58 protein-coding genes and 1 other RNA gene (2 of these 59 running past the window's edge) are annotated in these 57,671 nt (G+C 42.7%); 31 read left to right on the top strand and 28 right to left on the bottom strand.

What is annotated here, in order from left to right:
* The 9 genes from SC428_RS13030 to dagF all read left to right on the top strand — a co-directional run.
* Positions 1 to 770, top strand: partial view of a BglG family transcription antiterminator gene (locus SC428_RS13030; protein WP_070928915.1) — the end only. Its footprint begins 1,168 nt before the window's first position; 770 of the gene's 1,938 nt are visible here — the last part of the coding sequence; its start codon lies off the left edge, out of view; its stop codon occupies positions 768 to 770.
* Positions 771 to 1,301: 531 nt separating this feature from the next.
* Positions 1,302 to 1,640, top strand: coding sequence for a transcriptional antiterminator (locus SC428_RS13025; protein ID WP_070928916.1), 339 nt, complete (start codon positions 1,302 to 1,304; stop codon positions 1,638 to 1,640).
* Between the two features lie 18 nt (positions 1,641 to 1,658).
* Positions 1,659 to 2,024, top strand: coding sequence for an SFCGS family glycine-rich protein (locus SC428_RS13020; RefSeq protein WP_070928917.1), 366 nt, complete (start codon positions 1,659 to 1,661; stop codon positions 2,022 to 2,024).
* Positions 2,025 to 2,321, top strand: coding sequence for a DUF4312 family protein (locus tag SC428_RS13015; protein WP_008912675.1), 297 nt, complete (start codon positions 2,025 to 2,027; stop codon positions 2,319 to 2,321).
* Between the two features lie 27 nt (positions 2,322 to 2,348).
* Positions 2,349 to 3,140 (top strand): DUF4311 domain-containing protein, encoded by a 792-nt coding sequence (locus SC428_RS13010; protein WP_014657591.1) that lies wholly within the window; start codon positions 2,349 to 2,351, stop codon positions 3,138 to 3,140.
* 2 nt (positions 3,141 to 3,142) lie between these two features.
* Positions 3,143 to 3,793 (top strand): DUF4310 family protein, encoded by a 651-nt coding sequence (locus SC428_RS13005; protein WP_070928918.1) that lies wholly within the window; start codon positions 3,143 to 3,145, stop codon positions 3,791 to 3,793.
* Between the two features lie 25 nt (positions 3,794 to 3,818).
* Positions 3,819 to 4,958 carry an amidohydrolase/deacetylase family metallohydrolase gene (locus tag SC428_RS13000; RefSeq protein ID WP_070928919.1) on the top strand — a complete coding sequence of 380 codons (1,140 nt, stop codon included), beginning with the start codon at positions 3,819 to 3,821 and terminating at the stop codon, positions 4,956 to 4,958.
* Positions 4,942 to 6,054, top strand: coding sequence for a DgaE family pyridoxal phosphate-dependent ammonia lyase (locus SC428_RS12995; RefSeq protein ID WP_070928920.1), 1,113 nt, complete (start codon positions 4,942 to 4,944; stop codon positions 6,052 to 6,054). The genes SC428_RS13000 and SC428_RS12995 overlap by 17 nt, the downstream gene beginning before the upstream one ends.
* 1 nt (position 6,055) lies before the next feature.
* Complete coding sequence (dagF, locus tag SC428_RS12990) at positions 6,056 to 6,796, top strand: 2-dehydro-3-deoxy-phosphogluconate aldolase (protein WP_318707924.1); 741 nt, start codon at positions 6,056 to 6,058, stop codon at positions 6,794 to 6,796.
* Positions 6,797 to 6,977: 181 nt separating this feature from the next.
* On the opposite strand, the gene rnpB is transcribed toward dagF, so the two are convergent.
* Both rnpB and rsmI read right to left on the bottom strand, forming a co-directional pair.
* Positions 6,978 to 7,353: RNase P RNA component class A (gene rnpB, locus SC428_RS12985), an RNA gene on the bottom strand.
* A 49-nt stretch (positions 7,354 to 7,402) separates the two neighbouring features.
* Positions 7,403 to 8,278, bottom strand: a complete 876-nt coding sequence (rsmI, locus tag SC428_RS12980) for a 16S rRNA (cytidine(1402)-2'-O)-methyltransferase (protein ID WP_272580706.1) — start codon at positions 8,276 to 8,278, stop codon at positions 7,403 to 7,405.
* Between the two features lie 60 nt (positions 8,279 to 8,338).
* Here rsmI and SC428_RS12975 point away from each other — a divergent pair, with 60 nt between their 5' ends.
* From SC428_RS12975 to dolP, 4 genes are read left to right on the top strand one after another with little or no spacing between them, the layout of a single operon-like run.
* A complete protein-coding gene (locus SC428_RS12975) occupies positions 8,339 to 10,087 on the top strand; it encodes a penicillin-binding protein activator (protein WP_318707923.1) in 1,749 nt (582 codons plus the stop codon).
* A gap of 48 nt (positions 10,088 to 10,135) precedes the next feature.
* Positions 10,136 to 10,519, top strand: a complete 384-nt coding sequence (locus tag SC428_RS12970; RefSeq protein ID WP_140180913.1) for a YraN family protein — start codon at positions 10,136 to 10,138, stop codon at positions 10,517 to 10,519.
* Between the two features lie 20 nt (positions 10,520 to 10,539).
* Positions 10,540 to 11,130 carry a DnaA initiator-associating protein DiaA gene (gene diaA / locus SC428_RS12965; RefSeq protein WP_070928925.1) on the top strand — a complete coding sequence of 197 codons (591 nt, stop codon included), beginning with the start codon at positions 10,540 to 10,542 and terminating at the stop codon, positions 11,128 to 11,130.
* 9 nt (positions 11,131 to 11,139) lie between these two features.
* The gene (dolP, locus tag SC428_RS12960) at positions 11,140 to 11,715 is read left to right on the top strand and encodes a division/outer membrane stress-associated lipid-binding lipoprotein (protein WP_070928926.1); all 576 of its coding nucleotides are present in this window, start codon (positions 11,140 to 11,142) and stop codon (positions 11,713 to 11,715) included.
* Between the two features lie 60 nt (positions 11,716 to 11,775).
* Here dolP and mtgA read toward each other — a convergent pair whose 3' ends face one another.
* From mtgA to arcB, 3 genes are all read right to left on the bottom strand, one after another.
* Positions 11,776 to 12,501, bottom strand: a complete 726-nt coding sequence (gene mtgA, locus SC428_RS12955; protein WP_070928927.1) for a monofunctional biosynthetic peptidoglycan transglycosylase — start codon at positions 12,499 to 12,501, stop codon at positions 11,776 to 11,778.
* 8 nt (positions 12,502 to 12,509) lie between these two features.
* Positions 12,510 to 13,160, bottom strand: a complete 651-nt coding sequence (gene elbB, locus SC428_RS12950) for an isoprenoid biosynthesis glyoxalase ElbB (protein WP_140180917.1) — start codon at positions 13,158 to 13,160, stop codon at positions 12,510 to 12,512.
* A gap of 233 nt (positions 13,161 to 13,393) precedes the next feature.
* Positions 13,394 to 15,739, bottom strand: a complete 2,346-nt coding sequence (gene arcB, locus SC428_RS12945) for an aerobic respiration two-component sensor histidine kinase ArcB (RefSeq protein WP_140180919.1) — start codon at positions 15,737 to 15,739, stop codon at positions 13,394 to 13,396.
* A gap of 773 nt (positions 15,740 to 16,512) precedes the next feature.
* Here arcB and gltB point away from each other — a divergent pair.
* Positions 16,513 to 20,976 carry a glutamate synthase large subunit gene (gene gltB, locus SC428_RS12940; protein ID WP_318707922.1) on the top strand — a complete coding sequence of 1,488 codons (4,464 nt, stop codon included), beginning with the start codon at positions 16,513 to 16,515 and terminating at the stop codon, positions 20,974 to 20,976.
* Positions 20,977 to 20,986: 10 nt separating this feature from the next.
* Complete coding sequence (locus tag SC428_RS12935) at positions 20,987 to 22,402, top strand: FAD-dependent oxidoreductase (RefSeq protein ID WP_070928930.1); 1,416 nt, start codon at positions 20,987 to 20,989, stop codon at positions 22,400 to 22,402.
* 50 nt (positions 22,403 to 22,452) lie between these two features.
* Here SC428_RS12935 and sspB read toward each other — a convergent pair whose 3' ends face one another.
* From sspB to zapE, 5 genes are all read right to left on the bottom strand, one after another.
* A complete protein-coding gene (gene sspB, locus SC428_RS12930) occupies positions 22,453 to 22,947 on the bottom strand; it encodes a ClpXP protease specificity-enhancing factor (protein WP_081335975.1) in 495 nt (164 codons plus the stop codon).
* Positions 22,948 to 22,952: 5 nt separating this feature from the next.
* Positions 22,953 to 23,594: a stringent starvation protein SspA gene (sspA, locus tag SC428_RS12925; RefSeq protein WP_070929018.1), complete on the bottom strand. Its 642-nt coding sequence runs from the start codon at positions 23,592 to 23,594 to the stop codon at positions 22,953 to 22,955.
* A gap of 731 nt (positions 23,595 to 24,325) precedes the next feature.
* Positions 24,326 to 24,718: a 30S ribosomal protein S9 gene (gene rpsI, locus SC428_RS12920; RefSeq protein WP_004258235.1), complete on the bottom strand. Its 393-nt coding sequence runs from the start codon at positions 24,716 to 24,718 to the stop codon at positions 24,326 to 24,328.
* Between the two features lie 15 nt (positions 24,719 to 24,733).
* A complete protein-coding gene (gene rplM, locus SC428_RS12915; protein ID WP_070928932.1) occupies positions 24,734 to 25,162 on the bottom strand; it encodes a 50S ribosomal protein L13 in 429 nt (142 codons plus the stop codon).
* A 287-nt stretch (positions 25,163 to 25,449) separates the two neighbouring features.
* Positions 25,450 to 26,583: a cell division protein ZapE gene (zapE, locus tag SC428_RS12910; protein ID WP_140186510.1), complete on the bottom strand. Its 1,134-nt coding sequence runs from the start codon at positions 26,581 to 26,583 to the stop codon at positions 25,450 to 25,452.
* 352 nt (positions 26,584 to 26,935) lie between these two features.
* Here zapE and zapG point away from each other — a divergent pair, with 352 nt between their 5' ends.
* From zapG to degS, 3 genes are all read left to right on the top strand, one after another.
* Positions 26,936 to 27,340, top strand: coding sequence for a Z-ring associated protein ZapG (gene zapG, locus SC428_RS12905; protein ID WP_070928933.1), 405 nt, complete (start codon positions 26,936 to 26,938; stop codon positions 27,338 to 27,340).
* A gap of 350 nt (positions 27,341 to 27,690) precedes the next feature.
* Positions 27,691 to 29,085, top strand: coding sequence for a Do family serine endopeptidase (locus SC428_RS12900; RefSeq protein ID WP_070928934.1), 1,395 nt, complete (start codon positions 27,691 to 27,693; stop codon positions 29,083 to 29,085).
* 309 nt (positions 29,086 to 29,394) lie between these two features.
* Positions 29,395 to 30,459 (top strand): outer membrane-stress sensor serine endopeptidase DegS, encoded by a 1,065-nt coding sequence (gene degS, locus SC428_RS12895; protein ID WP_318707921.1) that lies wholly within the window; start codon positions 29,395 to 29,397, stop codon positions 30,457 to 30,459.
* Between the two features lie 76 nt (positions 30,460 to 30,535).
* Here degS and murA read toward each other — a convergent pair whose 3' ends face one another.
* From murA to mlaF, 7 genes are all read right to left on the bottom strand, one after another.
* Positions 30,536 to 31,798, bottom strand: a complete 1,263-nt coding sequence (gene murA / locus SC428_RS12890; RefSeq protein WP_070928936.1) for a UDP-N-acetylglucosamine 1-carboxyvinyltransferase — start codon at positions 31,796 to 31,798, stop codon at positions 30,536 to 30,538.
* 51 nt (positions 31,799 to 31,849) lie between these two features.
* Positions 31,850 to 32,104, bottom strand: coding sequence for a BolA family iron metabolism protein IbaG (ibaG, locus tag SC428_RS12885; RefSeq protein ID WP_070928937.1), 255 nt, complete (start codon positions 32,102 to 32,104; stop codon positions 31,850 to 31,852).
* Between the two features lie 138 nt (positions 32,105 to 32,242).
* Positions 32,243 to 32,533: a lipid asymmetry maintenance protein MlaB gene (gene mlaB, locus SC428_RS12880; RefSeq protein ID WP_070928938.1), complete on the bottom strand. Its 291-nt coding sequence runs from the start codon at positions 32,531 to 32,533 to the stop codon at positions 32,243 to 32,245.
* Positions 32,534 to 32,537: 4 nt separating this feature from the next.
* Positions 32,538 to 33,164: a phospholipid-binding protein MlaC gene (mlaC, locus tag SC428_RS12875; RefSeq protein WP_070928939.1), complete on the bottom strand. Its 627-nt coding sequence runs from the start codon at positions 33,162 to 33,164 to the stop codon at positions 32,538 to 32,540.
* A 34-nt stretch (positions 33,165 to 33,198) separates the two neighbouring features.
* Positions 33,199 to 33,723, bottom strand: a complete 525-nt coding sequence (mlaD, locus tag SC428_RS12870; RefSeq protein WP_140180929.1) for an outer membrane lipid asymmetry maintenance protein MlaD — start codon at positions 33,721 to 33,723, stop codon at positions 33,199 to 33,201.
* 3 nt (positions 33,724 to 33,726) lie between these two features.
* A complete protein-coding gene (gene mlaE / locus SC428_RS12865; protein WP_140180931.1) occupies positions 33,727 to 34,509 on the bottom strand; it encodes a lipid asymmetry maintenance ABC transporter permease subunit MlaE in 783 nt (260 codons plus the stop codon).
* Positions 34,510 to 34,515: 6 nt separating this feature from the next.
* A complete protein-coding gene (gene mlaF / locus SC428_RS12860; RefSeq protein ID WP_070928941.1) occupies positions 34,516 to 35,319 on the bottom strand; it encodes a phospholipid ABC transporter ATP-binding protein MlaF in 804 nt (267 codons plus the stop codon).
* 600 nt (positions 35,320 to 35,919) lie between these two features.
* Here mlaF and kdsD point away from each other — a divergent pair.
* The 11 genes from kdsD to rnk all read left to right on the top strand — a co-directional run bounded on the left by kdsD (position 35,920) and on the right by rnk (position 44,035).
* On the top strand, positions 35,920 to 36,888 hold the full coding sequence (kdsD, locus tag SC428_RS12855) for an arabinose-5-phosphate isomerase KdsD (RefSeq protein WP_070928942.1): 969 nt from the start codon (positions 35,920 to 35,922) through the stop codon (positions 36,886 to 36,888).
* 14 nt (positions 36,889 to 36,902) lie between these two features.
* Positions 36,903 to 37,463 carry a 3-deoxy-manno-octulosonate-8-phosphatase KdsC gene (gene kdsC, locus SC428_RS12850; protein WP_070928943.1) on the top strand — a complete coding sequence of 187 codons (561 nt, stop codon included), beginning with the start codon at positions 36,903 to 36,905 and terminating at the stop codon, positions 37,461 to 37,463.
* A gap of 25 nt (positions 37,464 to 37,488) precedes the next feature.
* Entirely contained in the window at positions 37,489 to 38,082 is a 594-nt protein-coding gene (lptC, locus tag SC428_RS12845) for an LPS export ABC transporter periplasmic protein LptC (RefSeq protein ID WP_070928944.1), read from the top strand.
* Positions 38,066 to 38,614 carry a lipopolysaccharide ABC transporter substrate-binding protein LptA gene (lptA, locus tag SC428_RS12840; protein WP_070928945.1) on the top strand — a complete coding sequence of 183 codons (549 nt, stop codon included), beginning with the start codon at positions 38,066 to 38,068 and terminating at the stop codon, positions 38,612 to 38,614. The genes lptC and lptA overlap by 17 nt, the downstream gene beginning before the upstream one ends.
* A gap of 5 nt (positions 38,615 to 38,619) precedes the next feature.
* Entirely contained in the window at positions 38,620 to 39,345 is a 726-nt protein-coding gene (gene lptB / locus SC428_RS12835; RefSeq protein ID WP_070928946.1) for an LPS export ABC transporter ATP-binding protein, read from the top strand.
* Positions 39,346 to 39,376: 31 nt separating this feature from the next.
* On the top strand, positions 39,377 to 40,822 hold the full coding sequence (gene rpoN, locus SC428_RS12830) for an RNA polymerase factor sigma-54 (protein ID WP_070928947.1): 1,446 nt from the start codon (positions 39,377 to 39,379) through the stop codon (positions 40,820 to 40,822).
* A 23-nt stretch (positions 40,823 to 40,845) separates the two neighbouring features.
* On the top strand, positions 40,846 to 41,133 hold the full coding sequence (hpf, locus tag SC428_RS12825) for a ribosome hibernation promoting factor (protein ID WP_070928948.1): 288 nt from the start codon (positions 40,846 to 40,848) through the stop codon (positions 41,131 to 41,133).
* Between the two features lie 247 nt (positions 41,134 to 41,380).
* Positions 41,381 to 41,848, top strand: a complete 468-nt coding sequence (ptsN, locus tag SC428_RS12820; protein ID WP_070928949.1) for a PTS IIA-like nitrogen regulatory protein PtsN — start codon at positions 41,381 to 41,383, stop codon at positions 41,846 to 41,848.
* A 298-nt stretch (positions 41,849 to 42,146) separates the two neighbouring features.
* Complete coding sequence (gene rapZ / locus SC428_RS12815) at positions 42,147 to 42,998, top strand: RNase adapter RapZ (RefSeq protein ID WP_008912624.1); 852 nt, start codon at positions 42,147 to 42,149, stop codon at positions 42,996 to 42,998.
* Positions 42,998 to 43,270, top strand: coding sequence for a PTS phosphocarrier protein NPr (npr, locus tag SC428_RS12810; RefSeq protein WP_070928950.1), 273 nt, complete (start codon positions 42,998 to 43,000; stop codon positions 43,268 to 43,270). The genes rapZ and npr overlap by 1 nt, the downstream gene beginning before the upstream one ends.
* 354 nt (positions 43,271 to 43,624) lie before the next feature.
* Positions 43,625 to 44,035, top strand: a complete 411-nt coding sequence (gene rnk, locus SC428_RS12805; RefSeq protein ID WP_140180937.1) for a nucleoside diphosphate kinase regulator — start codon at positions 43,625 to 43,627, stop codon at positions 44,033 to 44,035.
* A 175-nt stretch (positions 44,036 to 44,210) separates the two neighbouring features.
* Here rnk and pmbA read toward each other — a convergent pair whose 3' ends face one another.
* Entirely contained in the window at positions 44,211 to 45,551 is a 1,341-nt protein-coding gene (gene pmbA / locus SC428_RS12800) for a metalloprotease PmbA (protein ID WP_318707920.1), read from the bottom strand.
* A gap of 172 nt (positions 45,552 to 45,723) precedes the next feature.
* Between pmbA and yjgA the strand changes: the two genes are divergently transcribed.
* A complete protein-coding gene (yjgA, locus tag SC428_RS12795; protein ID WP_140186508.1) occupies positions 45,724 to 46,269 on the top strand; it encodes a ribosome biogenesis factor YjgA in 546 nt (181 codons plus the stop codon).
* Between the two features lie 119 nt (positions 46,270 to 46,388).
* Positions 46,389 to 46,709, top strand: coding sequence for a low molecular weight protein tyrosine phosphatase family protein (locus tag SC428_RS12790; RefSeq protein ID WP_140180943.1), 321 nt, complete (start codon positions 46,389 to 46,391; stop codon positions 46,707 to 46,709).
* Between the two features lie 38 nt (positions 46,710 to 46,747).
* Here SC428_RS12790 and SC428_RS12785 read toward each other — a convergent pair whose 3' ends face one another.
* From SC428_RS12785 to SC428_RS12740, 10 genes are all read right to left on the bottom strand, one after another.
* The gene (locus tag SC428_RS12785) at positions 46,748 to 47,041 is read right to left on the bottom strand and encodes a barstar family protein (RefSeq protein ID WP_070928954.1); all 294 of its coding nucleotides are present in this window, start codon (positions 47,039 to 47,041) and stop codon (positions 46,748 to 46,750) included.
* Between the two features lie 9 nt (positions 47,042 to 47,050).
* Positions 47,051 to 47,533, bottom strand: coding sequence for a ribonuclease domain-containing protein (locus tag SC428_RS12780; RefSeq protein ID WP_318707967.1), 483 nt, complete (start codon positions 47,531 to 47,533; stop codon positions 47,051 to 47,053).
* A 96-nt stretch (positions 47,534 to 47,629) separates the two neighbouring features.
* Entirely contained in the window at positions 47,630 to 49,075 is a 1,446-nt protein-coding gene (tldD, locus tag SC428_RS12775; protein WP_070928956.1) for a metalloprotease TldD, read from the bottom strand.
* Between the two features lie 22 nt (positions 49,076 to 49,097).
* Complete coding sequence (gene nit1 / locus SC428_RS12770; protein ID WP_318707919.1) at positions 49,098 to 49,937, bottom strand: deaminated glutathione amidase; 840 nt, start codon at positions 49,935 to 49,937, stop codon at positions 49,098 to 49,100.
* Positions 49,937 to 53,731, bottom strand: a complete 3,795-nt coding sequence (yhdP, locus tag SC428_RS12765) for an AsmA2 domain-containing protein YhdP (protein ID WP_318707918.1) — start codon at positions 53,729 to 53,731, stop codon at positions 49,937 to 49,939. The genes nit1 and yhdP overlap by 1 nt, the downstream gene beginning before the upstream one ends.
* 22 nt (positions 53,732 to 53,753) lie before the next feature.
* On the bottom strand, positions 53,754 to 55,223 hold the full coding sequence (gene rng, locus SC428_RS12760) for a ribonuclease G (RefSeq protein ID WP_070928959.1): 1,470 nt from the start codon (positions 55,221 to 55,223) through the stop codon (positions 53,754 to 53,756).
* Positions 55,220 to 55,807, bottom strand: coding sequence for a Maf family protein (locus tag SC428_RS12755; RefSeq protein ID WP_070928960.1), 588 nt, complete (start codon positions 55,805 to 55,807; stop codon positions 55,220 to 55,222). Before SC428_RS12755 ends, rng begins: the two co-directional genes overlap by 4 nt.
* A 39-nt stretch (positions 55,808 to 55,846) precedes the next feature.
* The gene (mreD, locus tag SC428_RS12750; RefSeq protein WP_070928961.1) at positions 55,847 to 56,335 is read right to left on the bottom strand and encodes a rod shape-determining protein MreD; all 489 of its coding nucleotides are present in this window, start codon (positions 56,333 to 56,335) and stop codon (positions 55,847 to 55,849) included.
* A gap of 37 nt (positions 56,336 to 56,372) precedes the next feature.
* Positions 56,373 to 57,341 carry a rod shape-determining protein MreC gene (gene mreC / locus SC428_RS12745; RefSeq protein WP_070928962.1) on the bottom strand — a complete coding sequence of 323 codons (969 nt, stop codon included), beginning with the start codon at positions 57,339 to 57,341 and terminating at the stop codon, positions 56,373 to 56,375.
* Positions 57,342 to 57,429: 88 nt separating this feature from the next.
* On the bottom strand, positions 57,430 to 57,671 hold the 3' end of the coding sequence (locus tag SC428_RS12740) for a rod shape-determining protein (protein ID WP_014657562.1). 802 nt of this gene lie beyond the right edge of the window; only the last 242 of its 1,044 coding nucleotides appear in the window; the start codon falls outside the window, past its right edge; the stop codon is at positions 57,430 to 57,432.

Here is a 57,671-nt window from a genome sequence, read left to right as displayed (position 1 = left end):
TTGGTGTTAGCTTAGAAAGAAACTATGGCGCAGGCTCTATTCGGCAAACTGAAGTGCTTGTGGTGACTGATGCGGGGAACTCAACTTTTCGGGTGGTGGAGTCAAAAATCATGCGTGAATTCCCACAACTGAAGTTTAGCCGAGGTCTGACACTGCAAGAGTATGAATCACTGGATCAAGTAGAAGAAGATTTTGTGATCACCACGGTGCGTATCTCTGAAAAAAATAAACCGGTGATTAAAATTGCGCCCTTCCCGACCCCTTATCAATTAGAACAAGTCGGTCGACTGGCCATGATGGATCAAACTCGCCCATATATTATTGAGCGTTTCTTTGATGAACGTTACTTTATGGTGATTAACGATAAGATCAGTCAAGAAACGTTATTCCAAACCGTTTGCCAAAAGCTACAACAAGATGGCTATGTCACTGCTGATTTTTACCCTTCGCTACAAGAGCGAGAGTCTATTGTCTCTACTCTACTTGGTGAAGGCATCGCCCTACCACATTCACTGGGATTGCTGGCTAACAAAACAGTGGTCGTAACAATTGTGGCGCCTAAAGGTATCGAGTGGAATAAAGACACCAAAGAAAATGCGTATGTCATTTTCTTACTGGCGATCAGTAAAGCTGATTATGAAGAAGCAATGGCTATCTACGATCTATTTGTCACCTTTGTGAAAGAGAAAACCACTCGCCGATTAGTAACAGTTAAAAACTTCAACGAATTCCAAGTGATAGCCAAAGACAGCTTAGCGCGTATCCTTTAATCTCTTTTCCTATCGCGGTGTATTGCCTATTTTTAACGCAATACACCTATTCTGTTTTTACTTCCACTTACTATCGGAAAAATAGCAATTGCATTATTTTGCGTGATCATAACCGCAATTCTATCATTTTGTTTTTTAGTAAAACCGGTCGTTTTTAGTCAATATTCTCCCAAGTGGAAATAAACACGCTCTCTCATGCGCTATTTCCACTTTTTCGTTTCCACTTAGTGCAAAATTGCAGTTTGTGACTTCCAGCACAGTCAGAAAATAGCTAACTAACTGAATTTAAATCTAATTATCAACAAACCAATTTAAGACAGTTGATTTTAAATCATCAAAAATAGGTGTTATTTCCATTTATTTTCCATTTAGCTCAATCAATAACCACAAATCACATTTAGCCACTTCCAATTTATTTCCACTTTTAAGTGGAAATTCCATGCCTGCACAAGCCACATAGAACCGATTAAGGTATTCATCATGAAGGAACAAGCAGTTTAATTGCATTATTACCTTGGATTTTAAACAGTTATGAGTGAATCAGTTGTCGTTTTCAAGATGTCAGAACATAACCTCGACATCGATGAAGTAACACAGGAGCTGTTAGCCGTCATTAGTGGTTGGCTTAAACAGGAAAATTGCTACACCACCGATGTACAACAACAGATGTTGGAGTCTCATCTAAGAGCCATGGTAGCAAGAGCAAAAACAGGCGAAGCATTACCTGAAGTGGATATCAGTCTGTTCGATGAAATCTCACAACACTCTATTGCGCTGTCGCAACGTGTTGTCGATACCCTGCCGGGATTGGCACCAGAGGAGACATTTTTACTTTCAGTTCACTTTGAAGTAATCCGTTCGAATGATTAATTTTTGGGGAAAATCACTATGAAACAAGTTGTTGTTGCTATCGGAGATCGTTTAGGTAAAGGCCAAAAAGTCGCTGCTGGTGTTGAAGCAGCTGGCGGTAAAGCCGTTGTTGTGCCAGGTGTCGCTGCTGATATGAAATTAGGCGACGTGATGAATGCAGAACAAGCTAACTTGGGGATCTCTTTCTGCGGTAGTGGCGGTGCAGGCGCAATCACTGCTCAAACTAAATATGGTTACAAAGCACGTTATGGTATGCGTTCAATCGAAGAAGGCGAAACCGCGATTGCAGAAGGTTGCATCGTGTTAGGTTTCGGTTTTATGGATAAAGAAGAACTCGGCGAGCGCTTGGTTAAAGCCTATATCAAAAAATACGGCGACGCATAAATGAAGAAATCTATCGAAACGGTTGTGCGAGTCTCGGGTCAAGGCGACAGTAAGCAAAAAGCGATTGCTGATGCCCTGAACTCCATTCAACGCACCGTACTGAAAGAAAGCAATGACATTATCCTGCGAATTGAGCCCAAGGATGTTGCCGTTGTGAGTGCACACTCACAATCGCGGACAGAAAAATTTCTTTTCGTTTTTCTGCCCCGTAAACGTGAACATTTTCGTGTGGTGCTCGACGTTTCGCTAGATGTCACCCTACTTTCTGTCAACGAAATACCATTTACAGAACAATAAAAACAATACAGGTCTGGAGGCATTTCCATGAGTGAAACTGCATCTTTCTTAGAAATATTGGGTATGTCCCTCATCATTGGCGGCCTATGCGGCTTTGGCCTTGGTGCGGGTGCAGCTCGAATGTTCCACGCTCCTACTGTTCAAGGGATGGGGGCATTCCGTACACTTGGCGAACTTAATGCTTGTGAAGGCGACCCTGCTTCTCACTTTTCATTTGGTTTAGGCTTTTTCTTCAACGCATGGGCATCATCCGTTGCTGCTGGGGCATTCACGCAAGACGTAGATCACCGCATTATCCCTAACTGGGGTGCGGCTGCCCTATTATCTAAAAACCGCAACGTCGCAGAAACTCTGCACAACCCTAAAAAAATGGCCATTGCCTGTACCGTGATTGGTGCTTTGGTGGTTGCCTTCTTAAACACCACTGCATCAGCGGTTCCTGCTGCGCTACAAACTACGGCGATCAACGTGTTAGTACCGGCGGCAAACCTGCTGGTTAATACCGTGATGCCAGTTATTTTCTGGTTGGCAGCGATGGATGCAGGTCGTCGTTCTGGCTTTTGGGCAACCCTGTTTGGTGGATGTGCACAGCTGATCATGGGCAACGCCATCCCTGGTCTGGTTCTCGGTATTCTTATCGGTAAAGGCGTTGATGACAACGGCTGGAACCGTGTTACTCGCACAATGATGATCACTGTCGTGCTGCTGTTTGTTCTGAGTGGCTTCTTCCGTGAATTCGACCTGAAAATGATCACCTCTTTCCATCTGGATAAACCTCTATGGCTTGAATACATCCATGGACTGCTGAGCGGGAAATAATCATGACAACTGAAATCAACAAACAAGACTTTTGGTACGCGGAATGGTCTTTCCCAATCTTTGTTGGGTTGCTATCAGCAGGGATCTTTGCCGGTACTCATATGTATGTCGTTTACGGGTTTGGGGCATTTAACGAAGTTGCCTTCGTGGCCATGTTAAAAGCAGGTTTAGATACAGGTGTTTACGGTGCAGTTGCTGCGTTTGGTGCTAGCTTCCTATTTGCTCGTATTATCGAAGGATCATTAGTCGGTATCTTGGATATCGGTGGTGCCCTGCAAACTGGTATCGGCCTTGGTGTACCTGCGCTGTTCCTTGCAGCAGGTTGGGACATTTTAGTCACTAACTTTTGGATCTCACTGATCACAGGATTAATTCTTGGACTCATTATCGGTTTGATCATTGTATTCGCTCGTAAATTTACTATCGCGCAAGCCAACTCAACATTTGGTGCAGACATCATGATGGGTGCGGGTAATACATCAGGCCGTTTCTTAGGTCCATTGATTATCCTAGCCGCAATGGCCGCATCAATTCCTATTGGTATCGGTTCTTTGATTGGTGCACTGATCTTCTATGTATGGCAAAAACCGGTCGCTGGTGGCGCAATTTTAGGTGCGATGCTGTTTGGATATTTCTTCCCTCTCGCAGCCTAATGACAAGATAACAAAGAAGGTAATTATGTATTCTTTAATCATCAAACAGGGTAAGCGTATCGATGGCACACTCATTGATATTCTTATCAAAGATGGAAAAATCGAAGCAGCAGGCCCTGAGTTGGCCTGCAACCAACAAGCTGAAAAATGGATTGACCTAAAAGGGGAAACCTACGTCAGTGCGGGATGGATTGATTCACATGCTCACTGTTTTACCGAGTCACCTATCTACTTCGATGACCCAGACTTAGCAGGTGCTGCGGGTGGTGTCACCTCACTGGTTGATGCAGGTAGTGTCGGTGCTGACGATATCGACAAGTTTTATCAGCTCACACAAAAATCTCAAACCAATGTGTTTTCATTATTAAACATCTCACGTATTGGCATTATTGCCCAAAACGAACTGTCTGATATGAACAATATCAATGAAACCTGCTTTCAACAGGCGATTGAACGCCATCAAGGATTCATTGTTGGCATGAAAGCACGGATGAGTAAAAGTGTTGTCGGTGACAATGGAATTGAGCCGCTGATCAAAGCCAAACAGATGCAGAAAAAGCACCGACTACCATTAATGGTACATATTGGTAATAACCCACCAAATATTGACGAAATTGCCGATTTACTAACGCGTGGCGATATTATTACCCACTGTTTCAATGGGAAACCCAATCGTATTTTGGACGAGCAAGGAAACTTAAAACCGTCTATTGCTCGAGCCTTAGCGCGCGGTGTGATCCTTGATGTAGGACACGGTGGTGAAAGTTTTAGTTTCAAAGTGGCAGAACAAGCCATGCGAATTGGCACCTACCCTGACATCATTAGTTCTGATATCTACCATCGCAACCGTGTTAATGGTCCTGTTTACAGCCTTGCCTTTGTCATGACTAAGTTTCTGTGCATGGGCTTTAGCGCTGAAAAAATCTTGCGCTGTGTAACAGAAAAAGCGGCTGACTTGTTAGCTTTACCGGCAAAAGGTTATTTAAAACCGGGCTTTGATGCTGACATCACACTGTTTGATCTCAAAGAAGAACGCACTGAGTTGACCGATGCAGAAGGTGAACATCGTGTAGGGACACAACGTTTTGTACCTATCGCAGCAATTATTGGCGGCAAACATATTATTCATGCAGAAGGCGAATCTGAACATGCAATCGATTTATGAAAAGTATCAGCTAAAACACGTGATTAACGCCTCTGGCCGCATGACCATTCTTGGCGTATCAACCCCAACCCCCGAAGTGGTTGAACGTGTCGCTTATGGCCTTAATCACTATTTTGAAATTAAAGATTTAGTGAATAAAACAGGCGATTACATCGCAAAATTACTGGATGTTGACAGTGCCGTTGTCGTCTCTTGCGCCTCCGCCGGTATTGCACAAGCTGTTGCTGCGGTGATTGTGCGTGATGACGATGACTTGCTGTTAAATTTACACTCATCATCTAAAGTGGTTCCACGCGAAATTGTGCTACCAAAAGGTCACAACGTTAACTTCGGAGCCCCCGTCGATACCATGGTGACACTTGGCGGCGGTAAGGTGATTGAGGCAGGTTTTGCTAATGAATGTTCCTCAGCTCAACTTTCAGCGAAGATCACCCCACAAACCGCAGCTATTTTGTATATCAAGTCTCACCATACGGTACAGAAAAGTATGCTAAGCGTGAGTGAAGCTGCCGCTGTTGCACGCCAACACAATGTCCCATTGATTGTTGACGCTGCCGCAGAAGAAGATCTGACTAGCTACTATCAATCAGGTGCTGATTTAGTGATTTACAGTGGTGCCAAAGCGATTGAAGGACCTACCAGCGGCCTCGTTGTGGGTAAAAAAACCTATGTTGAATGGGTAAAACGCCAAAGCCAAGGCATTGGCCGAGCCATGAAAGTCGGGAAAGAAGGCATTTTAGGATTAACACTGGCGATTGAACAATACTTGACGGCAACCAAAGAAACAGGGGCTGAAATGGTGGAACGCATGAGTGGTTTTATTGAAGAACTCAATGCGATCCCTGCAATTTCAGCGCGTATTGTATGGGATGCCGCTGGCCGTGATATTGCTCGTGCTGAAATTAGCTTCGATGAAAAAATGATTGGTAAAACAACCTACCAAATCATGCATGAATTAAAACAAGGGGATACCGCGATCTACTTCCGTGAATACAAAGCCAATGAAGGCAAAGTGGAAGCCGATATTCGCAGTGTTAGCAATCAACAACTTGGCGTTATTGCAGAGCGTATCCGTTTGTTAGTAAAAGGAATGTAAGATGAAATTGTCACCAAACTTTTATCAAAACCGTGTTTGCCTAAACGTACTTGCTGGCAGCCATCAAAATGCCAAAGATATCTATCAAGCGGCTGAAACTTATGTTGTTGTTGGCGTTTTATCAAAAAACTACCCTGATTTAGACAGCGCCATTGCGGACATGCGTATCTATGCACAAGAAACAGACAATGCCTTGTCTGTTGGCTTAGGGGCTGGTGATCCAAACCAATCAACTATGGTTTCATTAATTTCTAAAGAAATCCAACCGCAGCATGTTAACCAAGTATTTACTGGCGCACCGATTAGCCGTGCGTTACTTGGACAAGATGAAACGTTCGTCAATGCTTTAGTCTCCCCAAGTGGCACTGTTGGTATGGTGAAAATCTCAACGGGCCCACTGAGTTCTCAATCCCCAGAGGGTATTGTACCTGTTGAAACTGCCATTATGATGTTAAAAGATATGGGCGCAAGTTCAATCAAGTTCTTCAATATGAAAGGATTAACTTACATTGAAGAATATAAAGCCGTTGCACAAGCCTGTGCTAAATATGATTTTTCTTTAGAGCCAACAGGCGGCATTGATTTAGAGAATTTCCCACAAATCTTGCAAATTGCCCTCGATGCCGGCGTGAAAAAGATCATTCCACACATTTACAGTTCAATTATTGATAAAGAAAGCGGCAACACCCGCCCAGACGATGTGCGTAAGTTACTAGAAATGGTTAAACAAGCCGTTAAGTAACCTTAAAAAACCGTAAGAAGTCATTCCTTTTAATCCATTAAAAAATAACTGAGAATTTTTTCTAAATAATTCGAGTTGTGGCAAGGCGGCAAAACGAAGACATCCCTAGGAGCATACAAAAGTATGTGACTAGGGTGGCTGAGTGAAGCCAACACAGCCACAGCTTGAAGTATGACGAAAAAATTGGAGTTGGCCGATAAGCCGGGTTCTGTCGTGGACAACCATTCATCTAGGCCAGCACTTGCGCACTGGCTCCAGCAACCTACCCGGGTTCAATGCGGGCCGCACCATATGAACCCCTATTTGGTCTTGCTCCGGGTGGAGTTTACCGTGCCACGAACTGTTACCAGCCGCGCGGTGCGCTCTTACCGCACCCTTTCACCCTTACCTGATCCTGTAAACAGGCCATCGGCGGTTTGCTCTCTGTTGCACTAGTCGTAGGCTTGCGCCTCCCAGACGTTATCTGGCACCCTGCCCTGTGGAGCCCGGACTTTCCTCCCCTCTATCCGTCTCCCCCGAAGGGACTACGATAAAGCAGCGGTTGTCTGGCCAACTCCAAAGCGGATTATAGGCACTTTAGCGACCTATGTATAGGGGTTTATCTTGCTATTCCCCTGCGTTTGCTTGATCAAGCATCAATTTATAAAGGCGATTCTTCTTCAAACCATAAATTTCAGCCGTGATTGCTGCCGCTTTTTTAGGAGGCAACTCTTGCTGCAATAAATTTAATGTGCGGATCACATCAGGTGAAATGTCGTCTTCTTCTATATTCGCTTTATAGCCTTCAACAATCAGAACCATTTCCCCGCGATGGCGGTTTTCATCTTCTTTAACCCATGCTAGCAACTCACCAACAGGCTTGCCCTCTATCGATTCCCACGTTTTGGTAATTTCTCGAGCCAATACAACGTGACGTTCAGCTCCCCACACTTCAACCATGTCTGCTAAACTATCGAGTAAACGATGCGTTGATTCATAAAAAATTAATGTACGCGTTTCATGTTCAAGCGACTTAAGAACATCTTTACGGCCTTTACTTTTTGCGGGCAAAAAACCTTCATAGCAGAAGCGATCAGAAGGTAAACCTGCTGCACTAAGCGCCGTAATTGCAGCACAAGCGCCGGGTAACGGGACAACACGAATACCCGCTTCACGGCAACGAGTGACCAAATGATAGCCGGGATCATTAATTAAAGGTGTACCTGCATCGGAAACTAATGCGATACTATCGCCCTGTTGAAGTCTGTTAATTAATTGATCTGCCTTCTGCTGTTCATTATGATCATGCAAGGCGAACATACGTGCATTGATGGCAAAGTTTTGTAATAACATGCCTGAATGCCGCGTATCTTCGGCAGCGACAAGGTCAACATGTTTAAGAACATCCAGCGCACGTTGCGTGATATCGCCCATATTACCGATAGGGGTAGGCACAATATACAGCGTGGATGCCATAACCACTGCTTGATTAGGTTGATTCATTGTTTCATCCGAATAGCCGGTTTAAAATTAAGCAACTGAAAATACACCACTGGATACAGTATGCGTCCTTCAATTTTTTTGCATGTAAAAAAAGGGTTAGTCTGCACAGCAATGCTATCTGCTTTAGTACTGTCAGGCTGCCAACTCACAGGGGATAATAAAGCACCAATCACCCCAACGACACCTGAACAAATTAGCTCTGAAGTGAGTCGTTATCAGTCTATCATTGATTCTGCACAGGGTAAGCCATCCATTGATGTCCTACGCGCTTATATTAGCCAAGAAACATTGCTAACCGAGCCAACAGCTCGCCAAGCCAATATTGATGGCACATGGCAAATGTTAACACAAATGACCCCTGAGCAGGTTGATGGGATTGGTTCAGATGAAACAACATTAGCCGGTTGGGTCGATTTACTTGATATTTATCTTAATAATCGTGATGATGCTGCGGCGCTCAAAGCAGGTGTCGATGATTGGAAAGTTCGCTATGCGGGACACCCTGCGGCACAGACTCCCCCTAATCAGCTAATGCAATCTACACAACCCCCTGTTGGGAAAACCCCTAGAATTGCCCTTTTTCTGCCAATGAGCGGTCAAGGTAAAGTATTTGGTGAAGCCATCATGCAAGGTTTCATGGATGCCCAAAAAGGCTTACCTCAAGCTCCTGCAACCAGAGCTGCACCTACTTCTACTGCTGAACCCGCCAATAATAACGATGTATTAGATCAGATTTATGCGGAAGTCGCTGCGGTAACAGGTAATAGCAGCACAACCAATGATAATGAGCTCGTTGATTCTTCATTAAGCATTGCAGCAACACCAACTAATAATGAAAGCGTCAAAGTCTTTGATACTAATGGTAAACAGCTTGCTCAGTTGCTACAACAAGCACAGAATGAAGGCTTTAATTTAGTGGTAGGTCCATTGCTAAAACCTGAAGTTCAGGCCATTACGCAATCAGGCTCACCACTGAGTGTATTAGCATTAAATGAATTAGATGCTGATAAGCTGCAACCTCGTCCAAACTTATGTTATTTTTCGTTATCCCCTGAAGACGAAGCTAAAAATGCAGCAAGTCATATGATGGCTGATGGCAAAAGGGCCCCACTAATTTTAGTGCCATCCAATGACTTTGGTCAGCGTATAGCGAGAGCTTTTACCCAAGAGTGGCAATCTAAAGGTGGCTCAACAGTATTGATGCAATCTTTTGGCTCTACCGCCTCATTAAAAGAATCCATAAACCGTGGAGCAGGTATTCGCATGACAGGTACGCCTGTTATCGTTAATAGCCAACCAAAAGCACAATCGATTGATGGTCAAGATTACCCTGCCATTTCTCAACCTGAACCTCAAATTGCTTCATCAGGTTCTATCGATGCAGTGTATATCGTTGCAACACGTGATGAGCTCACTTTGGTCAAACCTATGATCGAAATGGCGATTAGTAGCCGTCAACGCCCTGATATTTATGCAAGCTCTCGTAGCAATCAAGCTGGAAATGGTGCTGATTATCGTTTTGAAATGGATGGCGTCAAATTCAGTGATATCCCTCTGCTAGCGGGAGCAAATAATAATTTGCGTAAACAAGCACAGCAGAAATTAGGGAATGATTATTCGTTGTTACGTCTCTATTCTTTGGGAATAGATGCTTGGTCGCTCGCAAATAACTACGATCAACTGCAACATAACACTCAATTCCGCCTTCAAGGCGCTTCTGGTGCCTTAACCGTCGATAATAATTGTGTTGTGTATCGTGATCTTCCTTGGTTGCAATTCAGTCAAGGTCAAATCAAATTGGCAAAATAAGCATGCCTAGCAATTAGGATGATTGCTAACTTTTCAGACAAGGACGTCATGAAACCACTTAAAAAAACATTACAATGGTTAACTGGTCGATACTATGAAAATCAAGTATTGGCCTTCCTGCAACAACAGGGGTTAACATTTGTTGAACGAAACACCAGAAATCGGCATGGTGAAATTGACCTTATTATGCGAGATAACTCTGGTTGGGTATTTGTAGAAGTCCGTTTTCGTCAAAACAAGCAATATGGAGGCGCAGTAATGTCAGTTGATGCGCACAAACGCAAAAAACTGCTCGCAACTGCGAAATATTGGCTTGCTGAAAGACAAGAAAGCTTCGAAACTACCGCATGTCGTTTTGATATCTGTGCGATTACTGATAGTCAGTTTGAATGGATACAGAATGCCTTTAACGATAGTGAACATGTTGGTTAATTTCACAGGAAAATAAGCAAGTGCTGGATAGAATTAAAGTCTGTTTTACTGAAAGTATTCAAACTCAGATAGCGGCGGCAGAAGCACTGCCAGATGCTATATCACGTGCAGCAATGATGATGGTTCAATCACTGCTTAACGGTAACAAAATTTTGTGCTGCGGCAATGGAGCATCAGCGGCAACAGCACAACGCTTTGCGACGAGTATGATCCATCGGTTTGAAACTGAGCGCCCAAGCCTTCCTGCGCTTGCATTAAACACAGACAATGCCGTTTTAACCGCGATTTCTGGTAGCAAACAGCCAACAGAAATATATGCTAAACAGGTTAGAGCTCTCGGTCAGCATGGTGATGTTTTAATGGCGATCTCAACTCATGGTAATAGCAGTGACATTATCAAAGCCGTTGAAGCAGCAGTAACGCGTGATATGACAATTGTTGCACTGACAGGTTACGATGGCGGTGAACTTGCAGGTCTATTAGGACCTCAAGATGTTGAAATTCGCATCCCATCGCAACGCAGTGTCAGGATCCAAGAGGTCCACCTTCTTACAGTGAATTGTTTGTGTGATCTTATAGATAATACACTTTTCCCCCATCAGGATGATTAAGGAGCAAAAATGCGATTACTCCCAATAGTAGCCATACTCATGAGTATGACAATGCTACAAGGCTGTATCGGTGCTGCCGTAGTGGGTTCAGCTGCCGTTGCCACCAAAAGCGCCACAGATCCACGTACCGTTGGTCAACAGGTTGATGATGGCACACTAGAAGCTCGTGTTAGCGGTCAATTGAATAAAGATAAAGAGATTACAGGTAAAGCACGGATTATTGCGACTGCCTATAAAGGCAATGTTCTACTGACGGGGCAAAGCCCTGATCTATCATGGGCTGAGCGCGCTAAACAAATCGCAGCCAATGTTGAGGGAACCAGTGCCGTCTACAACGAAGTGCGTCAAGGTGAGCCCGTTGATTTAGGCACAGCATCAAAAGATACATGGATAACCACTAAGGTTAAATCCAAAATCCTGACCAGTGACGCTGTGAAATCATCGAGTGTCAAAGTCATTACTGAAAATGGTGAAGTTTTCCTGTTAGGTGTTCTAACCAAACAGGAAGGTGATGCAGCGGCAAAAATTGCCAGTGAAACAGATGGTGTTCGTCGAGTAACGACTGCATTCACTTATCTTAATTAATCATAAACAATAATATATTGTTATAAAATAAAAAGTCATGAGTAAAAATTCATGACTTTTTTATTGTATCGAACCCACGCCATTATTTTTCAGATAATTCCTACCACCAAGAAGGTACATTTGATTCAAGATCCACGCTTGCCTCTTTAATACATAAGAAGACGGTGATTTAACTTTAAACTTATGAGGATTTGGTAAAACAGCAGCTAATAAGGCAGCTTCTTCCATAGTTAGTTGATTTGCTGACTTTTTAAAAAATTGTTTTGATGCCTCTTCTACACCAAAAACACCGTCACCAAACTCCACAATGTTCAAATAAACTGTCAATATCCGTGTTTTAGACCACAAAAGCTCCATAATAGGAGTCATGGCAGTTTCTAATCCTTTTCTTATCCAGCTTCGTCCATCCCATAACCATAAGTTTTTCACCGTCTGTTGAGAGATAGTAGACGCCCCTCTTATTGTGGTTTTTTTACTCATATTATGCTTATAAGCTTTCTCTATTGCTTCAAGATCAAAACCCCAATGATGAGGGAAATTTTGATCTTCTGCTGCGATTACAGCCAAATATAAGTAAGGAGAAATGTGATTTTCATCAACCCACTCGGAACGAGAGACATAAGAAAAATTTAATGTTTTCCATGCGGACAGCTGTCTTTCTACCATGACAGCCGAAAATGGCACTGGCAAGAATTTAAACGCAATAACGGTTAAAAACCAAAAAGCGATTAATGAAAGCAAAATTCGCTTTAACCAGTGCCATAATCGAGAAATAGGTTTCATCATAGAGTGAATTACGCCATTTCTAATACTTTCTCAACGAGTTTATTAATCCCTATTTCAGCCTCTGAGATTGATTGCGCCAGCATATAAGCAGGTGTTGTTACGACTTTGTTAGTATGATCAACTACAATATTATCCACGCTACAGGTAATATGCTTACCGCCCATTTTTTCAATCTGAGCAATCGTTTCCGGATCATTACCAATCGTTAATTCAACTGAAGTGTTTAGTAACTTAGGTAACATCACCGGAGCAATACACATCAGACCTAGTGGCTTTTTTTGCTGATGCATTTGCCGCACTAAACTTAATAGTTCTTTATTAATTTCACACTCACTTCCACGTGTAGCGAAATCACATAAATTCTTTGCTGCACCAAAACCACCAGGAATTATAAGGGCATCTAGCTTATCAGCCTCAGCGGAAGACAAAGGCGCTATTTTTCCACGTGAAATACGAGCAGCCTCTTCCATTTGATTACGATTATCTGTTTTTGTCTCTCCGGTAACATGATTGATAACAGTAACTTGACTTTCATTAGGTGCAAAAAAATGAACTTCAGCATTATTTTTACTCAAAGAAAGCATAGTTAATACTGATTCATGGATCTCGCTTCCATCAAAAACACCACATCCACTTAAAATAACCGCAATTGATTTCATATCTTGCTCCATTTGTAGTAAATTATCTCTGTACCGCAAAAAGGGAATAAACATCAATCTTCATCACAGATTTTAATGAATCTTGTAACAAAATCGCTAATATTTGGTATCTTGGTGTTATTCTCTAAAGCAGTAAACAGATTCCAAAGGTCTGCCCAGAAAGAAAACCATAGGTAGATCAACGTTTTCCCTGGTGTTGGCGCAGTATTCGCGCACCCCAACTTCGGTTGGGGTTATTTTTTTGTACGTCTATCAACGTAGTTTCTCAAAGTTTCTATATCTGACTTCCAATCCTGCTTCAACTCATCAACCCATTCTTGAACATTATCCCACCAAGCAGGCAATTCAGGAGATTGAATTTGTTGCGCAATTTTTTGTAAGTTTTTCAAACCAACTGAGCCAGCAGCACCTTTAATTTTATGCGCTTCTTCAACAATTCCTTTCTGATCTTTAGCCACCATGTTTGAGTCTAAAATTGCTAAATAACCGGGGATCATCTTCTCAAACACTTCAAGACCATCATAAATTAACTTAGGGCCGACTAACTCCATGTACTGTTCGAGCATCTCACAATCTAAAATAGTATCGTTTTTCTCCATAGAAACCTCCTGTAAGCTATCCTGAGAGGTTTCTTGCGCATGTTCACCCCAGAATTGCTCAATAACCTGTTTAAGCGCTGTAACCGATAGAGGCTTGCTTAAAACACCATCCATTCCTGCATCAAAGTACTCTTGTTTATCTTTCAGCACATTTGCGGTCAAAGCAATTAATGGCGGTAAATCATCTTTGCTATAACGTTGATTCAACTCACGGGCAATATCCATACCGGTCATATCTGGCAGTTGAATATCCAGTAACACTAAATCATATTCACCCGGCGCAAATAATGATAACGCCTCTTTACCATTCATGGCGACATCCACAGTATTACCCAATTTTTCTAGCACAGAGCATGCCACAACCACATTCAGCTCAATGTCTTCAACTAACAAGATATGCAATGCAGGCAATGGATAATCATCATCATTTTCTTGTGAGTCGATGATTTCTTCTTCAACCACTGGCGCGACAATCGAAAGGGTAAACGTTGAACCTTCGCCAATCTCACTCTCGACTTGAATGTCTCCACCCATATTTTGTGCTAAGCGACGTGATACCGATAAACCGATTCCCGTTCCTGTTGCAGGTTTACCACCAGCACTATCAGTCACTTGATAATACATAGCAAAAATCTTATCCAGCTCATCTTTTGGGATACCAATACCACTGTCTTGAACACGGAAAAACAGTTTATTCTCCCCTTCCCGCCAAATACTTAGTTTGACTTCACCTTGCTGAGTAAACTTGACGGCATTACCAATCAGATTCCATAAAATTTGTCGTAAACGTGTACCGTCTGTCAGCACTTTTTCGGGTAATCCAGCAGCCACATCCATAACAAATTTGAGCCCTTTCGGTTGCACCAAAAGACCACTTAAGTTTTCGAGATCATTAACAAATTCAGGTAACGCAATAGGCTGATTATCCAATTGCACTTTACGACGTTCAATCTTATCCATTTCAATCACGTCATTAAAAATATTACCTAACGTGACTGCACTGACATGGATAGTTTTTAAATAATTCATTTGTTCAGTTGTCAGGTCAGTATCGAGCAAAATACGGCTTAACCCAACAATGCCATTAAGTGGCGTACGCAGCTCATGGCTGATGGTAGAAATAAAGGTGGTTTTATCCCTACTCGCGTTCTCTAACGCTTCTTGATAGCGCTTACGCTCTGTAATATCACGCCCAAAGCCCATAAGCCCATGTCGTTTACCTACACGATCATAAAAAGGCACTTTACGTAATTCAAAACAGGCTTTTCGCCCGTCAGGATAAACCAGCCACTGCTCATAAGTTAACGAAACATTGTGACGGAAGACTTTTTCGTCCGTCTCCATAACTTTGGAAGCAATTTCGACATCGTAAATATCCAATGGCGTTAACCCAACAAGGTGTTTTTCACTTTTACCAGTCAGTAGCTCCATCGCACGGTTACACCCCGAAAACTCATTATTTTCATTACGGTAATAAACCAGATCAGGAGATGCATCAAGAAATGAACGCAACAGCACCGATTGCTGCTCCAACTCAACTTGAGTTTGCTCTCGATGCTTCATTTCCTGCTTCAGTTGTTCCAATAATTCGAGGTGAGCGCTCTCAGCTTTTTCACGCTCAATAATTTCTTGATTTAATTGCTCAATATTTCCTTGTAATTGGGTATTCAGTTCCGCATCACGTTTCCGCATCACCTCTAATTTATCCACCATGCGGGAGAGGCGTTGCCGAGACTCTTCAAGTTGCTCTACAACTACGGATAAAAAATAAACGGCTAATGGTGTGATAATTAAACCAAAGAAAATAGAGCCTACCAAATCAAGGCTATCAACTTGACCTCGCAATACAATTGTGACGGCCATTTGCATTATCATTGCCAGCACAACTAATGCAGATGCCAGCAAAAGAGAAAACCTGACTAAGCCAAGCTTCATCATGAGATCGACATAATACTGCGCAAGACCACGAAGCACTTTCATAACCACCCCTCAATATGTTCCTTGCTGAATCATATATCAATTAACGCAAACTCGAATAACTGTTGATAAAAAATGTCGATCTTGCGCATCAATCAAGGTGGACTTTTGCTATCCATACCCACTTTTAACCATGTTCGATTCATATAACTGATATTAAGAACGTCTATATTCCAAAATAAAATAAGGCGTTACCTAACATGACTTAACCCATATAGACTATCATAACACGGTGATATCTTTTAACTTTCAATGGCATAAGTATTTTTCATATCCATCACCTGTATTATTAATTTTATAAAACAGCAAAAAACAAAATAAAAAACCAATTAAAATTAAAAACACAACACATAAACTTAATTAATAAGTAAAAATCAATAGAGATGCATTAAAAAACCTAAATTATATAGTGATGTGTATCACAGTATTTCGGAAAACAAGACCTCTATCACAAAAGCATTTTTAGTGACTTTTTCTTTCATAATCAAACAAATGACATTATTTTATATCGCAAATAATGTTTATTACGCACGATTTGACCTAGAAAAAGAATCTCGCTAATTTAAAACCTTACCGTGTACTGCCCTCTCTTATGATGACGTATACATAATCATTATCCCCACTACTGTTTATTTTTATTAAAAATGAAAAACAGCGGCTTATTGACGCTGTTGTTTGGTGTGCGCAGAAGATAGACCACGGTTAATAGTCAACAAATAAATAAATGGATAAGCAATGTTGTAGTCAAGAAGCGATGACGATGGGAGAAGATTCACATGCTGTATAATCGAAAACTAGAAAAAGACAATTGCGGTTTCGGCCTAATCGCTCATATAGAAGGCGAACCTAGTCATAAAATTGTCAGAACGGCGATCCACGCTCTGGCTAGAATGCAGCATCGAGGAGCAATCCTTGCTGATGGAAAAACCGGTGATGGATGTGGATTACTATTACAAAAACCCGATCGTTTCTTTCACTTAGTTGCTGAAGAACATGGCTGGCGTTTAGCGCGCAACTACGCCGTAGGTATGATCTTCCTCAGCCAAGATGAAACCATTGCGGCTGACTGCCGCCGTATTATTGAAGAAGAAATTTTAGATGAAACCCTTGCTATCGTAGGCTGGCGTGAGGTTCCTATTAATCGAGATATCCTTGGGAGCATCGCCCTATCTAGCCTTCCGAAGATAGAACAATTATTTATTAACGCGCCCGCAGGCTGGCGCCCTCGTGATCTTGAAAGACGCTTATTTGTGGCTCGTCGTCGCATAGAAAAACGGATCACCGATAGCGATTTTTATATTTGCAGCCTCTCAAACCTTGTAACGGTTTACAAAGGGCTGTGTATGGCGACAGACTTACCTCGCTTTTTCCCTGATTTAGCTGATTTACGCATGGAGTCTGCGATTTGCCTATTCCATCAGCGTTTTTCAACCAATACCGTACCACGCTGGCCTCTTGCACAGCCATTTCGTTATTTAGCGCATAATGGCGAAATCAATACCATCACGGGCAACCGCCAATGGGCACGGGCACGTTCATACAAATTTCGCACGCCACTGATCCCTGATTTACAAACAGCTGCGCCTTTTGTTAACGAAACTGGCTCGGACTCCAGCTCTCTCGATAACATGCTAGAGCTACTACTCAACGGCGGAATGGATCTGATCCGTGCAATTCGCTTATTAGTTCCACCCGCTTGGCAAAATAATCCTGATATGGATGATGATCTCAAAGCTTTCTTTGATTTTAATTCAATGCATATGGAACCTTGGGATGGCCCTGCGGGTCTTGTTATGTCCGATGGTCGCTATGCCGCTTGTAATCTTGACCGAAATGGCTTACGCCCAGCACGCTATGTGATCACCAAAGATAAACTCATCACTTGTGCTTCTGAAGTCGGGATTTGGGATTACCAACCGGATGAGGTGGTTGAAAAAGGCCGAGTTGGCCCCGGTGAACTCATGCTGATCGATACCCAAGAAGGACGGATCCTTCATAGCGCAGAAACAGATAATGATCTAAAAAGCCGTCATCCATATAAGTTGTGGCTTGAAAAAAACGTTATCCGTTTAACGCCATTTGAATCAATGAAACAAGAGCAAAATGCGGTGGGACAACGTTCGATGGATAACCAAACACTGGCTACCTATCAAAAACAATTTGCCTATACCAGTGAAGAACTTGAGCAAGTCATTCGGGTGCTTGGTGAAAATGGTCAAGAAGCAACCGGTTCGATGGGTGATGATACACCTTTCGCGGTACTCTCACAGCGCCCTCGTGTACTCTATGACTACTTTAGGCAGCTATTTGCTCAGGTAACTAATCCTCCGATAGATCCCCTAAGAGAGGCGCATGTCATGTCACTTGCCACCTGTATTGGTCGTGAAATGAATGTGTTCTGTGAAGCTGAAGGGCAAGCTCATCGGCTAAGTTTTAAATCGCCCATTTTACTCTATTCTGATTTTCAACAATTACATCAACAAGATAGCCGTTATTACAAAATAAAAACCGTTGATATCACTTATCAGCCTTCGGCTTACTCTTTAAAACAAGCGATTGAACAACTCTGTGAAGAGGCGCAACAAAAAGTACGAGACGGCGCAGTCATGTTAGTCCTTTCTGATCGCCAAATTTCGCCTGAACGCCTACCAATCCCAGCAGCTATGGCTGTGGGAGCGATACAGCATTGTTTAGTCGAAAATAATTTGCGTTGTGATGCTAACCTAATCGTGGAAACTGCCAGCGCGAGAGATCCGCACCATTTCGCCGTGCTGCTCGGTTTTGGTGCAACCGCTATCTACCCTTATCTTGCCTATGAATCCTTAGCGGCTATGTCTGAAAACCAATTGTTTGATAAGCCACTCAATAAAGTGCTATTAAATTATCGCAATGGCATCAACAAAGGACTATATAAAATCATGTCGAAAATGGGTATTTCGACAATTGCTTCATACCGTTGTGCTAAGTTATTTGAGGCTGTTGGGTTACATGAAGAAGTCACCCAACTGTGTTTTGATGGCGTTGTTAGCCGAATTAGTGGGGCTAGCTTTAGTGACTTTGAATTAGATTTATTTAATTTATCACGTAAAGCATGGTTACCACGGCTACCTATAGAACAAGGTGGCTTACTCAAATATATGCATAATGGCGAGTACCACGCTTATAACCCTGATGTCGTGAAAACGCTGCAACAAGCTGTGCATAGCGGCGATTACGCTGATTATCTAAAATATGCACAACTGGTAAATAACCGCCCTGCGGCGACATTTCGTGATCTACTGAACTTAAAAACCAATACTCAGGCGATTTCTTTGGATGATGTTGAACCCGAAGAAGCCTTGTTCTCACGTTTCGATACTGCCGCGATGTCGATTGGTGCACTTAGCCCAGAGGCACATGAAGCTTTAGCCATCGCAATGAATACGTTGGGCGGCTTTTCCAATTCAGGTGAAGGTGGTGAAGATCCTGCTCGTTATGGCACACAAAAACGTTCACGCATCAAACAAGTGGCTTCAGGTCGCTTTGGTGTGACCCCTGCCTATTTAGTGAATGCAGACGTTATCCAAATTAAAGTGGCACAAGGTGCAAAACCGGGTGAAGGCGGTCAATTACCCGGTGATAAAGTCACCCCTTATATCGCACGTTTACGTTACTCAGTGCCAGGGGTGACATTAATATCACCGCCACCACATCATGATATTTATTCAATCGAAGACTTAGCACAACTGATTTTTGACCTTAAACAAGTCAATCCTAACGCGTTGATTTCCGTAAAACTGGTATCAGAGCCTGGCGTCGGCACTATTGCAACAGGGGTTGCAAAAGCCTATGCAGACTTAATCACTGTTGCAGGTTACGATGGTGGAACTGGTGCAAGCCCTATATCATCCGTTAAATATGCAGGATGCCCGTGGGAACTCGGCCTTGTTGAAACCCAGCAGGCCTTAGTCGCTAATGGCTTACGTCATAAAATCCGTTTACAAACCGACGGGGGCTTAAAAACAGGGTTAGATATCATCAAAGCGGCTATTTTAGGTGCTGAAAGTTTTGGTTTCGGGACTGGCCCAATGGTTGCCCTTGGTTGCAAATATTTACGGATCTGCCATCTCAATAACTGCGCTACGGGTGTTGCAACTCAAGATGATACATTGCGCCAACACCACTATCATGGCTTGCCTGAACGTGTGATCAACTACTTCCGCTTTATTGCCAGAGAAACACGCGAACTTATGGCTAAATTGGGTGTTACCAAACTCACTGATTTAATCGGTCGTACTGATTTGCTTGAAATTATTGAAGGCACAACGGCAAAACAAAGCAGAATTAACCTACAGAACCTATTAGAAACTAGTGAGCCTCATGCCGGCGCTGCCGTTTTTTGTACCGAAAACAACCCTCCTTTTGATGAGGGGCGACTTAATCAACGCATTGTGCATGATGCCAAACCTTATTTGGATAAAAAACAATCAAAAACCTTTTTCTATGACATTATGAATACCGATCGCTCAATCGGTGCTGCCTTATCAGGTGAAATCGCTCGCCGCTTTGGTGATCAAGGTTTTGCAGCGTCGCCATTACAATTTTATTTTACAGGTACCGCGGGGCAAAGTTTCGGTGTATGGAATGCAGGTGGTGTTGAACTGATTTTAACTGGTGATGCTAACGACTATGTAGGCAAAGGCATGACAGGGGGAATTATCGCGATCCGCCCACCTGTTGGCTCATCATTTGCAACCCATAAAACAACGATTGCGGGTAACACCTGTTTATATGGTGCCACAGGCGGTAAACTGTATGCCGCTGGACTGGCAGGCGAGCGTTTTGCCGTTCGTAATTCAGGTGCAACCGCAGTCATTGAAGGCATTGGCGATAATGGCTGTGAATATATGACAGGCGGTATCGTGTGTGTACTCGGAAACACGGGGATCAACTTTGGTGCAGGGATGACTGGCGGTTTTGCTTATGTACTTGATGAGGAAGAAAATTTTTCACGTAGAGTTAATAATGAAATGGTTGAGTTATTATCAGTGAATGATTTACCCATCCATGCAGAACACCTACGCGGGCTAATTACCGAACACGTTCGCTTAACTCACTCAGCTCGTGGTGAAACCATTTTAGCGGACTGGGAAAATTGGGTAAGCCGTTTTGCATTAGTCAAACCAAAATCAAGTGACGTCAATGCACTACTTGGACACCGTAGTCGTTCAGCCGCCGAATTACGCGTTCAAGCACAGTAAGGAGAGAAAAATGAGCCAAAATGTTTATCAATTTATCGACTTACAGCGCGTTGATCCGCCAAAAAAGACGTTGAACGTACGCAAAATTGAATTTGTTGAAATTTATGAACCGTTCAGTGCCATTCAAGCACAAACACAGGCCGATCGCTGCCTTTCCTGTGGCAATCCTTACTGTGAATGGAAATGTCCTGTTCATAACTACATTCCTAATTGGCTCAAATTAGCGAATGAGGGACGTATTATCGAAGCCGCGGAGCTTTCTCATCAGACAAACAGTTTACCTGAAGTCTGTGGGCGAGTGTGTCCCCAAGATCGTCTCTGCGAAGGTGCTTGTACGTTAAATGACGACTTTGGTGCAGTTACCATCGGCAATATCGAACGTTATATAAACGATACGGCATTTGCTATGGGCTGGCGCCCCGATCTGTCTCATGTTGTCCCAGTAAATAAACGTGTAGCGATCATTGGAGCAGGACCCGCAGGACTCGCTTGTGCAGATGTATTAGCGCGCAATGGTGTACAAGCCACGGTCTATGATCGCCACCCAGAAATCGGTGGATTACTCACTTTTGGTATTCCAGCGTTCAAACTCGAAAAGGAAATTATGATCCGCAGAAGAGAAATTTTTACTTCAATGGGGATCGAATTCAAACTCAACACTGAAGTTGGAAAAGATATCTCTTTAAATAGCCTAATCGATGAATATGATGCGGTATTTATTGGCACAGGCACTTATCAATCGACTAAAGGACAATTAGCTAACGAAGATGCTAAAGGTGTTCATGATGCCTTACCTTATCTTATTGCCAATACACGCCAATTGATGAAATTCGACGATCAACCTGATGCACCTTATATCGACCTTAAAAATAAACGAGTTATCGTACTTGGAGGGGGTGACACAGCGATGGATTGCGTAAGAACAGCTATTCGTCAAGGCGCTAAAAAAGTCAGCTGTGCCTATCGTCGTGACGAAGCAAGCATGCCTGGCTCACCAAGAGAAGTGAAAAATGCCCGTGAAGAAGGTGCTGAATTTCTATTTAACTTACAGCCAATCAGTATTGAAGTTGACCAACAAGGGAATGTCTGTGGCGTAAAGGTCATCAAAACACAGATGGTTACCACCAACGGAGGACGAGCCCAAGCAGAAGCTATTGAAGGCTCAGAATATTTACTCCCTGCTGATGCCGTCATCACTGCATTTGGCTTCCGCCCACACGCGATGCCATGGCTCGCTGATCATGGCGTTCAGTTAGATAATCAAGGGCGTATCATTGCCAATAGTGATGAATTGATGTCTTATCAAACATCAAATCCGAAAATATTTGCTGGTGGTGATATCGTTCGAGGCTCTGATTTAGTGGTGACTGCGATTGCAGAAGGCCGTAAAGCCGCTGATGGTATATTGTGTTTTATGGGTGTTTAACGTAAAAAGGCAGAGGGGTATCCTCTGCCTAACATTTTTGAGACCCAATACTACTTGATAACTCGAAGAGACGGCCGACCTTTCGGGGGTGGCGTTGGTTCATCATCAGATGATGAATGTTCATCGCTCTCGGGTTCAGACTCATGAACTAACGTGATGCCTTCTGCCGGATTGCTCTCAACCACTTCAAGCTCCGCAGATTGTTGCTCTTCATAAGCGGTTTCAGGTTCAAACATCATACCCGCACCGTTTTCGCGTGAATAAATTGCAATAATCGCGGCCATCGGAACATATACCTGACGAGGTACGCCGCCAAACCGCGCATTGAAGCGAACTTCGTCATTGGTGATCTCAAAGTTGCCTACAGCACGTGGGGCGACGTTCAAAACAATTTGTCCATCACGCGCAAATTCCATTGGAACGAGGGTATTTGGAACTGTGACATCAACCACCAAATGCGGTGTCATATCATTATCGAGCAGCCATTCATAATGTGCTCGTAATAGATAAGGGCGTCGAGGTGTCATAGGCGCCATTTCCATCATGCCACTTAGCCTCGTGCCGAAAGACGCATTTCGCGTTCTAATTCAGTTAATGAAGCTAAGAATGCATCACGTTCGAAAACGCGCTGCATATACATTTGCAGATGTTTGCTGCTAGATGGTTTTAGCTCAATACCAAGTACTGGCAAACGCCATAATAGTGGCGCTAAATAACAATCAACTAAGCTGAATTCATCACTCATAAAGAAAGGCATTTCAGCAAAAACAGGAGAAACAGCGATGAGTTCTTCAGCCAATTGGCGACGTGCATTATCCGCTTCTTGTGCAGTACCCTTCTCAATTTTGCTCATCAAAGAGTACCAATCTTTTTCTATACGATGCATCAGTTGGCGACTTGTACCGCGCGCAACCGGATAGACAGGCATCAATGGAGGATGAGGGAAACGCTCATCAAGATATTCCATGATAATATGTGGGTCATATAGGGTCAGATCACGATCAACAAGAGTAGGCACACTCTGGTATGGGTTTAGATCAATCAGGTCTTGAGGCAGATGACCTTGTTCGACATGCTCAATCTCAACGCTAACCCCTTTTTCAGCCAAAACAATACGGACTTGATGACTAAAAATGTCGGTTGGGCCTGAAAATAATGTCATTACCGAACGTTTATTAGGAGCGACAGCCATTAAAACCTCCAAGTTGCATAAAAATGAGCTAAACTGTAACTGATTTGCAATCATTACCTGTTTGCCCATTAAAATCCCCTGTGCCAAAACCTTCATTTATCCTTAATGAAAGCCAGCACAACCCTCTCGCATTAATACAGCGAGAAATTAGAAAATAAAAAGCAGTCGCATATTCTAGCAGATTTTGTACAACTTAGGGTGACACAGATGAAAAAATCATAACTAAATATTACTTAATTTATATCGACAACCACATTTTAGACTATTACACTAAAAATATAAAATCATTCAGTCTAAAAACCCTAAACAAGGCTCCAAGGTTGTCATGGATTATCTAGACAGTATAGATAAAAATAACCTTCTCTTAATTATATTCCCTTTTTATTTAATTTTTTAACACTGCACAAGTAAAATTGCCGTTGCATAACCTAGCGGTTAATTTGTTCCTCCATTGAATTATGCACGATCGTGTTTTCAGTCATGTGACACTATCAGAAATACTCTCGAAGAATTTTAATTTTGGATCAAAGTATCACTTATGTAAGGCATTACTAACGCATTTATGTGCCAAAAATATTATCTAGAAACCAATCATTCTTTCAAGATGAAGAGGTGAGACGCATAGATAGGGTGTATTACTTACTAAGCTTAATAATCATAAATTACAGCCAATAAAAAACCCGCCATAAAGACGGGTTTTTTCATCAATTTTATGCCCAAAGGGCAATAAATTAACGTTTGGAGAACTGTGGACGACGACGTGCTTTACGCAGACCCACTTTCTTACGTTCAACAGAACGCGCATCACGGGTAACGAAACCAGCTTTACGCAGATCAGAACGAAGAGTCTCATCATAAGCCATCAGTGCACGAGTGATACCGTGACGGATTGCGCCAGCTTGACCTGAAATACCACCACCTTTAACAGTGATGTACAGATCCAGTTTTTCCAACATTTCAACCAACTCTAGCGGCTGACGAACTACCATGCGCGCAGTTTCGCGACCAAAGTATTGTTCCAGTGTACGCTGATTGATTGTGATGTTACCGCTACCCGGCTTAATAAAGACACGAGCAGATGAGCTTTTGCGGCGACCAGTGCCGTAGTATTGATTTTCAGCCATTGCTTATAATCCCGATTAAATGTCAAGAACTTGCGGCTGTTGAGCCGCGTGGTTGTGCTCATTACCTGCGTAAACTTTCAGTTTACGGTACATTGCACGACCCAGAGGTCCTTTTGGCAACATGCCTTTAACCGCGATTTCAAGCACACGCTCAGGATTGCGAGCAATCATTTCTTCGAAAGTTGCTTGCTTGATCCCACCTACATGGCCAGTGTGGCGATAGTAGATTTTGTCTTCGCGTTTTTTGCCGGTAACAGCAATTTTTTCTGCATTCAGAACGATGATGTAATCACCAGTATCCACATGCGGAGTATATTCCGCTTTATGCTTACCGCGCAGACGGCTAGCAATTTCAGTTGCAAGACGGCCTAAAGTTTTGCCATCTGCATCAACAACATACCAGTCGCGTTTTACGGTTTCTGGTTTAGCTGTAAAAGTTTTCATTAAAACTTACCCAATATTAAAGTTACACGTTGGTGAACACTCATGTTCATAAACTTTGTGAGGTTCACACGACTCTTGTCCAGCAAACCCACCCCTTCGAGCAGCCTAGCCGGCATTATGCGAAATTTCTTGGGAAATAAAAAATATCGCTGTAACGTGGGGTCGCAAGATTATAGAGAAGTCAGCAACAAAAATCGACCCCAAAACACATTTTTTTTCATCGCGTTAATATTAGCTGCTTTTTTATACAAACGCTAACGACTATACCAACGATTTAAGCCTATCATTTAAGATAAATGCGGTATTGTTAAATATTCTTCACTTTGCATCTCTTGCAAACGTGATAAGCAACGCTGGTACTCGAACGTAAGCAAACTACCTTGATAAATCTGTTCCATAGGCACTTGCGCATTAATAATCAGCTTTACTTTACGCTCATAAAACTCATCAACGAGGGCGAGAAAGCGTCGAGCCGAGTTTTCTTCTTTAACGCCTAGAGCGGGAACGTCATACAACAAAACGGTATGATAGCAATTCGACAGATAGATATAGTCATTTTGACTACGAGGTTCTTCACAAAGCGCTTTAAAGCTAATCGCTAACACGCCTTCTGCGGAGCTTATCGCCTGCATTTTACGGTGGTTTACATCCAAAACAGGATTTTGTTGCCCCTGCTTACCCGCTAATTTAATAAAGGTTTCATTTAAATGCTGACGACTTTCATCATTAATTGGATAAAGATAAAGATGCGCTTGGGTCAATGTACGTAAACGGTAGTCAACACCTGCATCAACATTCATGACTTCACAATATTTTTTAATTTGCTCAATCGCAGGTAAAAAACGGGCACGTTGTAAGCCATTTCTGTAAAGATCATCAGGGATAATATTTGATGTGGCGACTAATGCGATACCACGCGCAAATAACCCTTCAAGTAAGGTGCCTAATATCATGGCATCCGTAATGTCAGAAACAAAAAATTCATCAAAACACAAAATATCGGTTTGCTTTTTAAATTCATCGGCAATGATATCTAATGGGTTTTCTTGCCCTTGCAAAGCCATCAAGTCTTCTTGGACTTTTTTCATAAATCGATGAAAGTGCAAACGCAGTTTGCGGTCACCCGGTAAGCTTTCATAGAACATATCCATCAGCCACGTTTTACCACGCCCTACGCCACCCCACATATATAGCCCTTTCACAGGCTCTTGTGTATTGACATGTTTTTTACCTAGCAAACGACCTAAACGCCCCTTTAAACCCGAAGGCTTCTCATTTTGTTCATTTGAAGAGGATGTTGCGACCAACTGTAGATAAATTTCATTTAAACGTTCAACAGCACGCTTCTGTACGTCATCAGGCTGATAGTTACCTTCAGCAAGGGCTTGTTGATAGCGCATAATGGGGGTCATCGGCGACATTAACTGAATAATCCTTAAAAAATTTTCGGTTTTTTTACCGTTATATGGTATACACTGGCTCCATTATAACCAGATTCATTTATTATTTAACGTTTAGTTAACGAGTACTGTACTCGATATCATTTGAGATGCAGGTAGGCGGTTAGCCAAAAGAGACCGCGAGCATAGATAAACTCTGTGAATCAGCTAGCTGAGGGGCGCTACCATTCCCTAACGGAAAGCCCTACATCTTGAAGAATGACGAATATAAAAGAGTAAGAAATTTTGCCTTAGTATTCCACTCGTTAACAGGTATAATAATAAATAGCCAAGCTTAATTTCTGCGAACAGTGAAGTAAACGAAGGAGTCAGCATGACCTGGGAGTATGCACTAATTGGACTAGTTATTGGTTTCATTATCGGCGCATTAGTCGTTCGTTATGGAAACCCAAAACTTCGCCAACAAAAGACAGCACAAGCTGAATTAGACAAGAAAAGCACGGAACTAGAAGAGTATCGTAAAGAGCTCGTTGGCCACTTTGCTCGCAGTGCTGAGCTACTTGATAATATGGCCCGTGACTACCGTCAGCTATATCAACATATGGCGCAAAGCTCTTCTGAACTGATGCCAGATATGCCAGCGCAAGATAATCCGTTTAATTATCGCCTAACAGAATCAGAGGCTGATAATGATCAAGCGCCAGTCAAAATGCCACCAAGAGATTACTCTGATGGTGCATCAGGCCTATTTCGTCCTATCGACGAAAAAGAGAAGTAGTCTATTCTATTCACCAGTAGCTCCACTTACTGGTGAATAGCTCAGCAATTCAATACCAAATATCGTTTTCCATATACATAAAAACAACATATTTAATGCTATAAAATCATCGATTAAATATAGTCAACGCGATATGATTTCATTTGAAATATTTCTTTTTATTTCAAAAATGTATAGAAATTAAAACCCCATCAACATGTCATGTAAATAGATGTAAAAGAATGGATATTCACTATCCGTTATCTGAACTTTTGCGCATAATCCATGGTCATAGTTATCAGCAAATATCGTGATTAGTGTAGCTCAGCTACAACCTGATAAGTTTTATTCTTGAGAGAATCTACGGAATGATGAAAAGAAAAAATTTCTTTCTCACTGCTGCGGCAATGAGTCTAGGGTTATCCCTTTCAGTATTACCTTCTGTAAGCAGTGCGGCTTTACCAGCAACATTACCTGCGACCGCACAAAGCCAGAATATGCCTAGCTTGGCACCAATGTTGGAAAAAGTTCTGCCTGCTGTTGTTAATATCCATGTGTCAGGTACTCGAGTACAAAACCAACAGATCCCTGAAGAGCTGAAATTCTTTTTTGGCCCAAATGTTCCTTCACAACAACAAAGTGTTAGACCATTTGAAGGTTTAGGTTCTGGTGTCATCATTGATGCAGCACAAGGCTATATCCTAACCAATAACCATGTTATTGATGGCGCGGATAAAATCCAAATTCAGTTAAATGATGGACGTGAAATTGACGTTAAACTGATTGGTAAAGATGCACAAACTGACATTGCCCTACTAAAAATCAGCAATGCAAAAGATATCAAAAATCTAACCGCGGTTAGCATGGCTGATTCTGATAAATTACGTGTTGGTGATTTCGCTGTTGCGGTTGGTAACCCATTTGGTTTAGGCCAAACTGCAACTTCTGGGATTATTTCAGCGCTAGGTCGTAGTGGTCTAAACCTTGAAGGGTTAGAGAACTTTATCCAGACAGATGCTTCAATTAACCGTGGTAACTCAGGTGGTGCGCTGGTTAACCTCAATGGTGAATTGATCGGTATTAATACTGCAATATTAGCGCCGGGTGGCGGTAATATCGGTATCGGTTTCGCTATCCCAAGTAATATGGCGAAAAACCTCAGTGAGCAGCTTATCAAGCATGGCGAAGTGAAACGCGGCATTTTAGGTATCAAAGGTACTGAAATGAATTCCGATATCGCTAAAGCCTTCAATATCGATGCGCAACGTGGTGCATTCGTTAGTGAAGTATTGCCTAAGTCTTCTGCTGCTAAAGCCGGTATCAAATCAGGTGACGTATTAGTATCTGTTGATGGTAAACGCATCAATAGTTTCGCTGAGTTAAGAGCTAAAATTGGTACGAGCCAAATTGGTAAAGAAATCACCATTGGTCTGATCCGCTCAGGTAAACCATTGGATGTTAAAGTCGTTTTAGAAAATGACGAAGGCGAAGCAACAAAAGCAGAAAAATTGAGTGAGTCGCTGCTTGGTGCAACATTATCTAATGCGACCATCAGCAACACTAAAGGTGTGCAAATTGACAGCGTAGCGCCTAAATCCCCTGCTGCCGCAGTCGGTTTAGTTAAAGGTGACTTGATCTTTGGTGTGAACGATGTTCGTGTTGAAAATATTGAACAGTTCCGCAAAGTGATTGAAGGTAAACCACCTGTTCTGGCAATGAAAGTACTACGTGGTGGCGAAACACTGTACTTGCTGATGAAAAACTAATTTTGCCTTATATACTCTAAATAATTCGAGATGCAGGTAGGCGACAAGTGAAGATAGGCGGGGAGCATAGATAAACTCTATGACTCGACTCGCTGAGTGTAGTCAACAACCCTGCAACTTGAAGTATAACGAGTATAAACGCTAAATTGTTCGAGTCGCAGCTAGGCGACAAATAAGCGACGTCAACAACGCTGCGACTCGAAGTATGATGCGTATAAAAGAGTACAACAGGTACAGTACCCACTGCTGTACCTGTTTTTTTATGCTATGCTCAAGTTCCCTTTATTAACAAGCTGAAATTCGATATCTATGGTCAAAAAGCTTCTCTGGGCAGCCATGTTAGGCCTATTAACCGCCTTAATTATTATTGTTGCGGTTCCCTCTTTACGTCCCCAAGGGCTAGCAGACTTGCTTTACGGTAAAATAGATAGTGAACCCGTCAGTTACAACAAAGCGGTTCGCAAAGCAGCGCCTGCTGTTGTATATGTCTACAGTAGCTCTAAAGGGAGTTTCTCGCAGTCTGGCCGCGAGCTGAAATCCCTCGGTTCAGGTGTGATCATGAGCTCAAATGGCTATATTATCACCAACAAACATGTTGTTGATAATCCAGACCAAATCCTCGTTGCACTTCAAGATGGCTCTATCTTTGATGCCTTGCTAGTTGGCTCAGACGCGTTAACTGATCTAGCCGTGCTAAAAATCGAAGCTGAAAATCTTCCTGTGATCCCAATTAATAAGTTACGCATTACCCACGTCGGCGATGTCGTACTGGCGATTGGTAACCCATACAACATAGGTCAAACCGTCACACAAGGGATCATTAGTGCGACAGGAAGAGTTGGCTTAAGCTCTACTCGCCGACAAAATTTTCTACAAACTGATGCATCAATTAATTCAGGCAACTCAGGTGGGGCATTGATTAACAGCGAAGGTGAACTTGTAGGAATTAATACGCTTTCATTTAGTGCAGGCCAAGGCTTCAGCTCTGAAGGCCTCAGTTTTGCTATCCCGACTGCTCTTGCCACCAAGATCATGGAAAAATTGATCCGTGATGGCCGAGTGATCCGTGGTTATATTGGGATCACCGCACGTGAACTACCGCAAATTAGAACCAATAATAACAATATTGATCAGATCCAAGGTTTGCGTGTTTTCCAAGTTGCTCCTAATGGGCCAGCCGCTAAAGCAGGCATTTATCAAGGTGATATTATTTTATCTGTCGATGGTAAACCCGCAGTTTCCGCCGCCGAAACAATGGACTTAGTCGCTGAAATTCGCCCCGGTAGCAGAGCTTCTGTCAAAATCTTACGTAATGGTGAAGTCAAAGATATTAATGTTATCATTGAAGAGATCCCTGAAGAGCCTGCGGGATAAACCAACTATCCAGCGATCAAAAAAGTTGTTCCATGGTGAACAACTTTTTTGTTTTTAACTCAGAAAATCAAGTTGCTTAATCTTCCGATTTCACTCGCTGGATATTCGCCCCTAAACCACGAAGCTTATCTTCAATGTGCTCGTAGCCACGGTCGATATGATAGATACGGTCGACTGTCGTGGTACCTTCAGCAATACACCCAGCAATCACCAAACTAGCAGAAGCACGTAAGTCTGTTGCCATCACTTGTGCACCGGTCAGTTTCTCAACGCCATGGCACAATACGGTATTACTTTCAATTTCAGCGTGCGCACCCATACGGATAAGCTCTGGAATATGCATAAAACGGTTTTCAAAAATCGTTTCGGTGATCATCCCAGCACCTTCAGCAACAAGGTTCAATAAGCTGAATTGAGCTTGCATATCCGTTGGAAAACCTGGATGTGGTGCCGTACGTAAAGTAACTGCTTTAGGGCGCTTACCTTCCATATCCAAGCTGATCCAGTCTTCTCCGACTTCAATTTTTGCACCTGCTTCACGCAATTTTGCTAACACAGCATCTAGCGTATCAGGGCATGCATTGCGGCAAACTACTTTTCCTTTCGAGACGGCGGCGGCTATTAAGAAGGTGCCTGTTTCGATGCGGTCAGGTAGCACACGATAAGTACCGCCGCCTAAACGCTCAACACCTTCAATCACGATACGGTCTGTGCCCGCACCTGTGATTTTAGCGCCTAAAGTATTTAAAAAGTTCGCCGTATCTTCAATTTCAGGCTCACGAGCCGCATTTTCGATAGTGGTTGTGCCTTCCGCTAAAGTTGCTGCCGTCATAATTGAAACAGTAGCCCCTACGCTGACTTTATCCATCACAATGCAAGCGCCTTTCAAACGGCCTTTAACGGTCGCTTTCACATAACCGTCTTCTAAAACAATATTCGCACCTAGCTGCTCAAGTCCTGAGATGTGTAAATCAACAGGACGCGCACCAATTGCACAGCCGCCGGGTAATGAAACTTCACCATGTCCAAAACGAGCAACCAAAGGCGCTAATGCCCAAATAGAAGCACGCATGGTTTTCACCAGATCGTAAGGAGCACAGTATTCTGTAACATTACTGGCATCAACAAAAATTGAGCCATTACGCTCCACTTTAGTGCCTAATTGGTTCAAAAGCTTGATCGTCGTGTCAATGTCCCTAAGTTTAGGTACATTTTGTATTTCTACTGGTTCTTCAGCCAGCAACGCAGCGAACAGAATTGGTAGTGCGGCATTTTTCGCACCTGAAATTGTTACCTCACCCTCTATACGGGTAGGGCCTTTAACTAAAAATTTATCCATTCGGTTACTCTCGTATTTTTATAATTTAAATACTGTTCGCGGGTTTTATTATCAAAAACCGTTTAGCTTGCGATCACGCGCCCACTCTGCGGGGGTATACGCCTTAATAGACAGAGCATGAATGCGGTTGTCTGCAATATACTCCATTAACGGTGCATAAACAGCTTGCTGCTGCTTAACTCTGCTCATATTTTCAAACATGGTGCCGACGGCAATAACCTGAAAGTGGCTGCCATCACCATTAACAATCACCTCATCCAGAGATAGCTTATCCATCAATACTTGCTTTATTTCGTTGGTTTCCATATATGACTCAATTTATAATTTTCGCTTACTGACATAAATAGACGTCTATCCTAAAGGATCCATCGCCATTCTTAAACCAAAGAAAACGCCTCCGGTGCACAAAAACACGCAGAGGCGCCCTTTTTTACATAAATTGACTTAACTTAACAGTAATGATTTAACCCCATAGAGTTCCATTAGTGTCGTTAAGTTATCACTCATACCAATGATATTGAGTGAACGTTTTTGAGTTGCAAATTCACCTTTGAGGCGCACTAACATGGCTAAACCCGTTGAATCAACATGCTCTAAGCCAGAAACATCAATTTGTTCAGTTTGAGCAACAAGTGACTCACGTTGTTCCCAAAACGCCAATAATGACTCTCTGCCTAGCGTGCCTGATAAACGCAAAGTTGATTGTGATACTTCCCACAACAGTGCTTGGCTCATTAAATTAATTCTCTTCCAGTGTGATTGGGGCTTTAGCATTTATTTCTAGCTGTTTTGTTAAGCCATCAATGCCCTGCTTCCGTAGAATATCACCCCACTCGTTTTGTTTAGTTGTGATCATGCTAACGCCTTCAGCGATCATGTCATAAGCCTGCCAGTGACCTGTTTTGCTATTTTTACGCCATTGGAAATCAAGGCGTACTGGTGGACGACCGTTAGGATCAAGAATAGTGACACGGATAGCAACGATGTTTTTATCACCAATCGGCTGCTCCGGTGCAATTTGATAAGTTTGACCATGATACATCGCAAGGGCTTGGCCATAAACTTGTTCAAGGTAGGCTTCAAAAGCGGTGAAGTAAGCATCACGCTGTGCAGGTGTCGCGCTCTTGTAATATGTACCTAAGACCAAAGCTCCTGCATATTTAATTTGCACATATGGCAGCAATTCTTCACGAACAATCGTTCTTAGGTAATTAGGATCTTTACGAATTTGCGGCTGCTCATTCTTTAATCGGGTAAAGGTTTTCTCGGCAGCTTCATCCATTAGCTTATATGGATTGGTTTGATCTATCGCCATTGCAAATGGTGCAATCGCTAGCATTGCTATCATCATTAAGCGCTTAAACATAATTTCTTCCTTCTAAATTCGTGTTAATGTCGAATCAATGCGCAGCAGGCGCGTCAGGTGCTGTAGCCGACTCTGATGCAGCCCCTTGGCTATCGCCACTCTTGTACAGGAACTGCCCAATCAAATCTTCTAATACCATCGCAGGTTTAGTGTCCTCAATGCGGCCTCCATCTTTCAACGTTTCAATACCTAGCTCTTCACCTTCTGGACCAATATTCATCGCTATGTATTGCTCACCTAATAAACCAGATGTACGGATAGATAACGAACTTGAATCTGGAATATTGTCATATTCACTAAGCAAATCAATTTTCACATCGGGAACATAGTTGTCTTTATTCAAGGTAATACTCGCGATTCGTCCAATCACTACCCCGCCGACTTTCACCGGAGAACCTTCTTTCAAGCCACCAATATTTTCAAAAGAGGCAGATACTTGATAGGTAGATTGGCTACCAATCGATTTTAAATCAGCCACTTTTAGGCATAGGAAAATAATTGCGGCAATTGCCAGCAACATAAAACAACCAACCCATATTTCACTTTTTTTACTTTGCATGACTTAGTTCCCAAACATCAGTGCGGTAAGTACAAAATCTAGACCTAGAACCGATAAAGAAGCATGAACCACGGTTCGTGTTGTGGCTTGGCTAATCCCCTCCGATGTTGGGATCGCATCATAACCATTGAACAAAGCAATCCAAGTTACCGTAAATGCAAACACTAGGCTCTTGATAAAGCAGTTCACTATATCCATGCGCCAATCAATAGAAGATTGCATAGAAGACCAAAAGAAGCCCTCATCAATCCCTTTCCAATCAACGCCAACCAATGCACCGCCAAGGATCCCCACTGCCACAAATATTAGCGATAACAATGGCATGCTAATAAAACCAGCCCAGAAACGTGGGGCAATAACCCGTCGAAGTGGGTCAACTGCCATCATTTCAAGGCTAGAAATTTGCTCTGTTGCTTTCATCAAACCAATTTCAGCCGTCAGTGCTGATCCCGCTCGCCCAGCGAACAATAATGCCGTCACTACAGGGCCTAATTCACGTAGCAGTGATAATGCCACCATCATGCCAAGACTCGCTTCGGCACTAAATGTGGTTAATACTAAATAGCCTTGTAGCCCCAGTACCATTCCAATAAATAGCCCTGATACTGCGACAATCAACAATGATTGTACGCCAACTGCATACAACTGTTTAATTAACAACGGCCATTGTTTGGAAAATTCAGGCTTGCCAATGAGTGAACGCAGCAACATATAGCCCGCACGCCCAAAAGCTGCAAAAATTTCAATCCATCGACGTCCGAAGGCAGCGATTGCCTCTACTATCATGTTATTTTACCCTAATAAATCAGCCAGATAATCATTGGCGGGGAAACGGAATGGTACCGGCCCGTCAGCAATACCATCTAAAAACTGCCTAACACGGGGATCTTGGTTATCGCGTAATTCATCCCCTGTTCCTTTTGCTATTACGTGCTGTTGAGCCACAATATAGGCTTTATCAGCAATACTAAGCACTTCAGGGACATCGTGAGAGACCACTACACAAGTCACACCTAACGCCTGATTTAGCTCATCAATCAATTTAACTAAAACACCCATTGTGATGGGATCTTGCCCCACAAATGGCTCATCAAACATGATCAAATCAGGGTCAAGTGCTATCGCTCTCGCTAGTGCAGCGCGTCTTGCCATTCCACCAGATAATTCAGAAGGCATTAAGCGGGCAGCGCCACGTAACCCAACAGCTTCGAGTTTCATCATCACGGTCGTATGGATCAGTGATTCAGGCAATTTGGTATGTTCACGTAACGGAAACGCGACATTATTGAACACATCCATATCAGTAAACAAAGCACCTGACTGAAACAACATGCTCATTTTTTTACGTGACTGATACAGTTTTGAGCGTGATAAGCTGGGGATATTATCACCATCAAACCAAATTTCCCCTTGGTTTGGGCGTAACTGTCCACCAATAAGACGCAACAAGGTGGTTTTACCAATCCCTGATGGCCCCATAATGGCGGTTATTTTACCGCGCGGTACAGAAAGGTTAATATTTTCAAATATTTTCCTATTACCGCGGGTAAAACACATGTCACGTACTTCGATTAAGTTGTCTGTCTGTGCTTGCATTTGTTTGATAGCTCACCACATCATAAATATTATCTTTTTGAAGCGCTAAACATGCGATTTTACCTAAAGATAAAATGAAAATCGTCTAATATCGCACCTGATTTTATTAGTACCATTATAACGTGCTAAATGTGTCGTTGGTGTTCAAAATGTGTATTTATATGACTAATATATACATATAGCAGGGGAATCAATGACAGTTAACCATTATTTTTACACAATAGAAGCAGATAGCTCTTAGACTTTAAAAATTTGTTACCAGTTGAGAATACTCAATTTTCTTTTTTTGAGTTTAGTTTATGGTGCGGATCCCCTCCGCTTGGTTAAGCTTTTATATTCTAAATAATTCATGGTGTAGGTAGGTAAGATAGGAAGCATAGATGAACTATGTGACTCGGCGGGCTGAATGCCGTCTCTGATAGCTTAACGAAAAGCCCTGCAACTTGAAGTGTGATGAGTATATTAATCCAACGGCCTTTATTCATTAAAGTACAATTAATTTTTGACTGATTCGACAAAGCACTTACTGATAATAAGTATTCGTTATACAATTCGCGCTCGCTAATCCGATTAACTGAAAAGCTACGCATGGAACAGAAAATGTCAAACATCGATTTTCAGCAAGTAGGTAAAGATGTCCTCCATATCGAAAGTGAAGGCCTAAAAAACTTAGAACAATATATCAACGATGATTTCACTCACGCATGTCAGCTGATATTTGACTGCCAAGGGAAAGTTGTTGTTATGGGTATGGGAAAATCGGGACATATTGGGCGAAAAATAGCCGCAACATTAGCAAGCACAGGAACCCCTTCTTTCTTTGTTCACCCAGGAGAAGCCAGCCATGGCGACTTAGGTATGATCACAAATAAAGATATCGTTCTCGCCATTTCCAATTCAGGTGAATCCGGTGAGATCCTCGCCCTATTGCCTGTATTAAAACGTATTAAAGTGCCGTTGATCTGCATGACAAGTAATCCAAATAGCAATATGGGTAAGTATGCAGACGCACATTTGTGTATAAAAGTCCCACAAGAAGCTTGCCCTCTAGGGCTTGCACCAACGACAAGCACAACCGCAACACTCGTGATGGGTGATGCATTAGCGATCGCTCTGTTGAAAGCCAGAGGCTTTACCGCTGAAGATTTTGCGCTTTCCCACCCAGGCGGCGCACTAGGGCGCAAACTTTTACTTTTAGTTCGTGATTTAATGAACGTTGGCGATGATATTCCGCATATTCCTCAAACAGCCACGTTACGCGAAGCTTTAATTGAGATTACTCGCAAAAAATTAGGTATGACCGTAATTTGTGATGACGATATGAATATTGCTGGTATTTTTACTGATGGTGATCTGCGTCGTATCTTTGATATGGGTATTGACCTAAATAATGCCAAAATCGCTGATGTCATGACCCGTGGTGGAATTAAAATCTCCCCCAATATTTTAGCGGTAGAAGCACTTAATTTAATGCAATCTAGGCATGTAACCTCACTGATGGTTGCCGAAGGTAATAAGCTAGTGGGCGTATTACATATGCATGATCTTCTCCAAGCTGGCGTTGTATAAAAAAAGGAATGATTATGGATCCTCAATTTCAGGACACCTGCTACGGTCTTGTGGCTCAGTCTGTTTTACAAAAAGCAGCCAAAATTAAATTATTAATTTGTGACGTTGACGGTGTTATGTCTGATGGCCTGATTTATATGGGAAATAACGGTGAAGAACTGAAAGCTTTTAATGTACGTGATGGCTATGGTATTCGCTGTTTATTAACCTCCGACATTGAGGTCGCGATTATTACTGGCAGAAAAGCGAAATTGCTTGAAGATCGTGCAGCAACACTAGGCATTACATATCTTTACCAAGGTCAAAGCGATAAGCTTTTGGCGTATCATCAACTGTTAGATACACTGCAGTTAGCGGAAGAAGAAGTCGCCTATATTGGTGATGACCTCATCGATTGGCCTGTAATGGCAAAAGTGGGACTTTCTGTTGCCGTTGCAGACGCGCATCCCCTCTTGTTACCCAAAGCGGATTACATTACGCATATTGGTGGTGGTAAAGGCGCGGTGCGTGAGCTTTGCGACCTGATCCTTCTGGCACAAGGCAAACTTGATGAAGCTAAAGGCTTATCGATTTAAGGTTATTGATTAAAAGAATATATCCATGAGTAACGCTAAAAAGTGGTTAATCATCCTGTTATCATTGATTGTGCTTGGTTTGATTGGTTGGAACCTAGCAGGTAATGATACTGAAGCACCTGTAAATAACGTGCTCGACAACGCTCAGCCTAATTATCAAACCGATGATTCAGTGACATTCGTCTATAATCCAGTAGGCGATTTGGCCTACAAGCTGGTATCAGATAAAATTGATAATTATACAGCAGATAAAGTGACTTGGTTCACTAACCCTGTTTTAACAACCTATAACGAAGCTGGTGTACCAACTTGGACCGTACGTTCACTGAAAGCCAAATTGACGAATGATAGGATCCTTTATCTCTATAACGATGTTCAAGTGGATAGTTTAAGCCCCGATTCTCAACTTCAACGGATTTCAACGCAAAATGCAATAGTGAACTTGATAACTCAAGATGTTTCATCGGATGATAAGGTCACTATCATCGGGCAAGGTCTTAATTCGACGGGTTTAAAAATGCGCGGTAACCTACGTTCAAGAACCGCAGAGTTAATTGAAGATGTAAAAACTCATTACGTGCTGCAAAAAGAAGAGCAAAAAAATGAATCAAGTAAATAAAAAACGTTTTATTCAAGGAGCTGTTGCCAGCGCAATTCTTGCTCTTAGCGTGCCTGCTTTCGCATTAAAAACGGATACGCAGCAACCAATGACCATTAATTCGGTCAAGCAATCCCTTGATTTAGAAAAAAATGTCACCACATTTACAGATGATGTGGTGGTAAAACAAGGCTCAATAGATATTAGAGCTAACAAAGTCGTCGTCACTCGTCCAAGCAGTAACTCAGATAAAATTACGATTGAGGCTTTTGGTACGCCAGTGACCTTTTACCAGTTACAAGACGATGGAAAACCAATCAAAGGCCACGCGTTGAAAGCGCGCTATGAAGTTGATAAAGAGCTTTTAACACTAACGGGTGATGCCTATCTTGAGCAGTTAGATAGCAATATTAAAGGTGATAAGATCACCTATGTTGTCCCAACCCAGCAAATGGAAGCGTTTAGTGACAAAGGCAAACGTGTGACAACAGTATTATTGCCATCACAGCTACAAGAAAAAGGCCCAGCGGCAAACAACGGAAAGAGTAAATAATCGTTATGGCGACACTAACCGCAGAGAATCTGGCAAAAGCATATAAAAAGCGCAAGGTGGTTGAAGACGTCAGCCTTGAGGTGAAATCAGGTGAAATTGTCGGCCTACTGGGCCCTAATGGCGCCGGTAAAACCACCACCTTTTATATGGTGGTCGGAATAGTCCAGCGGGATGCAGGCAAAATTACGATCGATGGGGAAGATATTAGCCTTCTACCGTTACATGAACGTGCACGTCGTGGTATTGGCTACCTTCCACAAGAAGCCTCTATTTTCCGCCGTCTCAGCGTTTATGATAACCTAATGGCTGTGCTAGAAATTCGTCATGACTTAAACTCAGAACAACGTAAAGAACGTGCTGAAGAGTTGATGGAAGAGTTTAGCATTACCCATTTGCGTGATAGCCTTGGTCAGTCGTTGTCTGGTGGTGAGCGTCGCCGTGTTGAAATAGCTCGCGCGCTCGCCGCAAACCCCAAATTTATCTTACTTGATGAGCCGTTTGCTGGTGTTGACCCTATTTCAGTGCTGGATATCAAAAAAATTATCCAACACTTACGTGATTACGGTTTAGGTGTTTTGATCACGGATCATAACGTGCGTGAAACATTAGATGTCTGTGAAAGAGCGTATATTGTTAGCCAAGGTCACTTAATTGCTCACGGTACGCCTGAAATGATCCTCGAAAACGAGCAAGTAAAACGAGTGTATTTGGGGGAAGGCTTCCGTCTATAATTTATCGTGTTAGGTGGAGAAAACATCATTCATGAAGCAAAGTTTGCAGCTCAGAATCAGTCAGCAACTGGCAATGACGCCTCAGTTGCAGCAAGCGATCCGTTTGTTGCAACTATCTACGCTTGAGCTACAACAAGAGATACAACTTGCGCTAGAAACTAACCCACTTCTAGAACAAGAAGAAACGGCTTCGGAACTGGAATCTCTCGATAACCTCGAAACGAGTGCGGATAGCAGTGAAATCGACACTAAAGATGCACTCGAAAAAAATGATATGCCAGATGAGCTGCCTCTTGACGCTGATTGGGATGAAATTTATACCGCTGGCACGCCATCAGGCACAAGTAACGACTATAGCTTTGACGAGCTACCCGTTTACCAAGGGGAAACCACACAGACCCTACAAGACTATTTAGTTTGGCAGTCAGAATTAACCCCTTTTACCGAAACAGATCGTGCTATTGCTACAGCAATCATTGATTCGATTGATGATTCAGGCTATTTAACAACCTCGATTAGCGATATACATGAGGGGATTAACAACTCGGAGATCACCCTTGAAGAAGTGATAGCGGTACTAAAACGTATCCAACACTTTGATCCTCTCGGTGTCGCTGCACAAGATCTGAAAGAGTGTTTGCTTATTCAATTATCCCTTTATCCAAAAGAAACTGAAGGTTTAGCTGAAGCACGAACAATTATTAGCCAACACATCGATTTATTGGCCAATCGTGATTTCCGCCAACTCAGTAAGCTGACCCGATTAAAAGAAGATGCCCTAAAAATAGCCATAGATTTAATATTGACTCTCAACCCAAAACCGGGGCAATCCATCAATACCGGAGAGTCTGAATATGTCATTCCAGATGTTCTGGTGAAAAAAATCAACGGACACTGGCAAGTTGAATTAAATACAGATAGCATTCCTAAATTAGGTATAAATAATCACTATGCTTCTTTGATAAAAGATTCAGTAAGTGAAAGTGATTCGCAGTATATTCGTAGTCATTTACAAGATGCTAAATGGTTGATTAAAAGCTTAGAAAGCCGCAATGAAACCTTGTTAAAGGTAGCATGTTGCATTGTTGAGCAACAACAAGAATTCTTTGAATATGGTGATGAATACATGAAACCCATGATACTGGCTGATATCGCCTATCAAGTGGATATGCATGAATCGACCATATCAAGAGTGACAACCCAAAAGTTTCTCCATAGCCCTAGGGGAATTTTTGAGTTGAAATATTTTTTCTCTAGTCACGTGAGTACCGATACAGGAGGAGAAGCCTCCTCAACTGCAATACGTGCATTAGTGAAAAAACTGGTTGCTGCTGAGAACCCAGCAAAACCATTGAGTGACAGTAAATTGACAAGCATGCTAGCCGAACAGGGCATTCAGGTTGCACGTCGAACTGTCGCTAAGTACCGTGAATCGTTATCTATTCCGCCCTCAAACCAACGTAAAAAATTGGTTTAATTGAATAAAATAAGGAAGATTGTATGGAATTTCAGATTACTGGACACAATATCGAAGTCACACCTGCATTACGTGAAACTGTTGAGAAAAAGATCAGAAAATTGGAACAATTATTTGATCGAATCAACGGCATTCAAGTCGTGTTGAAAGTTGAAAAAGTTCAGCAAATTGCTGAAGCAACGGTGCAGGTTAATGGTGCAGAACTCCATGCGTCAGCGGAAGAAAATGATATGTACGCTGCAATCGACCAACTGGTAGACAAACTGTCACGCCAGTTAACCAAACACAAAGAAAAACTGAGACAACATTAATACATTTATACTCTAAATAATTCAAGAAGCAGGTAGGCGACAAGTGAAGATAGACGGGGAGCATAGATGAACTATGTGACTCGGCTAGCGTAGCGTGGTCCCTTATACCTCAACGAAGAGCCTTGCAACTTGAAGTATGACGAGTATATGGGGCAATCACCGTGTATCGTGATAAGCCACAAATAAATGGTCAAACCAGCTAGTGGTATACTGCTAGCTGGTTTTGTAGTCCTAAGCGAACAATAAAATGAATAGTGATATAGAAATCCAATTAAGCGCCGTATTATCTCCTGCTTGTACACGTAATAATCTTGTTTGCACCAGTAAAAAAAGGGCATTAGAGATTATCAGTGAACTGGCTGCCGCCGAGTTGGGATTACCGGAAAACACGGTATTTGAAGCATTACTCACCAGAGAAAAAGTTGGAACTACTGGCATTGGCGGGGGGATCGCAATTCCTCACGGCAAACTCGCAGAGGGAGAGCACACACAAGCGGTGGGTGTTTTTTTACATCTAGAAGAGCCTATTGCCTTTGATGCAATAGATAATCAGCCTGTAGATCTCCTATTTGCTTTGTTAGTACCCGCAGATCAATGTAAAACGCACTTACACACACTGTCTTTAATTGCTAAAAAATTAGCGGACAAATCATTCTGTAAGCGCTTAAGATCTGCACAAAGCGATGCTGAGCTGTATAGTATAATTACCGAGTAAGTTATATACTCGTCATGCTTCAAGTTGCAGCGCTTTTCGTTAAGGTATAAGTGACTACGTTCACTCGCACCAGTCACATAGTTACTATGCTTCTGGCGACTCGTTCACTTGTCGCCTAGCTGCACCTCGAATCATTTAGAGTATAATTGAGATACTTTATCATCACTGGGTTACATGTGTATGAATTTTTGATATTTTACTCATATATACTCAGTGATGTATAAATTAAGTAACCAAAAGATCGATTCACTATCGGAGATCATAAGATCACCGACAAGAAATAAAAGGGAGTTAGCTCATGGTGCTGATGATTGTCAGCGGCCGTTCCGGTTCGGGGAAATCCGTTGCCTTACGTGCGCTGGAAGATATGGGTTTCTATTGTGTAGATAACCTGCCGGTTGTGCTGCTTCCAGAACTGGCCAATTCACTCGCAGATCGTAATATTTCAGCAGCAGTGAGCATTGATGTGCGTAATATGCCTGATAACCCAGAGATCTTTGAGGAAGCGCTTGATCGGTTACCCTCTAGCTTTTCACCTCAGTTACTGTTTCTGGACGCAGATCGCAATACATTGATCCGCCGTTACAGCGATACCCGCAGGTTACACCCTCTTTCAAGTAAAAACCTGTCACTTGAAAGTGCCATTGATGAAGAAAATGAGCTGCTAGAGCCACTACGTTCACGTGCCGATCTCGTGATAGACACATCTGAAATGTCAGTGCATGAATTAGCAGAAATGCTCAGAACACGTTTAATGGGCAAACGCGAGCGTGAACTGACCATGGTGTTCGAATCATTTGGCTTTAAACATGGTATTCCTATTGATGCGGACTATGTCTTTGATGTGCGTTTTTTACCGAACCCACATTGGGATCCGAAATTGCGCCCAATGACCGGTCTTGATCGCCCTGTAGCGGCATTCCTCGATAGGCATACAGAGGTTCATAACTTTATTTATCAAACACGCAGTTACCTAGAGTTATGGCTGCCGATGCTCGAAACCAATAACCGTAGCTACCTCACTGTTGCGATTGGTTGTACGGGGGGAAAACACCGCTCCGTCTATGTTGCAGAACAACTCGCTGATTATTTCCGCTCAAGGGGCAAAAACGTCCAGTCCCGCCACAGAACATTAGAAAAGCGTAAGTAATGGCACTAACAGCCACTATTACCCTAAAAAACCGGCTGGGTATGCATGCTCGGCCGGCAATGTTACTTTATGAATTAGTTAAAAAATTTAACTCTAAGGTAATTTTGCGTAATAATAATAACATTGAGGCAGAGGCGGATAGCGTTATTGCCATGTTAATGCTAGACTCGGAACAAGGTAGTACGATTGATATTGAGGTTAGCGGCCCTGATGAACATCAGGCTTTATCCGCGATTATTAACCTATTTGAAAGTGGATTTGATGAAAGTTAGTATTATCAACTAATGAGTAGTGAACTAAATATCAATTGTTTTACAAAAAACGGCTCACAGATCGTGATCCCGATCTCTTCCCTTTGAAGCATGAAGAGCCTAATATTTCATACAAACGAATTTACACTCTGAATAATTCAAAGTGCAATTAAGCGCCCCAAATAAGGTGTCGTTAAGCGACCAGTGATGAGTTGCTCAAAAAGCACATCAGTATGTGATTGGTGTGAATGAGCACAGTCAACAACGTCGCAGCTTGTGCAACTTGAATTATGACGAGTAAATATATATTAGCAGCACCCCCTACCTAACATGGGTGGGGGGTGTTTGCTTTGTACGTTTCTATTGGAGTGTGGTATGACAAAGCCAACAATTATCATTAATGATTTAGATGCAGAGCGCCTAGATGCTCTGTTAGAACAACCTGCTTATGCAGATACCCCTGTTGCAGAAGCGCTGAATGATGAACTTGATCGTGCGGACATTGTGTCCCCTCAAGAAATTCCTGCTGATGTAGTGACAATGAACAGTACTGTTCGCTTCCTTGATCTGATCAGCAATGAAGAGCACACGCGTACGCTAGTTTATCCAGCATCATTGAAAGACAGTGCTGAACAGCTTTCAGTCATGGCGCCAATCGGTGCTGCGTTACTGGGTCTACATGTGAATGATGAGATCAGCTGGGCATTGCCTAACGGTGTTGAAACGCGTGTAAGAGTGTTGGAGATTATTTACCAACCAGAGGCAGCAGGCGAGTTTCACCGTTAATATCGGTAAACATCGATTGTGAATAAGCTGATTTGAAATAGCTGATTTTAAATAAACAAGGAAAATCAACTCATTGGTTTTCAACGCGAAGTGGGAAAAACCACGTTTTATCCCACTTCGTCAGCAACAAAAGGTACTCAGTTGAGTGCCTTTTGTATTTTTAGTGCTCAGTCGCTTACTCGCCTGCAATACTCATTTCAGGCAATAGCACCGAACCACACTGAATATTGCTACGAGTTTCAATATCATCGGCAATTGTCACAATGTTTGCCCACATATCCCTCAGGTTACCCGCAATGGTAATTTCACTCACAGGGTATTGGATCACGCCATTCTCTACCCAAAAACCTGAAGCTCCGCGTGAATAATCACCGGTAATACCACTCACTCCTTGCCCCATTAGCTCAGTCACTATGAGACCTGTTCCCATTTGTTTTAGCAATGCATCAAATGATAAACCTTGGCCTTCAATGCGCCAATTATGGATACCACCTGCGTGACCCGTACTTTGTAGCCCGAGCTTTCTCGCTGAATAAGAGGTCATCAGCCACGTTTGTAATACCCCATTTTCGATAATATTACGTTCCGTGGTACGCACACCTTCACTATCAAATGGAGAAGAGGCTAATCCACCAATTAAGTGAGGCTGCTCATTAATCGTTAGCCAATCAGGTAAAATTTGTTTACCTAAGCTATCTAATAAGAAAGACGATTTACGATAGATACTGCTACCGCTAATTGCCCCCACTAAGTGTCCAAAAAGCCCTGTCGCTACTTCTGCGGCAAAAATGACAGGTGCTTTCATGGTAGGCAGTTTTCTCGGCGATAAACGCGATAAGGTGCGACGAGCGCATTCTTGGCCGACCCACTCAGGGGATTTCAACGCATCGAGACTACGGCCGATGGTATATGCATAATCACGCTCCATCTCGCCGTTTTCTTCAGCAATCACGCAGCTTGACATCGAGTAACGGCTTGAACAATAGCTCTGTAACATGCCATATGAGTTACCGAACACGCGCACGCCATAGTGGCCGTTAAAGCTTCCACCTTCGGTATTCACAATCCGTGGATCCACGTTAAGCGCTGCCATTTCAGCTTGTGAGGCATATTTAATCGCTTGTTCAGGTGTCAGACTGCTGGCTTGAAAAAGTTGTAGATCAGGTGCTTCAAAAGCGAGAAGAGATTTTTCTGCTGGGCCCGCGCAAGGATCTTCTGATGTATAGCGAGCAATATCTACCGCAGCCTGTACAGTACGTTCAATTGCTTCTGGACTTAAATCAGTGGATGATGCACTACCTTTACGTTGATTATGGTAGACAGTGATCCCGAGAGCGCCATCACTGTTAAATTCAACATTTTCAACCTCACCTTGGCGGGTGCTTACACTGATCCCAGTGCTTTTATTCACGGCAACTTCAGCGGCATCACAACGATTTTTGGCAAATGAGAGCGCTTGTGCAACAGCCTCTTCCAAATTTTTGCGTTGTTCGTTGACTTGTTCGGTTAAATTCATGTACTCAATCCAAATTAAATAAGGTAAAAGCGGCTTTTTTCACACCAACACACAATGTCGGGTAGTCATTAGGGCTTTTTCCCAGTTACAATAGTATATATTCAATGTTAACACCCACAACGTAGCAGGTCATGTAAATTACTGTGCTACGTACTGTAAAAAGGAAATCGATATGGCCAAACAGCCTGAAGACTGGCTGGATGATGTCCCAGCGCCGCAAGAAGAAGACGATGATGAGATCATTTGGGTCAGTAAAAGTGAAATTAAACGCGACGCAGAAGTGCTTAAAAAACTGGGCGCTGAGCTCGTTGAATTGAGTAAAAGTGAGCTGGAACGTATTCCTCTTGATAGTCAGCTACTTGAATCAATTGAACTGGCACAAAAAATTAAACGTGAAGGTCGCCGTCGCCAGTTACAGTATATTGGTAAGTTATTACGTGCCCGCGATGTAGAACCCATTACTGAAGCATTAGATAAGCTAAAAAATCGCCATAACCAACAAGTGGTTATTTTACATAAGCTAGAAGATCTACGTATTAGATTGGTCGAAAATGGTGACGATGTGATTGAAGAAGTCGTCGCTCTGTTCCCACATACTGATAGGCAACAATTGCGAGTATTAGTGCGTAACGCTAAAAAAGAGCGAGAAGCCAATAAACCACCAAAAGCCTTCCGTCAGATCTTCCAATATCTGAAAGAGTTATCTGAATCAGCTTAATTAACACTCCCCTATGCCATCGCGGTTTAGGGGGCTTTCGATGGCTATCTTTTCCGTTTCTACTTTTCCAATATCCCGTCGGATGTTTACTAAAGTTTGGATAAAATACTAAATATTGAATGAATATTCTGTTTATATGTAGTCGTAATCAGTGGCGTAGCCCAACCGCTGAGCAAGTCTGGCGCAACCATGCTGATTGGTCAGTCCGTTCTGCTGGCACCAGCCGCAATGCAAAACGTAGAGTAACCGCAGATCTTATTCGTTGGGCTGATGTGATTTTCGTTATGGAACATAAACATAAAAGCCGGCTCTCGGCCGACTTTTTTCGATTATTAGAACACAAGCCAGTACATGTACTGGATATTCCAGATGAATATCGCTATATGGATCCTGAACTGGTTGATATTTTTAAGGCGGCGATCCCTGCGTTCATGACCTGAAAATATCAATGCCGCGTGCTCACCTAAAACCTGAGCACTCAACTTGGGCTGTCATCTGCGTTTTCACAGACAAACAGCAGATCATCGCCCCATAAATCATGGCCATCATGCATAATCGCAATAATATCTTCAAATTGGACTTTTTGTTCATCGGTAATATGGGTAAATACAATGGCGACAGGTAATTCAATACCTGCCGACACCATATCCCATAACGCATCAAGATTTTTACCAAACCAAACTGGCAATGAAAATTGCAGCTCAAATTGGCGATAAAAATCATCAATACTGTCTATTTGCTGAAAATTAAAGATGGCGACACGACTACTCATTCAAGTACCTTAATTGATCTTTTCGAAGCTTTTATAGTGATCTGCGGTGACATAAATCATGCCATCTGAAGAGTATAGCAAACGATCGGCTCCTCGGTGACCGCAATTGTAGTTCAGATCAGCTTCATACCACTGACGATTAGGTGCTGTAGGTAATTGTTTTTCACGGTTAGAGAATCGGTCACCACCAATCGCTTTACCGGGGAGCGCTTCACAGAGATTGCCCCGCTTAGGGTTCCAGCCTGCATCACGAGCCGCTTTTTTGGTGATATAAAAACTCGGTAACTGTTGGTGCTTTTGGAGATAACTCACTACATTGGCTTGTTTAGTTAACTCGTCAATCTTTTGAGCATTTTGAACTGCTATTGTTTGCTCTGTTGTTGTAACAGGCGTGTCTGCCTGCTTTGCCCCTTGCTGCTCTCCAGTATTAAAATACAGGCTCAGAACAATCAAAATGGCCATCAACACCAGAGAAATCACACGTTTATTCATCATCGAGCTCCTTCCTTGGTTTTGGTTTATATCCGAATATTCATCATACTTCGAGATGCAGTGTCTACCTGCATCTCAAATTATTTAGAGGATAGGTTATGCCGTGCCGCCAACCGTCATCTTATCCAGTTTTAGTGTAGGCTGTCCAACACCAACGGGTACACTTTGTCCTTCTTTTCCACACACCCCAACCCCTTTATCGAGGGCCAGATCATTACCTACCATTGAGATCTGCTGCATAGCTTCAACACCTGAACCAATCAAGGTAGCGCCTTTTACTGGTGAAGTGATTTTACCGTTTTCAATCAGATAAGCTTCAGAGGTTGAGAAAACAAACTTGCCAGAAGTAATATCGACTTGCCCGCCACCAAAGTTTGGCGCATAGATACCTTTATCGACACTCGCAATAATATCTTCCGGTGTAGAATCCCCCGCTAACATATAAGTATTAGTCATGCGTGGCATAGGCAGGTGTGCATAAGATTCACGACGTGCATTACCTGTTGGAGCCCGTCCCATCAAACGAGCATTTAGCTTATCCTGTATATAATTTTTCAAGATCCCATTTTCAATCAATACATTGTATTGACCCGGTACCCCTTCATCGTCGATAGCTAAAGAGCCACGACGGCCAGCAATAGTGCCATCATCCACAACAGTACACAATGGTGAAGCCACCAGCTCACCCATTTGTCCGGAAAAAACAGAGGTGCCACGACGATTGAAATCACCTTCTAAACCATGACCCACTGCTTCATGCAGCAATACACCCGGCCAGCCAGCACCCAATACAACAGGCATCATTCCTGCTGGTGCGGCAATCGCAGACAAATTAACCAATGCCATACGAACAGCTTCTTTAGCATACTGCTCCGCGAGCACTTGGCCTTGATGAACTTCAAGGAAATATTCATAGCCATAACGACCACCGCCGCCACTTGCACCGCGTTCACGTTTACCATCATGTTCAACCAATACACTGACTGACATACGAACTAATGGGCGAATATCCGCAGCTAATGTTCCATCCGTCGCAGCTACTAGCACTTGCTCATATACCCCAGTTAAACTGGCATTAACTTCAATGACACGAGGATCTTCAGCTCTGGCAACTTGATCGACACGATGCAGTAATGCAATTTTGTCTTCTCGCGATAGACTATGCAGTGGATCCGCTTCTGAATAGAGCTTCTTATAGCCAACTTCAGTCAAAATTTGTGACTGACCATTACCTTGCTCACCAACAATACTACGTGCCGCAGTCGCACTTTGCTGTAATGCAATCAATGAAATCTGATCGGCATAGGCAAAACCGGTTTTTTCACCGTGTACGGCTCTGACCCCAACACCTTGGTCGATATTATAAGAGCCATCTTTGATGATGCGATCTTCCAACACCCATGCTTCATGGTAGCTAGATTGGAAATAAAGATCGGCATAATCTAGCTTGCGCTCAGATAACAGGCCGAGTGTATCGTACAGTTTTTGGTGGTCAAGACCATTGGCAGCCAGCAAATGGTCGCTGACAGAAGCTAAACTCATATTGGTTACTCTTTGTTGTCGTTTATTTTTTAATCAGTGAAGTCAGTTGTGGTCTAAAGCGGTTATGTTTCACCACACGGATCTGCTCACGCATTCCATTCAGACTTTCTGTTTGAATATTTAAAACCGTTGCTGCAACAGCATCAACGTTCTTTTTCATTACTTTACCCCAGCCATCCACCGCGAGGCTGTGCCCCCATGTACGACGCGTCCCATGGACACCGACCTGAGCAGGTGCTAATACAAAGCATTGGTTTTCAATCGCTCTGGCTCGTAATAATGGTTCCCAGTGAGCCTGCCCTGTGTAGCGGGTAAATGCGGCCGGTACAGAGATAATTTCTGCGCCTTGCTCACGCAAGGCTTGGAATAGGCCTGGGAAGCGTAAATCGTAGCAAATGGTCATGCCTAAGCGACCTACAGGCGTATCCACGACAGTAATATGTTCGCCGCGCTGATAAATAACGGATTCATTGTATGTGCCTTGCTCATCTTCAATATTCACATCAAACATATGAATTTTGTCATAACGCGCCTGAATATTTCCTTTGGAATCAATTAAAATACTGCTACTTGTGATCCGCTCTGGATCTTCACGGCTAATGAGTGGCATAGAACCAATTAAAATCCAAACATTGTAGCGTTTTGCCATATTGGCAATCGCTTCTTGGAGCGGCCCCTGCCCTTCCTGTTCGGCTTGTTTACGGTAAATTGCTGCATCGGCAAACAACAATGCATTTTCTGGTGTTAATACTAGCTCAACAGTATCTGGCAACTGTTTAATCTGCTGCTCAATCTGTGCCAAATTATGTTTAGTATTTTTACCACTGCATAACTGCAAAAGTGCAACATTGCCATTTTTCATTACTCTTGAGTCTCCTTTAGCTGACGCAATACTTCATCAATTTTTGGTTCATCCAAACTTCCTGACACACGATAGCGTATGACAGAAATTTTACTCCATAATGGACCTAATACTTTTGATGCAGCAAATACTGCCGCACCTGCAATTGGATTGACCGCAAACGCGGTTGCCACACCAACTGTAGCAGATATTTCTGGGGTAACGATGGCTTCACCATTAATTTGACGTTTCACTAAGTCAATTTGCCCATTTAATGCAATATCTGCAACTAAGCCATCAATATAGAGATCTTTAGTTGATAGGATACCATTTTGGATCACCGCATTACCTTTAATTGAATCAAAGTCAAAGTCATTACTAAAGGTATCACGAAAATCAAATTGTAGCTTACGTAACAACGCGTCAAAACTGACTAAGCGCAATAACTGCCCTGCTCGCCCACCGCCCATTTTCGCGATAGCCCCTTTGCCAAGTTTAGCCGACAATTTACCATCCAATGTGGCCATATCTAACGACCATGGCACATCTTGCCAATTTAGCTCAAAATCGAGGGTATAAGGTGAATCGATAATAGGGACTAACACACCGTAATAGGCGGCAGTTTCATCGAATTGCTCACCACTCAAGGAACCGGCTACCTGCGTACGGTTCTGCGAGCCACTTTGCCAAACCGCAGCTAATTTTAACTGCGTTGCGCTGTTAATTAACGTTCCATCAGTCAGTTGTAAAATATTTCCCTGTGGTTTCAAATGCGCTTTGACTTCACCTAATTTTTGCCCTGCGGCCCAACAATCTCGGCAACGTATTTCCATTTCAGGCCAGTGACTAAAATTAAATGCACCACCATCATTATCACTGTTAGTTTCTTGCCCTGGGAATGCGCTTGGGTTGTAATACAGATAATCGATATTCAGCACCCAAGGCTGCTGAGAGTAGATTTGTAACTCCGCCTTTAAATTCTCGCTGGACACTTTTATTAACTGATCTACCGCTGACAAACTAAAGGACAGATCAACATCTTTCCAAGCTTGCCCACCTAAAGACAGGGATGGTGTCTTCACCGTTACGGTTTCAGGTAAACCAATATTGATTGGCTGAGTAGTCTGATCCGATGAAAACACAGTATCGATAAATCGCAGCCAACCACTATTCGTGACAGCAGGTAAATCAGCTAATAACGTTGATGAGTTTGGAAGCTTTGGTACATTCCCTTTCCATTGAGCCAAAGTACCTTTATTTAAGTGTAGTTTGGGTGAACTGAGATCCCACTCAGTATTGAAACCAATACGCTGCCCGATATCGCCACCAATGGTTAAGTGGGTTGTTGAGCCTTGAGCCGTCGCAGTGATCGTTGCTAATTCTTTCAGCAAATGGCCATCCAAAGCTGGCAACAAACTATTCAGTTTGTCTAAACCTGCGGTAAATTCGACGGTCAGAGCCATTGGCTCAGCGGCTGAATTAGGAAGTTTGATTTCAACATGACTTTTCCAGTCACTGGTTCCGGAAAGTTTTTGCTTGATTGAATTAGGTAATTGAGCGATTTTTGCCACATCCCAATTGCCAGCTAAATCGACATTCACTTGGTAGTTTTTCGGAGTGTCCGCTGTTGAAAAATTGATATCAACAGGCTGACCAAACCAATGACCTTGCAATTTATCGCTGCTCAAATCACCGTTATTAAACTGAAAACTACCACTAAGCGCAGTTAATTTGCTATCAATTGATTTAATAAATAAATCATTTTTATTCAAGTGAACATGGCCTTTTGCCACAACATCTTGACCTTGAGACAACGGAATGGCCAATGACAGATCACCTGTTATTCCACCGCCTATTTGCAGTTCATCTAGCGTGTCGCCAATAGAATGCTTCATGGGTGTCGAGGTGAAATAATGCTGAATTTGAGCCCCAGTGCCTGCAATATCGGCGTTAATAAATAACATTTCATGCAGATAATTAGGAATGTCTGCCGTTAAGTTTGTCGCGGTAGCATCACCTAACTTAACGCTGTCTGCGCGCATGGCTAAACCATTACGTTGAAAATCTAAATCGATGTCTAAGTTAAGCAACGCAGGCCAGCCTTCATCATACTCAAACGTGGCTTTTCTAAGCGGAACAAAGACTTGGAATTGTCCATCATTTCGATAAAACGGAAAATTTTGAGGATTGCCTTTGAAGGTTAAGGTCGCATCATTTACCTGCCCTGCGATCACCGCTTTCGACAAATAATCAGCCAGATCTTGTCCCATCAATTGCTGTGGAAAATAGCGCCATGCATCACCTGCATCACTGACACGGATCCCGGCTAAAATACTCAGATCGTCTTCATCAGTTTGCTTCGACTTTAAAAAGCTAAATTGGCCATTTGCCCATAATGAAGTTGCTTGGACATCCAGCCCATCACTCCACAACTTGAATTGTTTGTCATCATTAAGCCAATGTATTTGCCCTGTGGCTTGGCTGATCTGAAAAGGTGCTTTAAATTCAGGTTGATAATCGACTTCGCTATTTTCTAAACTCGCCTCAAGCACCCCACGCTGCATGTTTCCAACCAATACTCCTGTAAAATGATCGACCGAAGGCAGTTGTTTCCATTTTTTCCAACTGACATCCTGCCAATCCATATCTATTTGGGTATGGTCGAGCTGATCAGGGGTAATATCTAACGAAAAAGCGGACAGCAATCCTTTTGGTTGGCGATGTTGCCAGTCTTGCACCGTTTCAGGGGTCACAAATGAAAATGTCGGTAAGACCTCGCTTAATCGTTCTAATTCAATATCCTGAGCACGTATCCGCCAATGATCTTTTTGGTGATACTTAGCCGATGAGGGGAGATACAGCACTGAAACACTGCCATTTGGCCAAATATACTCATTGGTCTTAAGGGTGTTCAACTCAGGAATGTTAAATAGCCAACCTTCTCCTTGCCGTCTCATGCGGATCAACAAATCGTTGACTTGTAGGTTTTGCGCTAGTGGTGCTTGCCCCCAATTGGCTTCACCTTGGCGCAATTGCAGCAATCCACTATCGATACGATTATTTTTAATCGTAACCCATGATGACAAACTAAAGTTAGCGTCGCGCAGCCCAGTATTCTCACGCAACCAACGACTTAGCCATGGCTGCATATCAATATTATCGGCTTGTAAATAAACCGTACCATCACTCAAAATTCCATTTTTGTCTTTAACATCGATTTTAACCTGTAAATAACCGTGCTGTTTGTTAATCGTTTCTAAGCTAACAAAACCTTGGGCACGATGACGCTCTTGCTCATTCAACCATGTCAGTTCAGGCAAGAGTAGAGTCGTTTTTTGCTCTGATGGAGTCAGAAAAGTAAAGCGGCTATTTTTTAAGGTGAAGTGATTAAATTGCTTTAAAAACAGACCTTCTATACTATCGCTATCGATAGGTTGATCGTTGCCTTCAAAGCTGAGCGGGATCTTATAATCAACATCCAGCTGATAGAATGTAATATCGCGAAAACGCCACTTTAGTGAAAGTAACGAGCGCCATATGTCCAGCTCAATCGCAATTTGGCTCGCTTTGGCATCTGCATCAGCGTAGTTAACCACGACATTGTTGAGGGTCAATACAGGCCCAAATGACTGCCAAGCCCCTGTAATTTCCCCAATTTGTAAGGAGATATCACTGTTTTCTTCAATATAAGCAATGATGTCTGGCCTATAATGATTAATGTTCGGTAAGAAAAAACGTAATCCTGTTAGCAGCAATGCACAAAGCAGCAGCACGATAGCCGTCGTCATCCATACTACTCGTGGCAGTCGCTTCACCCGTTTCTCCTTCACCTAAAAACTACATCATGACGACATCAAATTGTTCCTGACTGTATAGCGGTTCAGTCTGAACTTTAACTTGTTTTCCAACAAAAATTTCCACTTCTGCTAGGGCATGAGATTCATCACCAGTGAGAATATCGACCACCGATTGTGATGCATACACCAAGAAACGATCGGCATCAATACTGCGATGAACTCGCACAATTTCACGTAAAATCTCATAGCACACGGTTTCAACAGATTTCACTGTACCGCGCCCTTGGCAGGTCGGACACACATCGCAAAGTACGTGTTCAAGGCTTTCACGCGTGCGTTTGCGCGTCATTTCAACCAAACCTAATTGTGAAAAGCCATTAATGGTCGTTTTCACTTTATCTTTACTGAGTGCTTGCTCTAAAGAGGCTAAAACACGGCGGCGATGTTCAATATCACTCATATCGATAAAATCAATAATAATGATCCCGCCTAAATTTCTTAACCGTAACTGACGGGCTATCGCTTGAGTCGCTTCGATATTGGTATTGAATATCGTTTCTTCAAGATTACGATGACCAACAAAGGCCCCTGTATTAATATCAATGGTTGTCATGGCCTCAGTTTGGTCAATAATTAAATAACCACCTGATTTCAATTCAACTTTTCGATCCATTGCTCGCTGAATTTCGTTTTCAACATCGAATAGATCGAAGATCGGCTGATTACCTTGATACAATTCAAGCTTAGCCGTCATTTCTGGCACATATTCTTCGATAAATTCTTGTAACTGTTTATAGGTTAGTCGAGAATCCACACGAATTCTATCTAATGACGCCCCTGCAAAATCACGAATGATCCGATAAGCTAATGCTAACTCGCCATAAATCTTAGTTCGCGTGACATTGCGCTTTTTCCGCTCAATCACTTTAGCCCATAAACGTTTTAAAAAAGCCGCGTCTTGCCTAACTTCATCATCTCCTACCCCTTCTGCGGCAGTGCGAATAATAAAGCCACCATTTTCATCACAATATTGGGCAACACACTCTTTTAAGCGCTCACGTTCAGTTTCACTTTCAATACGCTGAGAAACCCCGACATGAGAAGCGCCTGGCATAAATACGAGGTAACGCGAAGGTAATGTAATATCTGTGGTTAAACGCGCACCTTTGGTGCCTAACGGGTCTTTTACCACTTGGACGATTAAGTCTTGCCCTTGTTTAACCAGCTCAGCAATATCCCTCACATGGAAGTTTTTCTGCTCATCACCCGCAATACATTCAGTATGCGGCATGATATCAGATGCATGCAAAAAGGCGGCTTTATCGAGGCCAATATCAACAAAGGCCGCTTGCATACCGGGTAATACGCGGCTCACACGACCTTTGTAGATATTCCCTACAATTCCCCTTTTAGCTTCACGCTCTACATGGATCTCTTGTAAGATCCCACCATCAATATAAGCAACGCGCGTTTCCGATGGTGTAATATTTACTAATAACTCCGCAGTCATGACATCTCCTTACCATCACCTAACGCTAAAAATCTTTGTATTAATTCATCTGTTTCGACTAACGGTAAACCAACAACAGCGTGATAACTGCCATTAATGCGTCTCACGTAACAACCGCCTTTTCCTTGAATACCGTATGCCCCTGCCTTATCCATAGGCTCACCTGATTTTATATAATCATGTATTTCATCTAATGATAACTCGCGGAATGTCACATCTGTCACAATCAAGGTGTTTAATGTTCGCTTTTGATCAGAGATTGCTACAGAGGTCATAACTTGATGAGTCTTACCTGATAATGCTAACAGCATTTCTTGTGCATGTTGCTCATTGCGTGGTTTTTCTAAGATTTGGTTATTTAGAACAACGATAGTGTCGGCACCAACCACGGGATGATCTTCTGGTGCAATTTGAACACCCGCTTGCGATTTGTCGCGCGCTAAACGCTGTACATAAGCTTCGGGTGTTTCACCTGCTTGCCATTGCTCCTCAACTTCAGGACGTAAAATCGCAAATTCATGTCCTAATAGTTGTACAAGCTCTCTTCTTCTCGGAGAGCCTGAAGCCAAATAGATATAACTCATAAACGATGTTCCAGAGGTAATTGAATTGCTGCTAAAAACTTAACATACTGAAAACTTACGGCGAATTTTCCGTAACAGTAAAAATAGCCATGGCCACAGAATACCATTCACGAGGCTATTCCAGAATACTTGAGGATGAAATAATACCTGAGATGATACAAATTCGGCCCAAAACACGGTCATATCAAGAATGACAGTCAGCAAAACAATCATTAAAGCTTGCTGCCAAAGTGCCATATTGCGCAATAACTGGTGTTTATAAGAGACTAGGTAGCAAATGATACTGTATGAAAGTGCGTGTACACCTAAAGCAGAGCCTTGAATAGAGTCAACAATAATGCCAAGGATAAAACTGGTACCGACACTGACTCGATGCGGCAGCGCCATCACCCAGTAAATCAAAATCAGCAGTAACCAAGAAGGCCGGTAAAAAGCAAATTGTTCCGGCCACGGGATAAGCTGTAAAACCAATGCGATGAAAAAAGAAATCCAGATAATACTGCGGCCATTGCCACGATACTCATCCATTTAGCGTCCTCTCTTAACCATAGCCACTATACCTTCCCTATGGTTGCACTGCTGGAGACATTGATGGTGGTAGCGGCGGCCCCTGAATTTCACTTGGATTTGGTAAAACTTGAGGGAGCACTTTCATTAAGCGCTCGTTTGCTGCACGGTAAACCTCTGAAGGCTGTAACGGCGTCATGGCTTCATTTTCATTTCCCCATAACAGCAATAAATAGCGTAAGCGCTGTAGCTCTGCACTCGGCCTTGCGCTGATTATGGTATAAGCTCGCTGTGTATCATGTTTAACACTTGAAACCACAGCCACAGGATAACCTTCAGGGAAACGACCACCAAGGCCAGAAGTCACGAGAACGTCACCAACACGGATATCGGTATTTTCAGGTAAGGGCTCAAGTTGTAGATCATCTGCACATCCTGAACCCGCAGCAATGACTCGGATATCGTTCCGTAATACTTGGACTGGTAGTGCATGAGTGGTATCACAAATCAGTAGAACACGACTATTGAATTGACTCACCCCAACAACTTGCCCTACGACCCCCTTATCACTGATAACAGGCTGCCCTTCATAAACATTGGCATTTTCACCTTTATCAATAACCACTTGGTCGCGATAAGGTGTATTCGCACCAGAGATCACTTGTGTGACCATCATATGTTCGTCTTGACGTAGTGGAGAACCAAGTAGCTCACGCAAACGGGCATTTTCTTGTTTTAATTGCTCCAATAAAAGGCTATCCGCCTTTTTTAATAGCAGTTCCTGACGCAGCGCTTTATTTTCAAACTGAAGTTGTCCACGTGAGGAAAAGCTTTCAGAGATGTTATCAAGAAATTGACGTGGGCCATTAGCCAAAAAGTAAAATGGGCTAACCGCCGTATCTAAATAGTTACGGATTTTGTTGAAAGGCTCAAAGCGATGGTCAATCACCACCAGCGCTATTGCAACAATAACAGCAATAAAAATTCGCAGCTGGAGAGATGGGCCTCGCCTAAAAATCGGCTTCATGTATGGCTGAGTTTCACTAAGTTCAGAGGATCAAAAATAGGCAAAAGCAGCGGCTGAGGCAATAACCTCAGCCCGCTTACGACATTATTTAGTCATCACTAAATAGATCGCCGCCATGCATGTCGATCATTTCTAATGCCTTGCCACCACCACGGGCAACACAGGTCAAAGGATCTTCTGCAACAATTACAGGTATACCTGTCTCTTCCATCAGTAAACGGTCGAGGTTACGCAGCAATGCACCACCGCCAGTAAGTACCATACCTCGTTCTGAAATATCAGATGCCAATTCAGGAGGACATTGCTCTAATGCCAACATTACCGCACTGA

Origin of the sequence: Providencia sp. 2023EL-00965, from assembly GCF_033550225.1 — a bacterium.
GTDB classification, from domain to species: Bacteria; Pseudomonadota; Gammaproteobacteria; order Enterobacterales; family Enterobacteriaceae; genus Providencia; species Providencia manganoxydans.
Note: the sequence above shows the minus strand (reverse complement) of the source record. Positions and strands in the feature narration are given on the sequence as shown.

What these genes read in the sequence shown, in the direction of transcription:
- SC428_RS13025 (WP_070928916.1), top strand. Translation starts at nt 1,302, where the DNA reads ATGAGTGAATCAGTTGTCGTTTTCAAGATGTCAGAACATAACCTCGAC.
- SC428_RS13020 (WP_070928917.1), top strand. Translation starts at nt 1,659, where the DNA reads ATGAAACAAGTTGTTGTTGCTATCGGAGATCGTTTAGGTAAAGGCCAA.
- SC428_RS13015 (WP_008912675.1), top strand. Translation starts at nt 2,025, where the DNA reads ATGAAGAAATCTATCGAAACGGTTGTGCGAGTCTCGGGTCAAGGCGAC.
- SC428_RS13010 (WP_014657591.1), top strand. Translation starts at nt 2,349, where the DNA reads ATGAGTGAAACTGCATCTTTCTTAGAAATATTGGGTATGTCCCTCATC.
- SC428_RS13005 (WP_070928918.1), top strand. Translation starts at nt 3,143, where the DNA reads ATGACAACTGAAATCAACAAACAAGACTTTTGGTACGCGGAATGGTCT.
- SC428_RS13000 (WP_070928919.1), top strand. Translation starts at nt 3,819, where the DNA reads ATGTATTCTTTAATCATCAAACAGGGTAAGCGTATCGATGGCACACTC.
- SC428_RS12995 (WP_070928920.1), top strand. Translation starts at nt 4,942, where the DNA reads ATGCAATCGATTTATGAAAAGTATCAGCTAAAACACGTGATTAACGCC.
- dagF (WP_318707924.1), top strand. Translation starts at nt 6,056, where the DNA reads ATGAAATTGTCACCAAACTTTTATCAAAACCGTGTTTGCCTAAACGTA.
- rsmI (WP_272580706.1), bottom strand. Translation starts at nt 8,278, where the DNA reads ATGAATCAACCTAATCAAGCAGTGGTTATGGCATCCACGCTGTATATT.
- SC428_RS12975 (WP_318707923.1), top strand. Translation starts at nt 8,339, where the DNA reads ATGCGTCCTTCAATTTTTTTGCATGTAAAAAAAGGGTTAGTCTGCACA.
- SC428_RS12970 (WP_140180913.1), top strand. Translation starts at nt 10,136, where the DNA reads ATGAAACCACTTAAAAAAACATTACAATGGTTAACTGGTCGATACTAT.
- dolP (WP_070928926.1), top strand. Translation starts at nt 11,140, where the DNA reads ATGCGATTACTCCCAATAGTAGCCATACTCATGAGTATGACAATGCTA.
- mtgA (WP_070928927.1), bottom strand. Translation starts at nt 12,501, where the DNA reads ATGATGAAACCTATTTCTCGATTATGGCACTGGTTAAAGCGAATTTTG.
- elbB (WP_140180917.1), bottom strand. Translation starts at nt 13,160, where the DNA reads ATGAAATCAATTGCGGTTATTTTAAGTGGATGTGGTGTTTTTGATGGA.
- arcB (WP_140180919.1), bottom strand. Translation starts at nt 15,739, where the DNA reads ATGAAAGTGCTTCGTGGTCTTGCGCAGTATTATGTCGATCTCATGATG.
- gltB (WP_318707922.1), top strand. Translation starts at nt 16,513, where the DNA reads ATGCTGTATAATCGAAAACTAGAAAAAGACAATTGCGGTTTCGGCCTA.
- SC428_RS12935 (WP_070928930.1), top strand. Translation starts at nt 20,987, where the DNA reads ATGAGCCAAAATGTTTATCAATTTATCGACTTACAGCGCGTTGATCCG.
- sspB (WP_081335975.1), bottom strand. Translation starts at nt 22,947, where the DNA reads ATGATGGAAATGGCGCCTATGACACCTCGACGCCCTTATCTATTACGA.
- sspA (WP_070929018.1), bottom strand. Translation starts at nt 23,594, where the DNA reads ATGGCTGTCGCTCCTAATAAACGTTCGGTAATGACATTATTTTCAGGC.
- rpsI (WP_004258235.1), bottom strand. Translation starts at nt 24,718, where the DNA reads ATGGCTGAAAATCAATACTACGGCACTGGTCGCCGCAAAAGCTCATCT.
- rplM (WP_070928932.1), bottom strand. Translation starts at nt 25,162, where the DNA reads ATGAAAACTTTTACAGCTAAACCAGAAACCGTAAAACGCGACTGGTAT.
- zapE (WP_140186510.1), bottom strand. Translation starts at nt 26,583, where the DNA reads ATGTCGCCGATGACCCCCATTATGCGCTATCAACAAGCCCTTGCTGAA.
- zapG (WP_070928933.1), top strand. Translation starts at nt 26,936, where the DNA reads ATGACCTGGGAGTATGCACTAATTGGACTAGTTATTGGTTTCATTATC.
- SC428_RS12900 (WP_070928934.1), top strand. Translation starts at nt 27,691, where the DNA reads ATGAAAAGAAAAAATTTCTTTCTCACTGCTGCGGCAATGAGTCTAGGG.
- degS (WP_318707921.1), top strand. Translation starts at nt 29,395, where the DNA reads ATGGTCAAAAAGCTTCTCTGGGCAGCCATGTTAGGCCTATTAACCGCC.
- murA (WP_070928936.1), bottom strand. Translation starts at nt 31,798, where the DNA reads ATGGATAAATTTTTAGTTAAAGGCCCTACCCGTATAGAGGGTGAGGTA.
- ibaG (WP_070928937.1), bottom strand. Translation starts at nt 32,104, where the DNA reads ATGGAAACCAACGAAATAAAGCAAGTATTGATGGATAAGCTATCTCTG.
- mlaB (WP_070928938.1), bottom strand. Translation starts at nt 32,533, where the DNA reads ATGAGCCAAGCACTGTTGTGGGAAGTATCACAATCAACTTTGCGTTTA.
- mlaC (WP_070928939.1), bottom strand. Translation starts at nt 33,164, where the DNA reads ATGTTTAAGCGCTTAATGATGATAGCAATGCTAGCGATTGCACCATTT.
- mlaD (WP_140180929.1), bottom strand. Translation starts at nt 33,723, where the DNA reads ATGCAAAGTAAAAAAAGTGAAATATGGGTTGGTTGTTTTATGTTGCTG.
- mlaE (WP_140180931.1), bottom strand. Translation starts at nt 34,509, where the DNA reads ATGATAGTAGAGGCAATCGCTGCCTTCGGACGTCGATGGATTGAAATT.
- mlaF (WP_070928941.1), bottom strand. Translation starts at nt 35,319, where the DNA reads ATGCAAGCACAGACAGACAACTTAATCGAAGTACGTGACATGTGTTTT.
- kdsD (WP_070928942.1), top strand. Translation starts at nt 35,920, where the DNA reads ATGTCAAACATCGATTTTCAGCAAGTAGGTAAAGATGTCCTCCATATC.
- kdsC (WP_070928943.1), top strand. Translation starts at nt 36,903, where the DNA reads ATGGATCCTCAATTTCAGGACACCTGCTACGGTCTTGTGGCTCAGTCT.
- lptC (WP_070928944.1), top strand. Translation starts at nt 37,489, where the DNA reads ATGAGTAACGCTAAAAAGTGGTTAATCATCCTGTTATCATTGATTGTG.
- lptA (WP_070928945.1), top strand. Translation starts at nt 38,066, where the DNA reads ATGAATCAAGTAAATAAAAAACGTTTTATTCAAGGAGCTGTTGCCAGC.
- lptB (WP_070928946.1), top strand. Translation starts at nt 38,620, where the DNA reads ATGGCGACACTAACCGCAGAGAATCTGGCAAAAGCATATAAAAAGCGC.
- rpoN (WP_070928947.1), top strand. Translation starts at nt 39,377, where the DNA reads ATGAAGCAAAGTTTGCAGCTCAGAATCAGTCAGCAACTGGCAATGACG.
- hpf (WP_070928948.1), top strand. Translation starts at nt 40,846, where the DNA reads ATGGAATTTCAGATTACTGGACACAATATCGAAGTCACACCTGCATTA.
- ptsN (WP_070928949.1), top strand. Translation starts at nt 41,381, where the DNA reads ATGAATAGTGATATAGAAATCCAATTAAGCGCCGTATTATCTCCTGCT.
- rapZ (WP_008912624.1), top strand. Translation starts at nt 42,147, where the DNA reads ATGGTGCTGATGATTGTCAGCGGCCGTTCCGGTTCGGGGAAATCCGTT.
- npr (WP_070928950.1), top strand. Translation starts at nt 42,998, where the DNA reads ATGGCACTAACAGCCACTATTACCCTAAAAAACCGGCTGGGTATGCAT.
- rnk (WP_140180937.1), top strand. Translation starts at nt 43,625, where the DNA reads ATGACAAAGCCAACAATTATCATTAATGATTTAGATGCAGAGCGCCTA.
- pmbA (WP_318707920.1), bottom strand. Translation starts at nt 45,551, where the DNA reads ATGAATTTAACCGAACAAGTCAACGAACAACGCAAAAATTTGGAAGAG.
- yjgA (WP_140186508.1), top strand. Translation starts at nt 45,724, where the DNA reads ATGGCCAAACAGCCTGAAGACTGGCTGGATGATGTCCCAGCGCCGCAA.
- SC428_RS12790 (WP_140180943.1), top strand. Translation starts at nt 46,389, where the DNA reads ATGAATATTCTGTTTATATGTAGTCGTAATCAGTGGCGTAGCCCAACC.
- SC428_RS12785 (WP_070928954.1), bottom strand. Translation starts at nt 47,041, where the DNA reads ATGAGTAGTCGTGTCGCCATCTTTAATTTTCAGCAAATAGACAGTATT.
- SC428_RS12780 (WP_318707967.1), bottom strand. Translation starts at nt 47,533, where the DNA reads ATGAATAAACGTGTGATTTCTCTGGTGTTGATGGCCATTTTGATTGTT.
- tldD (WP_070928956.1), bottom strand. Translation starts at nt 49,075, where the DNA reads ATGAGTTTAGCTTCTGTCAGCGACCATTTGCTGGCTGCCAATGGTCTT.
- nit1 (WP_318707919.1), bottom strand. Translation starts at nt 49,937, where the DNA reads ATGAAAAATGGCAATGTTGCACTTTTGCAGTTATGCAGTGGTAAAAAT.
- rng (WP_070928959.1), bottom strand. Translation starts at nt 55,223, where the DNA reads ATGACTGCGGAGTTATTAGTAAATATTACACCATCGGAAACGCGCGTT.
- SC428_RS12755 (WP_070928960.1), bottom strand. Translation starts at nt 55,807, where the DNA reads ATGAGTTATATCTATTTGGCTTCAGGCTCTCCGAGAAGAAGAGAGCTT.
- mreD (WP_070928961.1), bottom strand. Translation starts at nt 56,335, where the DNA reads ATGGATGAGTATCGTGGCAATGGCCGCAGTATTATCTGGATTTCTTTT.
- mreC (WP_070928962.1), bottom strand. Translation starts at nt 57,341, where the DNA reads ATGAAGCCGATTTTTAGGCGAGGCCCATCTCTCCAGCTGCGAATTTTT.